The organism is Dorea chungnamensis, from assembly GCF_039832125.1.
In the GTDB taxonomy this organism is placed as follows: domain Bacteria; phylum Bacillota; class Clostridia; order Lachnospirales; family Lachnospiraceae; genus JAFBIX01.
The window spans coordinates 1-41,017 of sequence record NZ_JBDOHT010000020.1 but is presented as its reverse complement, the minus strand read 5'-3'; the positions used below and the strand labels follow the sequence as shown (position 1 = coordinate 41,017).

Annotated in this window: 44 protein-coding genes; 42 read left to right on the top strand and 2 right to left on the bottom strand. The window is 37.9% G+C overall.

Annotated elements, in window-relative coordinates; translation table 11 throughout:
- Positions 1-142 precede the first annotated feature (142 nt).
- The 34 genes from mscL (at position 143) to ABE613_RS13550 (ending at position 33,123) form a co-directional block, all read left to right on the top strand.
- Entirely contained in the window at positions 143-577 is a 435-nt protein-coding gene (mscL, locus tag ABE613_RS13715) for a large conductance mechanosensitive channel protein MscL (protein WP_235234284.1), read from the top strand.
- 101 nt (positions 578-678) lie between these two features.
- A complete protein-coding gene (locus ABE613_RS13710) occupies positions 679-807 on the top strand; it encodes a hypothetical protein (protein WP_268826667.1) in 129 nt (42 codons plus the stop codon).
- A gap of 138 nt (positions 808-945) precedes the next feature.
- Positions 946-2,985, top strand: a complete 2,040-nt coding sequence (ppk1, locus tag ABE613_RS13705) for a polyphosphate kinase 1 (RefSeq protein ID WP_347376673.1) — start codon at positions 946-948, stop codon at positions 2,983-2,985.
- 509 nt (positions 2,986-3,494) lie between these two features.
- The gene (gene yqfC, locus ABE613_RS13700) at positions 3,495-3,776 is read left to right on the top strand and encodes a sporulation protein YqfC (protein WP_235231424.1); all 282 of its coding nucleotides are present in this window, start codon (positions 3,495-3,497) and stop codon (positions 3,774-3,776) included.
- 16 nt (positions 3,777-3,792) lie between these two features.
- A complete protein-coding gene (locus tag ABE613_RS13695; RefSeq protein WP_347376672.1) occupies positions 3,793-5,049 on the top strand; it encodes a sporulation protein YqfD in 1,257 nt (418 codons plus the stop codon).
- A 3-nt stretch (positions 5,050-5,052) separates the two neighbouring features.
- Complete coding sequence (locus ABE613_RS13690; RefSeq protein WP_235231426.1) at positions 5,053-6,060, top strand: PhoH family protein; 1,008 nt, start codon at positions 5,053-5,055, stop codon at positions 6,058-6,060.
- A complete protein-coding gene (ybeY, locus tag ABE613_RS13685; protein WP_235231427.1) occupies positions 6,057-6,551 on the top strand; it encodes an rRNA maturation RNase YbeY in 495 nt (164 codons plus the stop codon). The genes ABE613_RS13690 and ybeY overlap by 4 nt, the downstream gene beginning before the upstream one ends.
- A gap of 12 nt (positions 6,552-6,563) precedes the next feature.
- Positions 6,564-8,234, top strand: a complete 1,671-nt coding sequence (locus tag ABE613_RS13680) for a putative polysaccharide biosynthesis protein (RefSeq protein WP_347376671.1) — start codon at positions 6,564-6,566, stop codon at positions 8,232-8,234.
- A gap of 2 nt (positions 8,235-8,236) precedes the next feature.
- The gene (locus tag ABE613_RS13675; RefSeq protein WP_347376670.1) at positions 8,237-9,058 is read left to right on the top strand and encodes a pyridoxamine kinase; all 822 of its coding nucleotides are present in this window, start codon (positions 8,237-8,239) and stop codon (positions 9,056-9,058) included.
- 46 nt (positions 9,059-9,104) lie between these two features.
- Complete coding sequence (locus ABE613_RS13670) at positions 9,105-9,485, top strand: hypothetical protein (RefSeq protein ID WP_347376669.1); 381 nt, start codon at positions 9,105-9,107, stop codon at positions 9,483-9,485.
- Between the two features lie 119 nt (positions 9,486-9,604).
- Positions 9,605-9,826 (top strand): DUF896 domain-containing protein, encoded by a 222-nt coding sequence (locus tag ABE613_RS13665; protein WP_347376668.1) that lies wholly within the window; start codon positions 9,605-9,607, stop codon positions 9,824-9,826.
- The gene (locus ABE613_RS13660; protein WP_347376675.1) at positions 9,795-10,370 is read left to right on the top strand and encodes a 5-formyltetrahydrofolate cyclo-ligase; all 576 of its coding nucleotides are present in this window, start codon (positions 9,795-9,797) and stop codon (positions 10,368-10,370) included. Before ABE613_RS13665 ends, ABE613_RS13660 begins: the two co-directional genes overlap by 32 nt.
- A 5-nt stretch (positions 10,371-10,375) precedes the next feature.
- On the top strand, positions 10,376-10,558 hold the full coding sequence (locus tag ABE613_RS13655; RefSeq protein ID WP_235231432.1) for a DUF4250 domain-containing protein: 183 nt from the start codon (positions 10,376-10,378) through the stop codon (positions 10,556-10,558).
- Positions 10,524-11,963: a tRNA (N6-isopentenyl adenosine(37)-C2)-methylthiotransferase MiaB gene (gene miaB, locus ABE613_RS13650; protein ID WP_235231433.1), complete on the top strand. Its 1,440-nt coding sequence runs from the start codon at positions 10,524-10,526 to the stop codon at positions 11,961-11,963. Before ABE613_RS13655 ends, miaB begins: the two co-directional genes overlap by 35 nt.
- 78 nt (positions 11,964-12,041) lie before the next feature.
- The gene (locus ABE613_RS13645; protein ID WP_235231434.1) at positions 12,042-12,458 is read left to right on the top strand and encodes a putative ABC transporter permease; all 417 of its coding nucleotides are present in this window, start codon (positions 12,042-12,044) and stop codon (positions 12,456-12,458) included.
- A gap of 80 nt (positions 12,459-12,538) precedes the next feature.
- Positions 12,539-15,187, top strand: a complete 2,649-nt coding sequence (gene mutS / locus ABE613_RS13640) for a DNA mismatch repair protein MutS (protein WP_510182364.1) — start codon at positions 12,539-12,541, stop codon at positions 15,185-15,187.
- Positions 15,188-15,190: 3 nt separating this feature from the next.
- Complete coding sequence (gene mutL / locus ABE613_RS13635) at positions 15,191-17,122, top strand: DNA mismatch repair endonuclease MutL (protein WP_347376667.1); 1,932 nt, start codon at positions 15,191-15,193, stop codon at positions 17,120-17,122.
- A 2-nt stretch (positions 17,123-17,124) separates the two neighbouring features.
- A complete protein-coding gene (gene miaA / locus ABE613_RS13630; RefSeq protein ID WP_347376666.1) occupies positions 17,125-18,066 on the top strand; it encodes a tRNA (adenosine(37)-N6)-dimethylallyltransferase MiaA in 942 nt (313 codons plus the stop codon).
- The gene (locus ABE613_RS13625) at positions 18,060-18,353 is read left to right on the top strand and encodes a hypothetical protein (protein ID WP_235231437.1); all 294 of its coding nucleotides are present in this window, start codon (positions 18,060-18,062) and stop codon (positions 18,351-18,353) included. The genes miaA and ABE613_RS13625 overlap by 7 nt, the downstream gene beginning before the upstream one ends.
- Positions 18,354-18,381: 28 nt before the next feature.
- Complete coding sequence (locus ABE613_RS13620; protein WP_235231438.1) at positions 18,382-19,668, top strand: methionine gamma-lyase family protein; 1,287 nt, start codon at positions 18,382-18,384, stop codon at positions 19,666-19,668.
- Positions 19,669-19,682: 14 nt separating this feature from the next.
- Positions 19,683-20,906, top strand: a complete 1,224-nt coding sequence (locus ABE613_RS13615; protein WP_347376665.1) for a BaiN/RdsA family NAD(P)/FAD-dependent oxidoreductase — start codon at positions 19,683-19,685, stop codon at positions 20,904-20,906.
- A 26-nt stretch (positions 20,907-20,932) separates the two neighbouring features.
- Positions 20,933-22,558 carry an NAD(P)/FAD-dependent oxidoreductase gene (locus ABE613_RS13610; protein WP_235231440.1) on the top strand — a complete coding sequence of 542 codons (1,626 nt, stop codon included), beginning with the start codon at positions 20,933-20,935 and terminating at the stop codon, positions 22,556-22,558.
- Positions 22,559-22,664: 106 nt separating this feature from the next.
- Complete coding sequence (locus ABE613_RS13605) at positions 22,665-22,925, top strand: DUF4321 domain-containing protein (RefSeq protein WP_347376664.1); 261 nt, start codon at positions 22,665-22,667, stop codon at positions 22,923-22,925.
- A gap of 36 nt (positions 22,926-22,961) precedes the next feature.
- Complete coding sequence (radC, locus tag ABE613_RS13600; RefSeq protein WP_235231442.1) at positions 22,962-23,654, top strand: RadC family protein; 693 nt, start codon at positions 22,962-22,964, stop codon at positions 23,652-23,654.
- A 15-nt stretch (positions 23,655-23,669) separates the two neighbouring features.
- Positions 23,670-24,692: a rod shape-determining protein gene (locus ABE613_RS13595; RefSeq protein WP_235231443.1), complete on the top strand. Its 1,023-nt coding sequence runs from the start codon at positions 23,670-23,672 to the stop codon at positions 24,690-24,692.
- A 1-nt stretch (position 24,693) separates the two neighbouring features.
- Positions 24,694-25,572 (top strand): rod shape-determining protein MreC, encoded by an 879-nt coding sequence (gene mreC, locus ABE613_RS13590; RefSeq protein WP_235231444.1) that lies wholly within the window; start codon positions 24,694-24,696, stop codon positions 25,570-25,572.
- A gap of 3 nt (positions 25,573-25,575) precedes the next feature.
- Positions 25,576-26,094, top strand: coding sequence for a rod shape-determining protein MreD (gene mreD / locus ABE613_RS13585; protein ID WP_235231445.1), 519 nt, complete (start codon positions 25,576-25,578; stop codon positions 26,092-26,094).
- Entirely contained in the window at positions 26,087-29,029 is a 2,943-nt protein-coding gene (locus tag ABE613_RS13580) for a penicillin-binding transpeptidase domain-containing protein (protein ID WP_235231446.1), read from the top strand. Before mreD ends, ABE613_RS13580 begins: the two co-directional genes overlap by 8 nt.
- Before the next feature lie 18 nt (positions 29,030-29,047).
- Positions 29,048-29,638, top strand: a complete 591-nt coding sequence (locus tag ABE613_RS13575) for a septum site-determining protein MinC (protein ID WP_235231447.1) — start codon at positions 29,048-29,050, stop codon at positions 29,636-29,638.
- Positions 29,620-30,411 carry a septum site-determining protein MinD gene (minD, locus tag ABE613_RS13570; RefSeq protein ID WP_235231448.1) on the top strand — a complete coding sequence of 264 codons (792 nt, stop codon included), beginning with the start codon at positions 29,620-29,622 and terminating at the stop codon, positions 30,409-30,411. Before ABE613_RS13575 ends, minD begins: the two co-directional genes overlap by 19 nt.
- Before the next feature lie 12 nt (positions 30,412-30,423).
- Positions 30,424-30,636 carry a cell division topological specificity factor MinE gene (locus tag ABE613_RS13565; protein ID WP_235231449.1) on the top strand — a complete coding sequence of 71 codons (213 nt, stop codon included), beginning with the start codon at positions 30,424-30,426 and terminating at the stop codon, positions 30,634-30,636.
- The gene (locus ABE613_RS13560) at positions 30,633-31,757 is read left to right on the top strand and encodes an FtsW/RodA/SpoVE family cell cycle protein (RefSeq protein WP_347376663.1); all 1,125 of its coding nucleotides are present in this window, start codon (positions 30,633-30,635) and stop codon (positions 31,755-31,757) included. The genes ABE613_RS13565 and ABE613_RS13560 overlap by 4 nt, the downstream gene beginning before the upstream one ends.
- A gap of 12 nt (positions 31,758-31,769) precedes the next feature.
- A complete protein-coding gene (gene mgsA / locus ABE613_RS13555; RefSeq protein WP_235231451.1) occupies positions 31,770-32,165 on the top strand; it encodes a methylglyoxal synthase in 396 nt (131 codons plus the stop codon).
- Positions 32,149-33,123 (top strand): D-alanyl-D-alanine carboxypeptidase family protein, encoded by a 975-nt coding sequence (locus ABE613_RS13550; RefSeq protein ID WP_347376662.1) that lies wholly within the window; start codon positions 32,149-32,151, stop codon positions 33,121-33,123. Before mgsA ends, ABE613_RS13550 begins: the two co-directional genes overlap by 17 nt.
- 49 nt (positions 33,124-33,172) lie before the next feature.
- Here the strand turns inward: ABE613_RS13550 and ABE613_RS13545 are convergent, their stop codons facing one another.
- Positions 33,173-33,373: a DUF378 domain-containing protein gene (locus tag ABE613_RS13545; RefSeq protein ID WP_235231453.1), complete on the bottom strand. Its 201-nt coding sequence runs from the start codon at positions 33,371-33,373 to the stop codon at positions 33,173-33,175.
- A gap of 82 nt (positions 33,374-33,455) precedes the next feature.
- Between ABE613_RS13545 and mnmL the strand changes: the two genes are divergently transcribed.
- The 8 genes from mnmL to ABE613_RS13505 all read left to right on the top strand — a co-directional run bounded on the left by mnmL (position 33,456) and on the right by ABE613_RS13505 (position 39,996).
- The gene (gene mnmL, locus ABE613_RS13540; RefSeq protein WP_235231454.1) at positions 33,456-34,406 is read left to right on the top strand and encodes a tRNA modification radical SAM protein MnmL/YtqA; all 951 of its coding nucleotides are present in this window, start codon (positions 33,456-33,458) and stop codon (positions 34,404-34,406) included.
- A 17-nt stretch (positions 34,407-34,423) separates the two neighbouring features.
- Positions 34,424-35,800 carry a biotin/lipoyl attachment domain-containing protein gene (locus ABE613_RS13535; RefSeq protein ID WP_347376661.1) on the top strand — a complete coding sequence of 459 codons (1,377 nt, stop codon included), beginning with the start codon at positions 34,424-34,426 and terminating at the stop codon, positions 35,798-35,800.
- Positions 35,801-35,817: 17 nt separating this feature from the next.
- Entirely contained in the window at positions 35,818-36,513 is a 696-nt protein-coding gene (locus ABE613_RS13530; protein ID WP_235231456.1) for a YggS family pyridoxal phosphate-dependent enzyme, read from the top strand.
- Between the two features lie 22 nt (positions 36,514-36,535).
- Positions 36,536-37,081, top strand: a complete 546-nt coding sequence (locus ABE613_RS13525; protein ID WP_235231457.1) for a cell division protein SepF — start codon at positions 36,536-36,538, stop codon at positions 37,079-37,081.
- 5 nt (positions 37,082-37,086) lie between these two features.
- On the top strand, positions 37,087-37,842 hold the full coding sequence (locus tag ABE613_RS13520) for a YlmH family RNA-binding protein (protein WP_235231458.1): 756 nt from the start codon (positions 37,087-37,089) through the stop codon (positions 37,840-37,842).
- A 23-nt stretch (positions 37,843-37,865) separates the two neighbouring features.
- Entirely contained in the window at positions 37,866-38,375 is a 510-nt protein-coding gene (gene lspA / locus ABE613_RS13515) for a signal peptidase II (RefSeq protein ID WP_510182365.1), read from the top strand.
- Positions 38,353-39,273 carry an RluA family pseudouridine synthase gene (locus ABE613_RS13510; protein ID WP_235231460.1) on the top strand — a complete coding sequence of 307 codons (921 nt, stop codon included), beginning with the start codon at positions 38,353-38,355 and terminating at the stop codon, positions 39,271-39,273. Before lspA ends, ABE613_RS13510 begins: the two co-directional genes overlap by 23 nt.
- Before the next feature lie 78 nt (positions 39,274-39,351).
- Positions 39,352-39,996 (top strand): cytidylate kinase-like family protein, encoded by a 645-nt coding sequence (locus ABE613_RS13505; RefSeq protein ID WP_235231461.1) that lies wholly within the window; start codon positions 39,352-39,354, stop codon positions 39,994-39,996.
- A 72-nt stretch (positions 39,997-40,068) separates the two neighbouring features.
- On the opposite strand, the gene ABE613_RS13500 is transcribed toward ABE613_RS13505, so the two are convergent.
- Positions 40,069-40,803 (bottom strand): tRNA lysidine(34) synthetase, encoded by a 735-nt coding sequence (locus ABE613_RS13500; RefSeq protein ID WP_347376659.1) that lies wholly within the window; start codon positions 40,801-40,803, stop codon positions 40,069-40,071.
- Between the last annotated feature and the right edge of the window lie 214 nt (positions 40,804-41,017).

The following is a 41,017-nucleotide window of genomic DNA, read 5'->3' as shown; positions in this document are numbered from 1 at the left end:
TGGTAGCCTACATTATACACGAAAAAGGGGGTCATTGCTTTTTTATATGCAAAAAGTGGTGAAGTCCTTGAAAATATAAGGTTTTAAAGAAAAATAGGACTGTAAAACTTTACAGTACCGATCATAAGGAGGAAGACGAAAGATGAAAAACTTTATAAAAGAATTTAAGGAGTTTATCAGCCGTGGCAATGTCATGGATATGGCAGTAGGTATTATCATAGGCGGTGCATTTACCAGTATTGTGTCTTCATTTGTAGAAGATATCATCAATCCAATTCTTGGATTATTTGGAGGAATGAATTTTGACAAGCTGTCCTGGAATATTCTTGGTGAGGTGACCTTGAATTATGGAAAATTTTTAACAGCTGTCATCAATTTCCTGATTATGGCATTAGTACTGTTTATAATCATCAAAGCAATGAACAACGCTGCTGCAAAGTTTGCACCGAAAAAAGAAGAGGAAGAAGCGCCTGTAACGACAAAAACTTGTCCGTTTTGCAAAAGTGAGATTGCAATTGATGCACTTAGATGTCCACATTGCACTTCTGTGCTAGAGGAAAGTCCGGATTTAACATAGACTTAAACGTGATTTCATATAATAAAAATAATTCTACGATAAATTATCTTTATCAAAAGATATATTAAGTATTATATGAACCATGAAAGGATGTCTGTGTTATGCGTAAAGAGAGAAGAAACCGGAAACAGATTAAAAACGATATGATAAGGTACTATTCCAGCATGGAATCTAAAGTTGATCCAAAAGCAAAAGAAATATTTAAAAGAAAACCATATAAAGTAGCTTAGATTCAAAAATCTCCGTGACAAAATCACGGAGATTTTTTTTACATGAATTTAACATAGATTATAAATGCTCTTTTTGTAGTTGTGATATATGTAATACGATATAAACTTATACAATACTGATAAAGAAAGGTGTATACAATGGATAATATGTATATGAACAGAGAATTATCCTGGCTCAAATTCAATGAACGAGTACTGGAAGAAGCAGAAAATCCATCTGTGCCGTTATGTGAAAGGCTGACATTTATGTCAATCTATCAGACTAATATGGATGAATTTTTTATGGTGCGTGTGGGTTCACTTTTTGATCAGACATTGCTTCAAAAAGAAATCCGGGAGAATAAGACAGGGATGACTTCTCAGGAACAAGTAGATGCAATATTGAAGCAGACTCGTAAGACAGACTGCCGTAAAGAAGCTGTCTATGACGAACTCATGGAATGTATTGCAAAAGAAGGAATTCAAATTTTAAGATTCCAGGATATTGATTCCGAAGGATGCAAGTATCTGGAAAAATATTTTGATTCAGAGATCGCCCCACTAATTTCGCCAACTGTTGTAGGTAGACGGCAGCCATTCCCATTTCTTCGCAATAAAGAGATATATGCAGTTGTTGTGTTGGAAACAAAGAATAAAAAAGAAAGAATAGGTCTGATTCCATGTACCGGTAGTGTATTTGGCCGTATGGTCAATATTCCTGGCATGCAGGGAAGTTACATATTGACAGAAGAATTAATTTTACATTTTGTATCAAAAATATTCAAGGGCTATAAGATTAAATCAAAATCACTTATGCGCGTTACAAGAAATGCAGATATTGACGCGGACGCTCTGTATGATGAAGATCTGGATTACCGGGAATTTATGGTAGGTATCATTAAGCAAAGGAAGAAGTTGGCACCAATCCGTCTGGAGCTTTCAAGAGAAATGGATTCTTATGGCATCTCCCTTCTTTGTGATTATCTCGAATTAGGAAAGAATCATGTGTTCAAAACTTCAACACCGCTTGATCTTTCTTTTGTATTTCAGATACAAGATCTTCTTCGAAAAGAAACCAAACTGTTCTTCCCCAAAAGAACATCTCAAAAATCAGATCAGTTTCAGGAAGGAAGAAGTATCATAGAACAGATAAAAGAAGAAGATAAGCTTCTTTCTTATCCTTATGAATCAATTCGCCCTTTCTTACATCTGTTAAACGAAGCCGCAGAAGATAAAGATGTAGTTTCTATCAAGATGACTTTGTACCGTGTGGCAAAGCAAAGTAAAGTGGTAGAGGCATTGATCGAAGCTGCTGAAAATGGCAAAGAAGTAGTAGTATTAGTTGAACTTCGTGCGAGGTTTGATGAAGAAAATAATATTGAATGGTCCAGACGCCTGGAAAATGCAGGATGTCAGGTCATCTATGGACTCGACGGTTACAAAGTGCATTCAAAATTATGTTTGATTACCCGAAAGACCGATAAGCAGATTGAATATATTACACAGATCGGAACCGGAAACTATAACGAAAAAACTTCTAGACTTTATACAGATTTATCATTAATGACATCCAACGTGGATATTGGTATAGAGGCTTCTAATGTTTTTCAGGCACTTGCAAAAGGGGAAGTCACAGAAAAATCCGAACATCTTCTTGTAGCACCCAAATGTCTTCAGAATAAAGTTCTTGAGATGTTGGACGAAGAGATCGCACATGCAAAAAGTGGAGAGGAAGCTTATGCTGGTTTTAAACTGAATTCATTGACTGATAAGAAGATCATCGATAAATTAATAGAAGCATCCAGTGCCGGTGTTAAGATTGATATGATCATTCGAGGAATCTGTTGTCTGATTCCAGGAATTGAAGGAAAGACAGATAATATTCGTATTATCAGTATCGTAGGAAGATTTCTGGAACATTCCAGAATCTATATATTTGGATCTGGTGACCGAAGAAAATACTATATTGCATCTGCAGATTTTATGACCAGGAACACAGTAAGAAGAGTAGAAGTTGCGGCACCAGTCTATGCAGAGCATTTAAAAGAAGAATTGCAGAACATGTTTGATATTATGTTAAATGATAATCAAAAAGCAAGGCAATTGTATCCGGATGGTACATACCGGAGAGTAGAGAATGATCAGAAACCTCTTAATTCACAGGAAAAATTTTATGCAATGGCATATCATGAAGAATAGACACGAACAATGTTGAAACTTGCGAATTCTTTTTCTGTATAACAATAAAAAAATCCTGTACAATAATATCATATTTATTGAATGATAGGAGGATTTGATACAATGCAGGAAAAAGAAGTATCACTGTGCACGTGGATTCATCATATCGCGACAGTTACAGGAATATATGCCGGTTTATACCAGTTAATGACAAAGGAATTGAACTGTTGGAGAAAAGGAGGGCTGATTCTTTTTACATCGTTTCAGTCCTGGGCAGGCATTAAAATCCTTAGAGATGCTGTCACAGGTATTCCCAGATTTCGGCAGGTCTGTGACAGCATACATAATCTAACCAATGATTCAGGGCAAAGGCAAAGAATACTCTGGTTACTGACAATTGCCTGTATTTTTTATAAATGTATGATTCCTTGTCAGTTAGGTTCAAAGTGTTCCGTAAGAATAAAAAGGAGGCATGCATAATCTTCATACTCGCCACATAGATTATTATAAATTCTGCGAGTGGCATTTCTATGAAATCAAATAACGATCATTTCCTTCGAAATAAAATAGCTGAGTTATCCGAATTGCCAAAGGATGTTGTCATGGGAATGCCGGTATTGACTATCCTTGGACAAAATGAATTGTGTCTGGAGAATTATAGAGGAATTATTGAATACACAGATTCTTTAGTACGCATTCAGACAAAAACCGGGCAGATTCGCATCTTTGGAAAAAATCTACATGTCATCTATTATACGAACGACGAGATGAAGGTAAACGGACAAATTTTGTCCGTTGAATATCAGCATTAAAAAGGAGGATATTAAGTTGCTGCCAAAGATCATTCGATACATGAAAGGGTTTATTCGAATACGGGTCACCGGGTACTCAACAGAACGTTTCCTAAATGCATGCTGCCATAAAGGAATTTCGTTATGGGAACTACAGCCGGTGCAAGGCGCTTATGAAATGAATATTTCAATTCAGGGATTCCGACAGTTGAAACCGATTATCAGAAAGACTGGAACAAAAGTGGTAATTGTAAAAAGACTGGGGCTTCCTTTTTTTTTACACAAATATCACAGACGAAGATTTTTCATTGCAGGTGCTTTCATCTGTGTTTGCCTTACCATCTTGATGTCGCATTACATATGGAATATCAACATCACTGGAAATCAGACATATACAGATGATACATTATTGAAATTTCTTGCAGAAAAGAATGTTGCAAATGGAATGCCAAAATCCGAAGTTGATTGTGACCGAATCGTAAAAGATATTCGAAAAGAATATGATGATATCATCTGGGTATCTGCATCAATTCAGGGAAGCCGCCTTATCATTCAAATCAAAGAAAATGAAGATTCTATGGACACTTCTACGATCACATCAGATAATACTACAGAAATATTACCAACCGATATCATAGCTGATCACGACTGTGTTATTACAGAGATTATTTCAAGAAATGGTGTACCGGCTGTAGAAAAAGGAACCGAAGTAAAGCAGGGAGATATTTTGGTGTCCGGTCAGGTTCCTGTCACCGATGATTCTGGTGAAATAATCAGCTATCAATATTACGAAGCAGATGCCGACATTCGTGGACGGACCACAATTGTATATCAAGAAAAGATGCAGATGACATATGAAGAAAAGGAATATCTATCTGTAGAAAAAGAAGAATATCATCTAAGTATTGGTAATTATAGATTACGATTTGCATCTATCCATAATCAGTATGACTCATGGGAAATGCACGGTTGGGAAAAACAGTTAAAGTTTGGGGAAAACTTTTATCTTCCGGTTTTTTATGGAATCAGAGACGCAAAACCGTATAAATCAATCAATAAAAAATATTCAACAAAAGAAGTTCAACAGATATTATCCGATAAATTTGAGGAATATTGTAAGGATTTGGAGAAAAAAGGGGTAGAAATTATTGAGAATGATGTTAAAATATACACAGAGTCTGAAAAGGCCGAGGCACGGGGAACATTAACTGTTATTATGTCGATCGGCACCTCAGCTCCTTCTCAATTATTGGAGATTCCAGTGCAAGAAGAACAAGATGAGTCAGGAGAATAACGAATGGGATTAATGGAAGCAGTCATTGACATACCGGCTGAGCATGAAAAGAATGTATTTGGCCAATTTGATGCTTATGTAAAAAAAATCGAGCGGACACTTCACGTAACTTTAATTGCAAGAGGAGAAAGTGTAAAAATCATGGGAGATGCTGCCAATGTAGAAAGAGCACGAAATGTGCTGGGACAATTGGTGGAATTATCTCGCAGGGGCAACACCATTCAGGAACAGAATGTAGATTATACACTTGCTCTCGTTATGGAAGACAGTGAAGAGAATGTGTTAGAAATCGATAAAGATATTATCTGTCATACCTTACAAGGGAAACCTATCAAACCAAAAACTCTTGGTCAGAAGAAATATGTAGATGCAATACGAAAGCAGATGATTGTATTCGGCCTTGGACCGGCCGGTACAGGAAAGACATATCTTGCCATGGCAATGGCAATTACTGCTTTTAAAAATAATGAAGTAGGAAGAATCATCCTGACACGTCCGGCAATTGAAGCTGGCGAGAAATTAGGATTTCTTCCAGGAGATCTGCAGAGTAAGATTGATCCTTATCTTCGACCACTCTATGATGCCTTGTATCAGATCATGGGAGCAGAGAGTTTTATAAAGAATTCAGAAAAAGGACTGATTGAGGTTGCCCCATTGGCATATATGCGTGGCAGAACTTTAGATAATGCTTTTATTATTCTGGATGAGGCACAGAACACAACGCCAGCGCAGATGAAAATGTTTTTGACGAGAATCGGATTTGGATCTAAGGTTGTAATTACCGGAGATGCCACGCAGAAAGATCTTCCATCCGGACAGATATCTGGACTTGACGTAGCAACATCCGTTGTAAAAAATATTGATGATATAAGTATCTGCCATCTTACCAGTAAAGACGTAGTTCGGCATCCATTGGTACAAAAGATTGTAAAAGCATATGAAGAATATGAGAAACACGAGATTCAAAACCGTAACCGGTCAAAGAACAGAGAGAAGAGGCGAAGATCATGACACTGTATTTTGAAGAAGAAGGCGAAGTAAAGCTTCCGTTGGAATGTCAGCAGATTGCGCAACAGGTGGTTGAAGCTGCCTTAGATTATGTGGGATGTCCGTATGAGGCTGAAGTGAATCTCTTGCTTACAATGAATGAACAGATTCATGAGATGAATCTGCAGTTTCGTGGGATTGATCGTCCTACAGACGTATTGTCTTTTCCATTGATTGATTATCCAATTCCTGGTGAATTCGATTTTCTGGAAGAAAGAGATGATTGTTTTAATCCGGAATCAGGAGAACTTTCTCTGGGCGATATCGTTATCTCTAAAGAAAAGGTTCTGACTCAGGCAGAAGAATATGGTCATTCTGTGTTGCGAGAATATGCTTTTTTAATTGCTCATTCTGTGTTACACTTAACTGGTTATGACCATATGGAAGATGAGGAACGTCAGATTATGGAAGAAAAACAGAATGAGATCATGAATATATTAAATATTTTACGATAAGATGGAGTTATTATGGCAAAACAACAAAGTAGAAAAGAAAAAAATTTTCTGGTTCAGGGTTCTATCCTGGCAATTGCCGGGGTAATCACTAAGCTGATTGGAGCAGTTTATAGAATTCCTCTTACCAATATCGTTGGAAGCGAAGGAATGGGGTATTATAACGTTGCATTTTCTATCTATACGGTAGCTTTAATGCTCACCTCATACAGTCTTCCTCTTGCTGTCTCAAAACTGGTATCGGCCAGAATCGCTGTAGGGGAATATCGGAATGCATATAAAGTATTCAAATGTGCCATGGCTTTTGCATTGATTGCAGGAGGGCTGGTTTCTTTAATTATATTTGTGAGTGCAGACTTTATCGCAACAAATATCATGTCCATGGAAATGAGTGTATATGCGTTGCGTGTTCTTGCTCCATGTATACTGATTGTTGCTTTGTTGGGAGTTTTAAGAGGGTTTTTCCAGGGAAATGGCTCCATGGTTCCAACCGCAGTTTCCCAAGTGTTGGAACAGATCGTCAATGCAGTCATGTCTGTTGTTGGCGCATATCTGTTGCTTAGCGCAGGAAAAAATATTGCGGAAACAAGAGGAAATCAATCGTTTGGTCCAGCTTATGCTGCTGCAGGCGGTACCATAGGTACGATTTCTGGTGCATTTTTTGCACTCTTAGTCAGTGCAGTCATTTATTTTGCTTATCAGAAAATATTTAAGCGTAAAATAAGACGTGACCGCTCGCGCCATAGGGAAAATTATAAAAAATTATCCAGAGTTCTTCTCCTCACGATCGCACCAGTCATCCTGAGCGCAACCGTTTATAATATCAGCGACTTTTTAGACACCGCAATCTTTAATAATATTATGGCTGCTCAGGGATATAAGAATGAAGAATATGCCAGTTTAATGGGAATGTTCAGCAGTCAGTACAGTACTTTGGTGAACGTTCCATTATCTGTTGCAAGTTCTCTTGCAGCTTCATTGATTCCAAGCCTTGTTACAACTGTACAGACGGGAAATCGCAAACAGGTACATAATAAGATTCATACGGTTACCAGATTCAATATGATGATTGCAATTCCATGTGCTGCTGGATTTCTAATTCTTGCAAAACCAATTATGGATCTGTTGTTTTACACGGAAGATAATGCAACAGCAGCTCTAATGTTACAGATGGGTTCTATTTCTGTTGTATTTTTCTGCTTGTCCACTGTAACGAATTCTGTGCTTCAGGGACTTGATGACATGATTACTCCTGTCAAAAATGCAGCAATTTCTCTATTAATTCATGTCATATCTCTAATACTGATGATGGTCATCTTCAAATGGAATATCTATGCAGTTGTATTAAGCAAGATTGTTTTTTCTGGTGCTATCTGTATCTTGAATGCTCATTCTCTGAGAGAACGGGTTGGTTATGTTCAAGAAAAGAAACGTACTTTTGTGATTCCAGTGATAGCGTCTGCTATTATGGCTGTGGTGACGATTATTATTCATTTGTTGTTTGAACTATTTGCTGGTGAGAGTATTGCCACAATTATTGCATTACTTGTAGCTGTCGTTACATATGGTGCATCACTTGTATTGCTCGGTGGAGTAACAGAAGAAGAGATGCTGGAAATACCAAAAGGAACAACTTTAATATCTCTATGCAGAAAATTACATTTGATAAGAGGAGAATACAGATAAAAATGAGACCAGTAAAAAAAGTAGCTTTGCTGCATGATCTGTGTGGAGTCGGAAAAGCTGCACTTATGAATATGATGCCGATATTAAGTGTAATGGGAATTGAAGCATGTCCGATTCCAACAATATTATTATCCACTCATACCGGTGGATACAAAACGCCGGCTATTTCACACATTCCAGGAGATTATATCCGTAATTGTGCTGATCATTATAAAAAAGAACAGATCTCTTTTGATGCTATATTTATCGGTTATCTAGGAAGTGTACAGATCATAGATTCTGTTATCTACTTTATTGAACAATTTCCAGATACCATGGTAATATTCGATCCAATCATGGGCGATCATGGACAGTATTATTCTAATTTTGATGCTTCTTATGGAAAGGCTATGAGAAAACTGCTGCCTTATGCAGATGTTATTCTCCCTAATTTAACGGAATGTTATCTTTTAACCGGGAAAGAATATCAGATTACTGGAAACCATCGAAATGTCTTGCCATTATGTAAGGAATTGCGTAAATACGGAAATTTTGATATGGTTATCACCAGTGTCCCAAAAGATGACTGTAAAAAAGGAATTGTACTTTATGAAGATAACGCATTCCTATATATTGGAAATGGTGAAGTTTTAAGTGAATATCATGGCACTGGGGATGCGTTTGACGGAATGTTTTTGTCAAAACTACTTCAGGGTTATTCATTGTTAGAAAGTGTACAGGCTTCTCATGCTTTTGTATGTGCGTGCATTCAGGAAAGCCAAAAATTCGATTATCCTGAACGAGAGGGTCTCTTGATCGAAAAAACTTTGCGTAAACTTGTATAAATCAGGAATTTTCAGCCAATACTGTACTAAAAAAGGAGTTGTCCTTATGAAAAATAAGTATGGTATTGGTTTTTTTGTGGTCATGATCATTGCTTTTGTTTTAATCGCAGGAGCTTATCAATCAAGTTATCAAAAATCAAAAGAACTTGCCGAATCAAAAGTTACCGAAGAAAAAACAGAGAAAGCAGCAACATCTCTGGAACCTTCTGTTGCAACGGAAGGACAGGCACTTAAAGATGACTGTTTTTATCTGATGGAAGTTAATGGATATGTAGTCGTATATTTAAGTGATAAGAAGACGCCTTATGAATATACAGATATTTTATATGATGAACTTCCAGGCACTCTGCGTGAAGAAATAAAAAATGGAAAATATATCGAAGACACCGAAGCTTTATATGGATTCCTGGAAAATTATTCCAGCTAATATACTCTTTACGATAAATCTAACATTTTGGAAAAAGAAAAGCAGTGGACTTCTAGGAAAAGATAGTGTAAGATAAGTATCGTAATTTCTTAGAAACAAGATAAGGAAGGACAAAAGATATGGACGAAAAAAAAATCGCAAGAATTAATGAATTATATCACAAATCGAAAGCTGAAGGATTGACAACCGCCGAACAGAAAGAACAACAAATATTACGAAGAGAGTATATTGACTCATTTAAGCGCAACCTTCGCAGCCAGCTTAATAACATTTCCATCAAGGAAGCGGATGGAACAATTACAGATTTGGGTGAGAAATTTGGAAACCAAAAAGGAAATTAGAAAAAAGATCAGCCGACTGAGACAGGAATTAGATCCTCTTATATGGCAACAAAAAACAGAATCCATCGCATCAGCGGTGATTTCCCATCCGTGGTTTAGAGAGACAACCGATATTTATAGCTATGTTGATTGCCATGGAGAAACCGGTACAACTAAGATAATAGAAGAAGCCTGGCGATTGGGGAAAAATGTTTGGGTTCCGAAAGTTATTGGCGCTGAAATGATTTTCTGTCATATCAGCAGTATACAAGAGCTGCGGCCAGGGGCATATGGCATATTGGAACCAGAAACAGACTGGATATCTGAAGGGACCGAGGGATTGATGATCATACCGGGAGTCGCTTTTGACAGCAGCTTCCATCGAATTGGTTATGGCGGTGGTTATTATGACCGATATCTTGCCGCACATCCAAGACTTCGTACAATGGCCATTGCCTTTGATTTTCAGATTTTTCAACAGATTCCTCATGAGACACATGATATCCAGCCGGAAGTACTGATTACAGAGACAAAAATATGCCAGAGAGAATACTATGAGGAGTAAGTGATATGCAGACAGGATTACCAAAAGATCCTATGCTTTTGCTGAGTGTGGTAAATACGAAAATCAGAGATTATTACCATACTCTGGATGCATTATGCGAGGACATGAATGTAGAAAAAGATGAGATTATATGCAAACTGAAAGGAATTGATTATGAATATGACGAATCAAAACATCAATTTGTCTAATGAGATACCGGATAAGGAACCTGAGCGTCAATATTATTACATAGAAAAAGCCAAAGAATATATTCAAAAAAAATCCCAGGAGATTGGACGACCGCTTACCTTTTGTGTAACCACATTTGGTTGTCAGATGAATGCCAGGGATTCCGAAAAATTACGCGGAATTCTATTGGAAATCGGCTATATAGAAGCATCTGAAGATATCGCCGATTTTGTTATCTACAATACCTGTACCGTTCGTGAAAATGCAAATACACGAGTTTATGGACGTTTGGGACAGTTGAAGCCAAGGAAGAAAAAGAATCCTAATATGATGATCGGTCTGTGTGGATGTATGATGCAGGAACCGGAAGTTGTGGAAAAGCTCAAGAAAAGTTATGGTTTTATTGATATTATTTTTGGGACTCATAACATTTTTAAATTCGCAGAACTAATCGTAACACGTCTGGAATCCCAGCGTATGATCATTGACATCTGGAAAGATACAGATCAAATCGTAGAAGATCTTCCAAATGAACGAAAATATTTCTTTAAGTCCGGAATTAACATTATGTTTGGCTGCAATAATTTCTGCAGTTATTGTATCGTCCCATATGTCAGAGGAAGAGAACGCAGCCGTGAACCCCAGGCAATCATTCGTGAAATTGAGCGATTGGTTGCAGACGGTGTAGTGGAGGTTATGCTGTTAGGTCAGAATGTAAATTCCTATGGTAAGAATCTGGAACAGCCGATTACATTTGCGCAGCTTCTCCAGGAAATTGAAAAGATTGACGGTCTTGAAAGAATTCGTTTTATGACTTCACATCCGAAGGATCTGTCTGATGAATTGATTGAAGTCATGGGAAATTCGAAAAAAATCTGTAAACATTTGCACTTGCCGGTTCAATCAGGCAGTACCAGAATACTTCAAAAAATGAATCGCAGATATACAAAAGAACAGTACCTGGAATTAGTAGATAAGATTCGGAAAGCTGTACCAGATATATCTCTGACAACAGATATTATTGTCGGTTTTCCGGGTGAAACAGAAGAAGATTTTCAAGAGACGCTTGATATTGTACGCAAAGTCCGCTACGATAGCGCGTTTACTTTCATCTATTCAAAAAGAACAGGAACTCCGGCTGCAGTCATGGAAGACCAGATACCGGAAGACGTAATCAAAGATCGTTTCGATCGTCTGCTGAATGAAGTGCAGACCATTGCATCGGAAGTATGTGCTGTTCATGAAGGAACTACTCAGCAAGTTTTGGTGGAATCTGTCAGTGAACATGACAGTTCAATGGTAACCGGACGTCTAAGTAACAATCTCCTGGTACATTTTGCAGGAAGTGAAGAATTAATAGGACAGCTGATAGACGTACATTTGACAGAATGCAAGGGCTTTTACTATCTCGGAGAGAAAATCTAGTCAAGAAATATATACCACCTATATTATGAATCAAAAACGCTCACACTATGTATGAACAACAAAGTGAGGGCGTTTTTTATGAGAAAATTAAGTGAGTATTTATTCTTATGGACTCTGGGAGGAAGTATATATTATCTGTTTGAAGTCGCATTTCGAGGTTTTTCCCACTGGACCATGTTTATACTAGGTGGAATCTGTCTTGTGTTTTTTACTATACAAGGCCAAATGGTTCATTGGAAAGATCCTTTATGGCGCCAGCTTCTTCGTTGTGTGATCTTTGTCACTGCAATGGAGTTCATTACCGGGATCATCGTTAATAAATGGATGAACTGGAAAGTCTGGGATTATTCCGATCAGCCTTTTCAGTTGTTTGGACAGATTTGTCTGCCTTTTGTAATCATATTTTCAGGACTATGTGTCTGTGGAATTTTTCTGGGAGGTTATCTCTCTTATTGGTTATATGGTGAAGAAAAGCCTTATTACCATGTATTATAAATGAGAAATTCTATCTTTCTTATTTTGAGAAGAAATGATATAATAAAATGTAAAAATGTTAGCAAAAGAGGAGAATTAACGTGGCGGAATTAACACCAATGATGCAGCAATATATGGAGACAAAAAAGGAATATCCTGACTGCATCTTGTTTTATAGATTGGGAGATTTTTATGAGATGTTCTTTGATGATGCAATTACTGCATCCAGGGAACTTGAAATTACATTAACCGGAAAAAACTGTGGCCTTGAGGAACGTGCACCAATGTGTGGCGTTCCTTATCATGCTGTAGATGGTTACTTGAACCGCCTTGTATCTAAAGGTTATAAAGTTGCTATCTGTGAACAGATGGAAGATCCAGCCACAGCAAAAGGACTGGTCAAAAGAGACGTTGTTCGTATTGTGACGCCAGGAACTAATCTGGACACACAGTCATTAGATGAAACGAAAAATAATTATATTATGTGCGTTGTCTATATAGCCGATCGTTATGGATTATCAGTAGCGGATGTTACAACCGGAGAATATCTGGTGACAGAATTAGGTGACAGCGAAAAATTATTTGATGAAATCTATAAATTTATGCCCTCAGAGCTGATATGCAATGAGGCTTTTTATATGAGTGGCATGGATCTGGAACTATTAAAAGAAAAGTTAGGCATCACAATCTATTCTTTGGATGCATGGTATTTTGATGATGCCATCTGTCAGCGGACTTTAAAAGAGCATTTTCATGTGAATGTAGTGGAAGGTCTGGGACTTGCGGATTATGACTGTGGAGTCATTGCAGCTGGAGCACTGCTTCAATATCTGCTGGAAACACAAAAAAGAGATTTATCTCATATTACCAAATTATCTGTATATGCTTCTGGAAAATATATGCTTCTGGACAGTTCAACAAGACGAAACTTAGAACTATGCGAGACATTACGAGAAAAGCAGAAAAGAGGATCTTTACTCTGGGTACTGGATAAGACTAAAACGGCTATGGGAGCGCGAACTCTGCGTAAATATATTGAACAGCCATTGATTGATCGCAAAGAAATCGAACGTCGACTGGATGCTGTAGATGAGTTGAAGAATAACGCAATCTCACGGGAAGAAATACGAGAATATCTTTCTCCAATCTATGATCTGGAACGATTGGTCTGCAAGATTACTTATCAGTCTGCGAACCCAAGAGATCTGATTGCATTTGAAAGCTCATTGTCCATGCTTCCGCATATAAAATACATTCTTCAGGAAATGAAAGCACCACTCTTACACGAGATCTATGAAAATCTTGATACATTGGAGGAATTGTGCGATCTGATTCAAACAGCAATTCAGGATGATCCGCCACTTGCTATGAAAGAAGGCGGAATCATAAAAGATGGTTACAATGAAGAAGTAGACCGACTCCGATCAGCAAAATCAGATGGTAAAGAATGGCTTGCAAAATTGGAAGCAGATGAGCGAGAAAAGACAGGCATTAAAAACCTTCGTATTCGTTATAATAAAGTATTTGGTTATTATCTGGAAGTTACCAATTCTTTCAAGAATCTGGTGCCTGATTATTATACTCGTAAGCAGACACTTGCAAACGCTGAACGATATATCATACCAGAATTAAAAGAACTTGAAGATACTATTTTAGGTGCAGAAGACAGACTGTATGCATTAGAATATCAGCTTTATTGCGAAGTACGCGATCAGATTGCAAAAGAAATTCTTAGAATTCAAAGTACTGCTCATGCCATCGCACAACTTGATACATTTGCCTCAATGGCGTTGGTCGCCGAGAGAAATCAATATGTAAGGCCTAAGATCAATGAAAAAGGTGTGATCAATATCAAAGATGGACGTCATCCAGTTGTAGAGAAGATGATTCCAAATGACATGTTTATCGCCAATGATACTTACCTGAATGATAAGAAAAACCGTATTTCAATTATTACTGGTCCTAATATGGCAGGAAAATCTACATATATGCGTCAAACAGCGTTGATTGTATTAATGGCACAGATTGGATCTTTTGTTCCGGCTGCCAGTGCAGACATCGGACTGGTAGATCGTATTTTCACCCGAGTCGGAGCCTCTGATGACCTGGCTAGTGGACAAAGTACTTTTATGGTAGAAATGACAGAAGTTGCTAATATTTTAAGAAATGCGACGAATAAAAGCCTTTTGATTCTTGATGAGATTGGGCGAGGGACCAGTACTTTTGACGGATTAAGTATTGCCTGGGCAGTAATCGAACATATCAGCAACAGTAAGTTATTAGGAGCAAAGACACTTTTTGCGACCCATTATCACGAACTTACAGAACTAGAAGGCAAAATTGATAATGTAAATAATTACTGTATCGCTGTCAAAGAAAAAGGAGATGATATCATCTTTCTTCGTAAAATTGTAAAAGGCGGCGCAGATAAGAGCTATGGAATTCAGGTGGCAAGACTTGCCGGAGTTCCGGATTCTGTGATTCAGCGTGCGAAAGAAATCGTAGAGGAACTGATTCATGCAGATATTACAGAGCGTATCAAAGATATAGCATCTCATGGACATGAACAACCTAAAGCGAAGCCAAAACATTATGATGAAGTAGACCTGGCACAGATGTCTCTGTTCGATACTGTAAAAGATGATGATGTAATTGATGAAATCAAAAGTCTTGATATCAGTAATCTGACACCGATTGAAGCTTTAAATACCTTATACCAATTACAGAACAAACTAAAAAACAGGTGGTAAAACATGAGCAAGATACACGTATTAGATTCGGTAACCATTGATAAAATCGCAGCAGGAGAAGTTATTGAACGTCCCGCGTCTGTTGTGAAAGAATTGGTTGAAAATGCCATTGATGCAGGTGCTACAGCAATTGTTGTGGAAATCCAGGATGGGGGGATCGATTTGATCCGCATTGCTGATAATGGATGCGGAATCGGAAAAGAAGATGTTCCAAATGCATTTTTGAGACATTCCACCAGCAAGATTCGCTCTGTTGATGATCTGGTACACATCGGTTCTCTCGGATTCCGCGGAGAGGCGTTGTCCAGTATTGCAGCAGTTTCTCAGGTAGAATTGATTACAAAGACAAAAGAACAGACCTTTGGAACACTTTACCGCATCTCCGGCGGAAAGGAAGAGGAGCTGGATGATACAGGAGCAAAAGATGGAACTACATTTTTGATTCGACAACTCTTTTATAATACACCAGCAAGAAGAAAATTTTTAAAAACTCCTATGACAGAAGCAAGCCATGTTGGTGACTTAATGACAAAAATGGCATTGTCTCACCCTGAGATATCATTTCAGTTCATCAATAATCAGCAATCCAAGCTGCATAGTTCAGGTAATGGCAATTTGAAAGATGTCATTTATCATGTCTACGGCCGGGAGATTGCATCGAATCTTCTGAAAGCAGACTATGAGTCTAATGGAATAAAGATTACAGGATTTCTGGGAAAACCGATAATTTCAAGAGGTAACCGTAATTTTGAAAATTATTTTATTAATGGAAGATATGTAAAAAGTACTATTATTTCAAAAGCTATTGAAGATGCATATAAAGACTTCACCATGCAGCATAAATATCCTTTTACCGTTCTTCATATTGAAATTGATGGAGAACATGTGGATGTCAATGTGCATCCGACTAAGATGGAATTACGTTTTAATAATCAACAGGAGGTTTATAATGCAGTATATACTGCAGTTGATCAGGGACTGCATGCTCAAGAGCTGATTCCTCACGTGGAAGTGTCCATACCAAAAGCGGATCCACCAGTTACACCGCCTATGCCAAAGGAAGTAAAGAACAATGTACCCATGCGTACTGTCCCGGCAAAGTCAACCGAGAAAAAAAACAGTTCATCTGCCCCGCAGCAAGAACGAAATCTTGATTATTATATGTCAAAGATGCGGGAGCGTGTGCAATCGTATCATAATCAGAATTCTTCTGCGGAAGTTGTTGATCAGAAGAACATCTTCAAGCCAGAGATACAGGCAGACAGGATTCGTGAAACAGTAAGTTACGCGAAAAAGGAAGAAGAAGCAAAACAATTAGACTTCTTTGAAGAAAAGTTATTAACCAAAGAGGCGAAAAATGAATATAAACTAATTGGACAAGTATTTGAGACATACTGGCTGGTCGAATTCCATGACAATCTCTATATTATAGATCAGCATGCGGCCCACGAAAGAGTTCTGTATGAAAGAACTCTAAAAAGTATGAAGACAAGAGAATTCACATCTCAGATGATCAGTCCCCCGATTGTATTAGATCTAAGCATGCAGGAAGCTGAATTATTGAACCGGTATATGGATCAGTTCACACGGATTGGATTTGAATTTGAGGAATTTGGGCAAGAATCTTATGCTGTCAGAGCAGTTCCGGATAACCTATTTGGAATTGCCAAAAAAGATTTGTTATTACAGATGTTGGATAGTCTTTCTGATGAAATTCACCGTAATCTTTCGCCGGATATGATTGATGAAAAAGTTGCGTCCATGTCATGTAAGGCTGCTGTAAAAGGAAATATGAAATTATCTGCAGCTGAAGTAGATTCGCTGATTGGCGAACTTTTGACATTGGAGAATCCATACCATTGCCCACATGGACGGCCAACGATTATTGCAATGAGTAAACGAGAGTTAGAGAAAAAATTCAAAAGGATTGTTTAAATATGAAAAAACCATTAGTAGTTCTAACCGGGCCTACGGCTGTCGGAAAGACCAAAGCATCTATAGGACTTGCAAAAGCAATCGGCGGAGAGATCATATCTGCAGATTCCATGCAGATATATAAGCACATGGACATTGGTTCCGCGAAAATTCGGCAGGATGAAATGCAGGGTATTCCTCATTATCTTGTAGATGAACTGGAACCTTGGGAAGAATTTCATGTAGTACGATTTCAACAGATGGCCAAAAAAGCAATGGAAAAAATCTATTCTCACCACCATATTCCAATCATTGTAGGCGGTACTGGTTTTTATATTCAGGCGTTGCTTTATGATATTGATTTTTCGGAAAATGATGGAGATTTATCCTATCGTCATGAATTGGAAGAATATGCAAGAACATACGGCAATGAAAAACTTCATGAGCGTTTGCTTGATGTTGATCCTAATGCTGCTAAAGAAATTCATGCGAATAATGTAAAACGTGTCATTCGTGCTCTGGAATTTTATTATCAGACAGGAGAGCGCATTTCTGAACATAATGAAAAGGAACGCCAAAAAGAATCACCATATTGTTTTAAGTATTTTGTGCTGAATGATGACCGACAGAATCTATATCACCGCATTGATCAAAGAGTTGATCAAATGCTTCAGGACGGATTGGTAGAAGAAGTAGCACATTTGAAGGAGATGGGATGTACCAGAGAGATGGTATCCATGCAAGGGCTAGGTTACAAAGAAATTCTTGATTATCTGGAAGGTGCCTGCAGTATAGAAGAAGCTATTTATAAAATAAAACGTGACACAAGACATTTCGCAAAACGTCAGCTTACCTGGTTCAAACGCGAAAGACAGGTAAGCTGGATTAATAAGAAAGATTATAACTACGATGAGGAAAAAATATTGCATGAGATGATAAAATCTTTGGAAGGAGTCATATGTTAAGAAGATTATTTGGCAGATCTGCTTTTTTAAAAAAGATGAATATATTAATGGAAGTCTATGCACAGTCACAAAATACATCTTCTACTTATAAACAGTTAATGGAATTAAAGCCATTAATCCGTACGGAAGGAGAAGAAGCCTGGTTCCAGCTAAATCGCGCTTCTTTGTTATATGATATGAAACGTTATCGAGAGGCAGCGGATGTGATTGTTGAAATCCAGCCAATAAATCCAGAGTTTAACGCACAGTGCGCAATTGTAAAAACAAAAATTCTGGAAGCATTATAGAGTATTGTAAAAATGGAAAGGGAATATTATGTTAGATGAAAAAGAACATTTATATAAAGAAATTGGCATTCAGCCTAAAGTACTGGAATTTGGTCAGGCCATAGAGGCTGATTTGAAAGAACGCTTTGAAAACATTGATCAGATTGCGGAGTATAATCAACTGAAGGTCATCCGCGCAATGCAGGAAAACAGGGTAGATGCCACATGCTTTAATTATGCCAGTGGATATGGGTATGATGACTATGGTCGTGATACACTGGAAAAAGTATATGCTTCTGTGTTTCATACAGAAAGTGCGTTGGTACGTCCACAGATTACTTGTGGCACACATGCTTTGGCTCTGGCACTTAGTGCAAATCTAAGACCGGGAGATGAACTTCTCTCCATTGCCGGGAAACCATATGATACTTTAGAAGAAGTAATTGGAATTCGTCCGTCGAATGGTTCACTTGCTGAATATGGTATCACTTATGCCCAAGTAGATCTATTGGAAGATGGTAGCTTTGATTATGATAATATTCGCAAAGCTATCAATGAACACACCAAGATTGCTACGATCCAGCGTTCCAAAGGTTATCAGACACGTCCAAGTTTCTCTGTAAAACAAATTGGGGAAGCAATTGCTTTTGTTAAAAAGATTAATCCCGATATCATCTGCATGGTAGACAATTGTTACGGTGAGTTTGTGGAAATTATTGAACCAAGTGATGTGGGTGCAGATATGGTCGTTGGTTCTTTGATTAAGAATCCGGGAGGTGGACTTGCTCCAATTGGCGGTTATATTGCTGGTCGAAAAGACTTGATTGATTCTTGCGGTTATCGGTTGACATCACCTGGATTAGGAAAAGAAGTTGGTGCATCCCTCGGTATTATGCGCTCTTTTTATCAAGGATTATTCCTTGCACCTACCGTTGTAGCAGGTGCACTGAAGGGTGCAATTTTTGCTGCAAATATTTATGAGAAATTGGGATACCATGTGGTCCCGAACGGCACGGAAAGTCGTCATGATATTATTCAGGCTGTAGAATTCGGTATTCCAGAAGGAGTCATTGCATTCTGTAAAGGAATTCAGGCGGCTGCACCAGTTGATTCTTATGTTACCCCAGAGCCATGGGCAATGCCGGGGTATGACAGTGATGTGATTATGGCGGCAGGAGCTTTCGTGCAAGGTTCCTCCATTGAATTGAGCGCTGATGGTCCGATCAAGCCACCTTATGCTGTATATTTTCAGGGAGGATTGACCTGGCCGCATGCAAAACTTGGAATACTGATGTCTCTGGAATATCTGGTCCGAGAAGGAATTGTAACGTTATAAAGTAAGGAGAGCTTATGAAACGAATTGGAATTATCGGTGGTGGTGCCTCGGGAATTATTGCAGCGATCTCAGCCGCCAGATCAGACAGTCATACACAAGTTTTCATTCTTGAACATAAAGATACAATTGGGAAAAAGATATTGGCAACGGGTAATGGACGATGCAATCTGACAAACCAGATAATGGAGGCTACCTGTTACCATAGTGAAAATATTTCCTTTGTAGAAGAAGTTCTGAACCGTTTTGGATATCAGGCAACACTGGATTTTTTTCATTCTCTTGGGCTGATTACCAAATCTCGTGGGAATTATATATATCCCCGTTCTGACCAGGCATCATCCGTATTAGACCTATTGATACTGGAACTGAAACGACTAGGGGTACAGATATATACCGGTGTTCATGTAACAAAACTGGAAAAAAGTAAAAGGGGATTTCGCGTATATACAAAAGAACAGACGTTCCGGGCTGATAAAGTAATTCTTGCCTGCGGTGGAAAGGCATCCAGTGCATTGGGTTCTGATGGGAGTGGATATTCACTGGCCAGATCTATGGGACATTCAATCATACCGGTGGTTCCCGCATTGGTTCAGTTGAAAGTACAGAAGCATCCATTTGCCAAGGCCTCTGGTGTACGCACAGATGCAAGAGTGACCGCCTATGTCAGTGGAAATGAACTGGGTTCTGACACAGGTGAATTACAGATTACGGCATATGGAATTTCTGGAATTCCCGTATTCCAGATCAGTCGTTACATTGCAAATGGATTGTATAACAAACAAAATACAGAAGTGCATATCGATTTTTTGCCAGATATAACACACAGTGAATTCAGGGATTTTCTCTTTGAACGAAAAAACGGGCATGAAGATATGTATATTGGTGATTATCTGACAGGAATATTCAACAAGAAATTAATTCCAAGATTATTAGAACAGGCGCATATTCGTATCCAGACAAAAGTTGGTGATCTCACGCAAAAACAATTACAAACTTTTGTGGATACGTGCAAGAAAACTGTCTTAACCATTTCGGATACGAATGGATTTGAAAATGCCCAGATTTGCGCTGGTGGTGTGTGTACCGAAGAAATATATTCTGCAACAATGGAATCTAAATATGTAGAAGGTCTTTATCTGACAGGAGAATTGCTTGATGTAGACGGTATCTGTGGAGGATATAATCTTCAATGGGCATGGGCAACAGGATATCTGGCCGGTGGCTCTGCCGCATCTTGATCATTACTTCGAAAGGAGAGACATGTATGATAAGAATCAATCAATTGAAATTAGATATTCACCACTCAGAGGCGGATCTAAAAGCGAAGATTCTCAAAACCCTTCGCATAAAGGAGGATGCGCTTCTTTCTTATTCTATTCAGAAGCAGTCTATAGATGCCCGTAAAAAACCGGATCTTTTTTATGTCTATGCGATAGATGTTATAGTAAAAAATGAATCAGCTCTGAAAAAGCACATAAAAAATAAGAACATCTTATTTCGAGAGAAGCCAATCCCTTATACAGTGCATGTAACTGGGACTGAAAAACTATCCTGTCGTCCTGTTATCATTGGCACCGGTCCTGCCGGACTTTTCTGCGGATATCAACTGGCATTACTCGGATATCGTCCAATTCTTCTGGAACGCGGAGCATCTGTAGATGAGCGAATCGCAGATGTAGATAGATTCTGGGAAAAAGGAATATTGAATTTAAATTCTAATGTTCAATTCGGGGAAGGTGGCGCAGGAACTTTTTCAGATGGAAAACTGAATACTCTAGTGCATGATTCACAAGGCCGCAATACTCGCGTCCTTGAAATCTTCGTAGAACAGGGTGCGCCAAAAGAAATTTTATATCAGAATAAACCGCATATCGGAACGGATATTCTGGCCAGGGTTGTAAAGAATATAAGAGCATTTATCCTTTCTCATGGAGGAGAAGTCCATTTTCACACACAAGTAGTGGATATTCAGACTGAAACTTATAATGGGCAAAAAAAACTGACTGCATTAAAGGTTAAGAATTTGTTAGACGGAACATTCAGCATCCTAAATACAAATCTTGCTGTACTTGCGATAGGACATAGTGCAAGGGATACATTTTCTATGCTTTATAAAAATGGTATTCCAATGGATGCAAAGTCTTTTGCTGTCGGTATTCGAATGGAGCATCCTCAAGAAATGATTAATCAGAATCAATATGGAGAGAGGTATTCCAAAGACCTTCCTGCCGCTGCATATAAATTAACTGCCAATCTCCCCAACGGAAGAGGCGTGTATACTTTCTGCATGTGTCCCGGCGGATACGTTGTCAATGCATCTTCGGAATCCGGTCGCCTGGCGGTAAATGGAATGAGTTATCATGCAAGAGATGGACGTAATGCCAACAGTGCCGTCATTGTAACAGTAACACCGGAGGACTACGGAGCTGAAAATGCTCTTTCAGGTGTGGAATTTCAACGAAGACTAGAAGAGAAAGCTTATCAAGCTGGTTCTGGAAAAATTCCAGTACAATTGTTTGCTGATTTCTGTCAAAATCTCCCATCAAAAGAACCGGGAAATATTACTCCGCAGATGAAAGGGGATTACACTTGGACTAACGTAAGAGCCATTTTTCCGGAAGAACTTGCTGCTTCGCTGGAAGACGGTATTAAGACCTTTGAAACCAAGCTTTCCGGGTATTCTCGCCCGGATGCTGTCATTTCGGGCGTGGAGAGCCGTACATCATCTCCGGTGCGTATTCACCGTGATGATACTATGCAAAGTGATTTGTGTGGGCTATATCCTTGTGGAGAAGGTGCTGGCTATGCCGGAGGTATTACATCTGCTGCTATGGATGGCCTAAAAGTTGCAGAATCCATCGCCCAAAAATACCAAATTTTCGACAATTAGTCGAAATGCTTAAGAAATTTTTAATGGGATAAGTCTATACACTGATTCTGAAATATGATAAAATGTAGTGAGTTTTTTAGATAGAGAAAAACGAGGAGGAGTACATATGAAGGGAACAGGAAGCAAGAATGCCTGGTCTTTATTTCTGTTATTATTAACAGGAATTGTGTTGGGAGGTTTTATTGGAATGCTGGCTGAAGGCACTCCAGCTCTTGGTTGGCTGACCTATGGGCAGTCCTTTGGACTTGAAGAACCGATTGTCCTGAATCTTGGGATACTGGTTCTGACATTTGGCCTTTCCATCAAGATTACCATCGCAAGTATTATTGGCATGATTCTTGCTATTATCATTTATCGTTTCTTATAACTTCTATTATGAGTGTCGTACGAATCTAAAGATAAGATGAATCAGTCAAATACCATGAAAGAAATACCTGAAATGGAACGTCCCTATGAAAAATGCGAACGAAAAGGAGCTGGCAGTTTAAGTGATGAAGAATTGCTTGCTGTATTATTACGTACCGGCACTCATGGTGAAAACGCACTTTCTCTTGCAAGGAGAATTCTTTATCACGCAGGAGAAACAGGAATATTAGGAATCCATCAGTTTAATCTGGAGCGTTTGCAAAAAATTAAAGGGATTGGCAAGGTAAAAGCAATTCAGATATCATGTATCTCAGAACTTGCCAAAAGGCTTGCAAAAGCTTCCTATCAGGATACATTAAGTTTTTCGTGCCCGGAAACAGTTGCAAAATATTATATGGAAGATATGCGGCATGAAAAACAAGAACAGATGAAATTATTAATGTTGAATTCAAGAGCAAAATTGATTGGTGAGACTAATATATCAAAAGGAACTGTAAACGCTTCCTTAATCACACCAAGAGAGCTTTTTATAGAAGCATTACAAAAGAATGCTGTATCCATAATTATTATGCATAATCACCCAAGTGGTGATCCAACTCCCAGCCGTGAAGATATGCTGACAACCAAGAGAATCCTCGATGCAGGGGCTTTGATCGGAATAGAATTGTTAGACCATATCATCATCGGCAATAATTGTTATATAAGTTTCCGGGAGGAGGGAATGCTTTAGAAAGGATCGTATCAAATGGCAAGAAATGTATACGGATTAGACCTTGGTTCTTATGAAATCAAGGTCTATGATAAGAAGAAGGATACTATATGGAAAGAGAAAGATGTCATTGCAATCAAAGATTCACGGGATATTTTTGCCGTGGGAGATGATGCTTTCGAGATGTATGAAAAGGCACCTTCTAATATTGAAGTTGTATTTCCGATGAAAGAGGGAGTCATATCACGATTTAATTATATGCAGTTCCTGCTTCAGAATCTTTTGAAAAAAGGAAGGCAATTTGCAAGAGGTTCCGAATATGTTATTGCAGTGCCAACGGATGTTACGGAAGTTGAGAAAAAGGCTTTCTTTGATCTGGTGATTCATTCTACGGCAAAAGCAAAAGAAGTCAATATTGTTGAACGTGCTATCGCAGATGCTGTGGGACTGAACCTGGATGTTAAGAACACAAAGGGATTGTTTATCGTTAATTTTGGTGGGGAAACTACGGAATTATCTGTAATTGCAGGCGGTGGTATGGTTATGAATCGTCTTCTGAAGATTGGAGGTTCGACTTTCGATCAGTCTGTTGTGACATTAATACGTCACAGCCACGATTTCCTGATTGGAAGACATACTGCTGAAGAATTGCGCAAGAATTTCGGGATTTTTACCAGTGATTCTGATTCTGTTCTTCCGGCGGCAGGACGTGATCTGATTACCGGTGTACCGATGAGAAAACCGATTTCCATCAATCTTGTGAGGTCTGCTATGAAAGATCCTCTTTTGGAATGTGTACATGCGATTAATTCGTTGCTTGACCGTACACCACCGGAAGTACGTAAAGCAATTCATGAGAATGGCATCTTCTTAACAGGAGGAGTGGCCCATACCCAGGGATTGGAGACTTATATCGAAGAGATGGTCGGAATTACAACAAGGACAGCATTGGAACCTGATATCTGTGCTGTGTCCGGTCTAAAAAAGATCATTATGTCAAAAGATTTAAAGAAACTTACTTACTCAATGTTGAATGAAAATTATAGGTGGATGAGATAAAATGAAAATAAAAAATCAATCTTCCCTTTCAAGTAAATACTGGCTCTTGATCCTTGCAGCCATCTGTATCATCCTGCTGGGCATTGAACGTTTTTCAGATGGTGGCGGTCCTTTACGTTTTATTGCTAATTATACAGTAATTCCTATGCAGAAAGGAATCAGTTATGTGGGGCGTTTTATGAGTGATGTATCCGGTAATTTTGAGACCTTAGAAGATGTGAAGAAAGAAAATAAAGAACTGCAGTCTAAGGTTGACGAGCTTACGATTGATAATACCAGACTTCGACAGGAGCAATATGAATTAGAGCGCCTTAGAGAATTATACAAGTTAGATCAGAATTATTCTGACTATGAAAAAATCGGTGCCCATGTAATCGCCAATAATGGGAGTAATTGGTTCAACGATTTTACTATTGATAAGGGGAGCAATGACGGTGTACAAGTCAATTCCAATGTTCTTGCGGGCAGTGGTCTGGCAGGGATTGTAACAGAAGTTGGTCCTGATTATGCCCGCGTACGTTCTATTATTGATGACTCAAGCAATATCAGTGCCATGATGCTTTCTACTTCTGATACGTGTGTTGTTCGAGGTGATCTGGAGCTAATGGCGGACGGAAGAATTCGTTTTGAAAAACTTGCCAATAACGAAAATGAAATCGAAGTTGGAGAGCAGGTAGTAACATCACATGTCAGCAATCGTTTTCTTCAAGGACTATTTATTGGATATGTCAGTGAAATTGAAGTGGATGCGAATAATCTGACACGCTCCGGTTATATTACACCGGCTGTTGATTTCAGTAATTTACAGGAAGTTCTGGTAATCACAACTACCAAGCAGGACTTGTTGGATTCTAAGGATAACAGCAGTAAAGGAGAATAGTCTATGAAGCGAAAGTTAATAACTTTTATTATTATTATCCTCTGTTTTTTACTGGAAGGTTCTGTATTCCATCATTTATCCTTTGCTTCCATTAAGCCGAATCTTTTGATTATCGTAACATCATCATTTGGATTTATGCGTGGGAAAAAGGAAGGGCTTTTTGTTGGATTCTTTTCCGGTCTTCTTGTCGATATCTTTTGGGGCAATGTATTGGGATTCCATATGTTGTTATATGCAGTTATTGGATATATTAATGGATTTTTCCAACGATTATTCTATGATGACGATATCAAACTTCCAATCGCGTTAATTGGAGCAAGTGAACTTGTCTATGGTTTGATCATTTATATTTGTATGTATATGCTTCAAGGTGATTTTGCATTTTTTCATCACTTGACAAGCATTATTTTGCCAGAACTGGTATACACAATTCTGGTTACTCTGGTACTATATCAAATTATATTACATGTCAATAAGAAACTTGAAGTAGAAGAACAAAGGAGTGCAAGCAAATTTGTATAATTTATGGGACCGGATCAAAACCGGAATATTGGAATTCTTACAATCCCGAATATTTGTTATCATTGTAGTATTTTGTGTAATGTCAGCAATTCTTGTTCAGCGTGTCTTTTACCTGCAGATTGTCAAAGGCCAGGAATATTATGATGACTATAAACTTCAGATTCAGAAGACGAAGGAAGTTCAAGGTACCCGTGGTAATATATACGATCGCAATGGTAACCTTCTTGCATATAACGAACTGGCATATTCTGTAACGATTGAAGATACCGGAGAATATGACAGTATCAAGCAAAAAAACAAAGAGATGAATAAAGTCATTACAACCGTCATTGAGATGGTCGAATCCAATGGAGATACTGTAATCAATAGTTTTGGCATTATTCTGGATAATGATAACGAGTATATGTTTGTCCATGAAAATGAGACACAGAAATTAAGATTTATCGCCGATGTGTTTGGCAAAAAAACAATTGACGAATTGTCTAAAAAACAACAAAATATGTCTGCGCAGGATATCATTGATTATTTGTGTACAGACGAAATATATGGTTATGGAATTGACCAGAAAAAAATGGAAAAAGAAGATGTGTTGAAGTTGATAAATGTCCGCTACGCAATTTCTTTGAATAATTTCCAAAAATATATAACAACTACAATCGCAGAAGATGTCAGTGAAGAAACGGTTGCAGATGTTATGGAAAATCTAGATAGTCTGCAGGGAGTCAATATCGAAGAAGAATCTTTAAGAAGATATACAGACAGTTACTGTTTTGCCAATATTATTGGATATACCGGACAGATCTCCCAGGAAGAATATGATGCATTAAGCAAAGAAGAGCAAGAAACATATTCAAAAACGGACACTGTAGGAAAGTCTGGACTGGAAAAGACGATGGATACCATGCTTCAAGGGAAAAAAGGAGAAGTAAAACTATACGTTAACAGTGTCGGAAAGGTTATTGAGACAGTAAAAGGAAAAGATCCTGAAGCTGGAAACGATGTCCATCTTACGATTGACGCGAATCTTCAAAAAGCTGCATATCATATCATTGAACAGGAATTAGCCGGAATTCTTCTGGCGAAGATACAAAACGCATTAGATTATGATCGAAATCAGGTCGAGGATGGAAGCGATGTTATCATTCCTATTGGTGATGTATACAATACCTTTATCAGCAATGATATTCTGGATATGACACATTTTGGTGAAGAGGATGCCGGCGCTGCCGAACAGGAAGTCTATGGTATCTTTACCAACAGAAAAGAAGAGGTTGTTCAGCAAATTTCTGACATTCTCCAGGATACAAATGCTGCTGCATATAAAGATCAGCCTAAAGAGATTCAGGCATATTTAACCTATCTTGTGACAGATGTTCTGACAAATGGGACTCAGATTATTATGCCAGATGCTATTAATACCAATGACAGTACTTATAAAGCATGGAAAGACGACGAAAGCATTAATATCAATACGTATTTAAATTATGCAATTTCTCAAAACTGGATCGATACTTCTCTGTTAAAAGAATATGTTTCAAAAGGTGAAGAATATTCCGATTCCAGTGAACTTTATCAGGGAATTGTTGCGTATCTCCTTGATTACATCAGTTCTGATAATAGTTTTGATAAACTGATATACAAATATATGATCAAATCAGGCGAAGTCTCTGGAAGACAGATATGTCTGATGTTGTATGAACAGGGAGTTCTGGAATATGATCAGGCACAATATGATGGTCTGAATTCAGGTAGTATTACTGCCTATGATTTCCTTCGCGGTAAGATTCAGACACTGGAGATTACACCTGGACAACTTGCCTTAGAGCCTTGTACCGGTTCCATGGTTGTGACGGATCCGAACAGTGGTGAAGTACTTGCCTGTGTATCTTATCCTGGTTATGACAATAATCGTCTGGCAAATACCATGGATTCCAATTATTATAATAAACTGGTAACTGATCAGGCCAGACCATTCTATAATAATGCAACACAAGAAAAAACTGCACCGGGTTCTACTTATAAACCGCTAGTCGCAATTGCCGGCTTGACAGAAGGGGTTATTGATGTGAATACAATTCTCCCTTGTACCGGTATTTATAAAAAAGTGGAACCAAATCCAAAATGCTGGATCTATCCGAATGCTCACGGCAGTTTAAATGTAGAAGGTGCTATTCAAAATTCATGTAATAATTTCTTCTATGAAGTAGGATATCGATTAAGTTTGCAAGATAGTGGCCTTGACCAAATTAGTTCTGACAACGTAGAAGGTAAAGCTACAAGCACATATTATTCTAGTGATCTGGGAACAGATACTTTGAAAAAATACGCGGAGGCGTTTGGCCTTGGAGAAACTTCGGGATTGGAAATTCCAGAATCTGAGCCACAGATATCCGATGAATCATCTGTCCCATCAGCGATTGGACAGGGTACTAACAATTATACAACGAGTCAGTTGGCAAGATATATTACAGCAGTTGCCAATAAGGGAACTGTCTATAATCTAAGCCTGATTGATAAAGTCACTTCTGTAGACGGAGAAATCATTAAAGACTATGAGCCGGAAGTAACAAACACCATAACGGATGTCGCATCTTCCACCTGGACGGCCGTTCATAACGGTATGCAAAGGGTAGTAACCGTCGCACATAGTGATATATTTTCCAAATTAAATTCCAGTGGCCTGTCTTTGTACGGGAAAACTGGTACTGCACAACAGAGTAACACACATCCTGACCACGGACTTTTCGTTGGATTCGTTCAAGATGAAAGTCAAGAGGTGGCATTTGCAATTCGTATTGCAAACGGATATAGTTCTACTTATGCTGCTGAAATTGGGAATAATGTGATGGAATACTATTATCAGATAACGCCGGAAAATGAAATCATTACCGGAGCAGCCGCAGAAATTAGTACAGGAACATCAGGAGGAGATTAAGGGAAAGGATGACCATATGTGAAAGAACCGGTACTCATTAAGAGTAACAGATACGGCATCACCATCTATTTTGAACCGGATATACCTTACAAAGAACTGATATCCGAGGTGGAAAATAAATTCCAGGCTTCTGCACATTTCTTTAATCATGCAGAAATGGCTGTGGAATTTGAAGGCCGTACTTTCACAAAAGAAGAAGAGCAGTATCTGACAGAAGTTATTCAAGATGCTGCCGGGATACGTATATTATGTATTATCGAAAAAGATACTGTTACAGAAAAGATTCATAAACGAATGCTGGATGAAAGTCTGAAAGCCATCCATGAGAGAGACGGCAGGTTTTATAGAGGTACGCTAAGAGAAAGACAGATTTTAGAATCTGAAACAAGTATCGTGATTATCGGTGACATCGAGGAAGGTGCCAAAGTGATATCAAAAGGAAATGTCATATCTACTGGTACAATTTACGGAACTGTCATTGCCGGTGCATCTGGTCGTTACGATGCGATAATAGCAGCACTCCAAATAAAGCGCGCAAAGCTAAAAATAGGAGACATTGAAGTAAAACCAGTAATAGGAGGAAGTTATTCATGGGCGAAGTTATTGTAATTACATCAGGAAAAGGTGGAGTCGGCAAAACGACAACAACAGCAAATATAGGTGCAGGTCTATCAAAATTCGACAAAAAAGTTGTGGTCATAGATACAGATCTTGGTCTTCGCAATCTTGATGTAGTCATGGGACTTGAAAATCTGATTGTCTATAATCTTGTAGATGTGATTGAAGGGACTTGTCGATTAAAACAGGCATTAATTCGTGATAAACGCTATGAAAATCTCTATCTTTTGCCTTCAGCACAGACAAAAGACAAATCAGCAATATCGCCAGGTCAGATGAAAAAACTGACTTCTGAATTAAAAGAAGAATTTGATTACATACTTTTGGATTGTCCGGCTGGAATTGAACAAGGATTTCAAAATGCGATTGCTGGTGCAGACCGCGCTATCGTAGTGACAACACCTGAAGTATCTGCAATCCGAGATGCAGATCGAATCATTGGTCTGTTGGAAAAGAACCAGATAAAAACAATTGATCTGATCATCAATCGAATTCGTATGGACATGGTAAAACGTGGAGATATGATGTCTATAGATGATGTAACGGAGATATTATCCGTTCCTTTGATCGGAGCACTTCCTGATGATGAACAGGTAGTCATTGGAACTAATCAGGGCGAACCGGTCGTTGGATTAAATTCTCAGGCCGGGACAGCATATATGAACATCTGTAAGCGGATCATGGGAGTAGAAGTTCCATTTATGGATCTGGAACATAACACTGGTATTTTTTCAAAGCTTTCACACCTCTTCAAAAAAGAATAGGAGGATATAAGAATGCTGAAAAGATCTTCTGTTTCTATCGCAAAGAACCGATTGAAAGCATTGGTCGTATCTGACCGTGTGCAATGTACTCCAGAAGCATATGATAATATTTGCAAAGAATTATATGAATCCCTTTCCAAATATTTTGAACTTACAGAAGAAAATTTTCAGGTAGATATAAAACGGACACAAGTTATTATTACATTTGCAGGAGAAGAAACGTGAGATTACCTAGATTTACAAAACCTTATCATTTAAAAGATTATAAATTCAGCTTAATCATCCTTGTCGTAGCAATATCCATACTGGGGGTTCTTGCTGTCGGCAGTGCCAAACCGGCTTATCAGTCTAAACAGATTTTAGGACTTGGAATTGGTCTTGTCGTCATGGTTATAATATCGTTGATTGATTATGTATGGATCATGAATTTTTATTGGCTGATTTATCTGTTCTCAATAGTGATTTTGGCTGTAGTTCTGGTTTTTGGAACAGAAGTCAATGGTGCAACTCGTTGGATCGATCTTGGTTTTACAACATTCCAGCCGTCCGAACTTGCCAAGATTCTATTGATTCTGTTTTTCGCCAAATTTATCATGGAGCATGAGGAAGATATCAGTGACAAATTTACGATTATAAAATATGCGATTCTTGCAGGAATACCGCTTGTATTAATCGTATCAGAGCCTAATCTTTCTACGACTATTTGTACGGCAGCAGTTATCTGTATTTTAATCTATATCGGAGGTCTGAGTTATAAATTTATTGGAACAGTATTGGTCGTTCTTGTTCCGGTCGCAATTATTTTCCTAAGCATTGTAGTTCAGCCCAACCAACCGCTCTTAAAAGATTATCAGCAGAAACGTATCCTTGCCTTTCTGGAACCAGAAAAATATGCCAGTGATGAAGCATATCAACAAAAGAATTCTGTGATGGCAATCGGTTCCGGTCAGTTGACAGGAAAAGGGTTAAATAATAATACGACCACCTCTGTCAAAAATGGGAATTTCATCTCTGAGCCGCAGACAGACTTTATTTTTGCAATTGTAGGTGAAGAACTTGGTTTTATTGGTAGTTGTATAGTTATTGCGTTATTGTTATTAATTGTGATACAATGTATTTTAATAGGTACTCGATCGCAGGACCTGGCGGGAAAGATCATCTGTTGTGGAGTGGGCAGTCTTATTGGTGTCCAAAGTTTTATTAATATAGGTGTTGCCACACAGTTATTACCTAATACCGGAGTTCCGTTACCATTCGTAAGTTATGGGCTGACTTCTCTAGTTAGTTTATATATGGGTATAGGTTTTGTCTTGAACGTCGGGTTGCAACCGAAAAAATATCAATAAGGAGTGAGAACAATGAACATTGGCCTGATAGCGCACGATTCAAAAAAGACTTTAATGCAAAATTTTTGTATTGCATATAGAGGCATCCTTAGTAAACACAATCTATATGCGACCGGAACAACCGGACGTTTAATTGAAGAAGTAACCAATCTGAATGTCCACAAGTATCTTGCCGGACCATTGGGGGGTAAGCAGCAGTTAGGTGCACAGATTGCACAGAATGATATTGACGCGCTTATCTTTTTAAGAGAGCCCAATAACCCAAAACCTCATGAACCAGATGTGAATGACGTTATACGTCTCTGTGATATGTATAATATCCCGATGGCAACCAATCTTGCCACCGCAGAATTAATTATATTAGCAATTGATAGAGGAGATCTTGATTGGCGTGAAATGTATCGGTAAGTTTGGCAAGGTGCTAATTGTTATTACTTCTTTTTTACTTCTTGTATCAGGATGTGGAAAAAAGGAAGAAGTAGTAGCAGCATATGAAACAGAAAACTATAACAAAGCTATTTATAAAGCTGATTTATTTGCAGATAATTTGTGTGTAGTTTCCGAAGACGTTGATCTGGAGGGGACTCCTGATACTTCAGGTTTACATGCAGCTGCTTTATTTGACTTGGATGGAAAAAAAGTTGATTTTTCATATCATGTTTTTGAAAGATTATATCCAGCAAGTACAACAAAGATATTAACTGCGCTGGTGGCACTAAAAAATGCAGATTTGTCGGATATGGTGACAGTTTCTACCAATGCAGACGCCGCAAGATTTGCAGCAGATGAACAGACTTGCGGAATCCATGCGGGAGACCAGCTTACACTTTCTGATCTGCTTTATGGGCTCCTTTTATATTCAGGAAATGATAATGCTGTTGCAATTGCTGAGTATGTAGGTGGAAGTATGGATCATTTCGTGCAAATGATGAATGATGAAGCACAAGATTTATTAGCTACAGGCACACATTTTGTAAACTCTAATGGTCTTCACAATGAAAATCATTATACAACTGCTTATGATCTGTATTTGATTTTCAATGAATGCCTAAAATATGATGAATTTGTTAATATTATCAGTGCTGATTCTCATGTAGCTTCTGTTACAGGGGCAGACGGAACCGTTCGACAGATCACCTGGCAGCCAACGAATTTTTATGCGACTGGTGAAGCTGAATTACCCGATTCTGCGACAGTTATCGGCGGTAAGACCGGAACAACCCAGGAAGCAGGAAATTGTCTGATCCTATTAGAAAAAGGCGCTAATGAGCATCCATATATCTCCATTGTAATGGGCGCAGATACAAAAGGTATCCTTTATCAGGATATGACAATGCTAATAAATGCGATACCAGAAAAGCAATAAGAGGGGCATCTCGAACGGGATACCCCTCTTGTCTGTAAAAACCATATTATTATGAAAAACTGGTGACTCTGCCGTACAAACTAATAAGATAAAGGCCGCACAGCCCGACAATTGTGTAGATAATACGTGAAATCCACGAAAGATTACCGAATAGAAATGCCACCAGATCAAAACGGAATATCCCAATCAAAAGCCAGTTAATGGCACCTATGATTACGATTGTCAGAGCGGTATTATCAAACCATTTCATGTAAAATTCCTCCTTTTAACATGCTACCATTAGTATGGCTTATGGAGATATAATTATACATGGGAAAGGAAAAAAATATCAAATGAATCAACAATTGCCATATTATCCTTATTCTGATTATTTAAAAAATAAATACGGTGAAAAAGTGTATAAGCTTCCGGTCAACCTTCCGGTCAGCTGCCCGAATCGCAGAAATGGTCACGGATGCTCTTTTTGCGCTGAATCAGGGACTGGATTTGAAGCTATGGACTGTCATATTCCTGTTCATAAGCAATTAGAAAAAACAAAGGAATATATTGAAAATAGATATCATGCGCATAAATTTATTGCTTATTTTCAAAACTATACAAATACTTTTCTTCCATTAGATGATTTCGCGTTTTATATGAATGAAGCCGTAAAAGTTCCTGATATAATAGAGATTGCCGTCTCGACACGACCTGATTGTATCACCGAAAGTTATCTGGATGTTCTTCAGTCATTAAAAGAATCTTACCAGGTTGGAATCACAATAGAATTAGGGCTTCAAACTACAAACTGTCATACACTTCAAAGCATAAACCGTGGACATACATTGGCAGAATTTATAGATGCCGTTTTGAAGATTCATCGGTACGATTTTGATCTGTGTACTCATGTAATATTAAATCTGCCGGGAGATGATATGCTGGATGCCATTGAGAATGCAAAGATATTATCTGCACTTCATATACAAATCGTTAAAGCTCATTCACTGTACATTGCAAAAAACACACAGTTGTACAACGCCTACGAAAATGGTACAATAGCTTTATGTTCAAAAGAAGATTACATCAAAAGACTAGCTGCGTTTCTGGAATATCTAAGTCCAGATATCGCTGTGGAACGGCTCTTTAGCCGTATCCCGGAAAAAGATGCCGTATTCTGTAATTGGGGTTGCAGCTGGTGGAAATTACGAGATGAATTGTTGACATATATGGAACAGACTAATAGTTATCAGGGAAAAGAATATCATTATCTGAACGGAGCTGCTCTGAAAGAATTAGAGACATAAAACAGGAGGCTTTATTTTTGGCAGGAAACAAACTTACAAACATTCAGGTTTATCGAAAAAAATGGAATATAAATATAGGAGTTATCATTTTCGGGGCTGTATTCATCTATCTGGTTGTAACAGTTTTACTATATCTGACAGGGAATCATGTAACTGCTTACGAAGTAAGAGAAGGATCCATCTTAAAAGATAACGCTTATACTGGCTTTATTGTCAGAGACGAGACAATTGTACAGGCAGAATCTGATGGCTATATCAATTATTTTGCTTTGGAAGGAAGCAAAGTTGGAGCAAAGACCCGCGTATATACCTTGTCTGATAAAAAGCTGGAATTAACCTCGAATACTAACGAAGAATCTCTGGAACTTACTTCTGAGGAACAGAACTCTATATTGATGAAGACTCAGTCATTTTCAGAAAATTTTAGAGAAGAACAATTTAGTGATGTATATACATTAAAAAATAATATTACAAATGTATTGGAAAGCAAATCTAATCAAAGCAGACAAGCTCAATTAGACGCTATGGTTGCAGAAGGAAACAATGATCTTCAGATATATACAGCTGTTTCTGACGGAATCATTCTCTATTCTACAGACGGTTATGAAAACATAACCACTGATCAAGTGACAGAAGATGACATATCAAAAGCTAATTATGAGTCAAAAAATCTAACTGATAATACAAAAATCAAAGCTGGAGATCCTGTATATAAATTAATTCGTTCTAATGATTGGTCTGTTGTTATTCTTCTAAATGATGAGACAGCCAAAGAATTAGCAGATGTAAATCGTGTAAAAGTCTCTTTTTCTAAGGATAACGAGACTACATATGCTGGCTTTTCCATACAAACGAAAAAAGATACCTCCTATGGAATTCTTACCTTCGACAGCTCCATGATTCGCTATGCGGAAGAAAGGTATCTGGATCTGGAATTAATTCTGGAAGATGAATCAGGGCTTAAGATTCCAAAATCTTCTGTAGTAACGAAAAAGTTCTATACCGTTCCAAAGGATTATCTGACATCTGGAGGAAACAGCAGTGGTACAGGTGTACTCGTTGATATCAGTAAAGATCAATCACAATTCCAAAGTGTGGAAGTTTATTATTCTGACGAAGAATCGAATTTGGTTTATCTTGATTATGATGCTTTTGATTCAAATACTGTATTAAAAAAACCGGATTCATCCGAGACCTATGAATTGACTAAAACCAAGAAATTAAAAGGCGTGTATAATATCAACAAAGGATATGCTATATTCAGACAAGTGCAGATTCTATGTGAAAGTGATGAGTATTATATTGTTGCATCCGGTCAAGATTATGGTCTGACAAATTATGACCACATAGCATTATATGGAGATAGCGTCCGTACAGATGATGTGGTATTTTAAGAAGGAGTGGTTAACTTATGTTAAAAGAAAATCTAACATCCGTTGAAAATCAGATTCAGACTGCATGTGAGCGCTCTGGCAGAGATAGAAAGGATGTCACATTAATTGCGGTGAGCAAGACCAAGCCTGTTGAAACACTGGAAGAGGCATATAATTTAGGCGTCCGTGTTTTTGGCGAAAACAAAGTGCAAGAACTGGCAGATAAATATGAAGTACTTCCCAAAGATATTCATTGGCATATGATTGGTCATTTGCAAAGGAATAAGGTAAAGTATATCATCGATAAAGTCGATCTGATTCATTCCGTAGATTCTGTACGTCTTGCAGAAACGATTGAAAAAGAAGCCGCAAAACACAATCTGACAGCCAACATTCTAATTGAAGTAAATGTTGCAAAAGAAGAAAGCAAATTTGGAATAATGCCAGAAGAATTGGATGAATTCATTGAAAAAATTGCTGGTTTTTCACATATTCAGGTAAAAGGGCTGATGACAATCGCTCCTTTTGTAGAAGATCCTGAAGAAAACCGCCCAATTTTCGCGCGTTTACGCAAATTATCTGTTGACATCGCAGCGAAAAACGTTGATAATATTACTATGAGCATTCTTTCAATGGGCATGACAAATGATTATCAGGTAGCCATAGAAGAGGGCGCAACGATGGTCCGGGTGGGAACTGGAATTTTTGGTGCGCGCAATTATGCTCTAGTATAACCGAAGATAGGAGATAATTTAGATGGGAGTATTAGATAAGTTTTTAGATATTATGAAACTGAGTGATGACGACGATTATGAAGATGACGATTTCTTCGATGATGATTATGACGATGATTACGAAGAAAAGCCAAAGAAAAGTTTTTTCCGAAAAGATAAAGAAGAAGTTTATGATGATTATGACGATGATTATGAACCTCCTGTAAAGACAAAGTCTACACGTTCTTCTAATAATAAAGTAACACCGATGCGTCAGCCGGCCAGAAGAAATAATGTCAGCATGGAAGTTTGTGTAATCAAACCTAACTCTGTTGAGGATTCTCGTGAAATTACAGAGACTTTATTAAGTGGACGTACTGTGATCCTGAATCTGGAAGGCCTGGATCTCGAAGTTGCGCAGCGTATTATCGATTTTACTTCTGGTGCAGCGTTTGCAATCAGCGGTAATTTGCAGAAGATTTCCAATTACATATTCTTGGTAACACCTACAAATGTCGATATTTCTGGAGATTTACAGGATTTATTAAATACTTCTTTCGACGCATCATCCATGCGTTCAAGATTCTAATAGCTATGAATAAAGAAGAGATATTGTTACAAAAACGGCTGATTGAACTGTCAAAAATTGCATATGCCCGTGGGATTGTTACATTCTCTGATTTTCTAAATCTGAATGAATTAAATATATTACATACCACTCCAAAAAATTTGTTTATGTCTCAATATGAGACATATGGCGGGTATGACTTATCAGAGCGTCAGATGGTTGCATTTCTACCTGATGCTCTTTATTATGATTATCAATATCCCATTCAGATGGTAGAAATAGCACCAATCAACCAAAAATTTTCAGAAGATTTAAGTCATAGAGATTATCTGGGATCTGTAATGAATCTTGGAATCGAACGAAGTAAATTTGGAGATATTATTGTTGATAATGGCAGGGCAATTCTATTTAGCAAAGAAGAATTAGCTGATTATATCAAGGAAAATCTCACCCGTATCAAACACACGACAGTACAGGCTAAAATCATACCAGATTATGAAGTGTCATATGAGCCGAAGTATGAAGAATTAAAGGGAACAGTTCCTTCTATTCGCCTAGATACCATTCTTTCTATTGCATATCCTTTATCAAGGAGTAAATTAACACCCCTGATTGAATCCGGAAGGGTATTTGTCAACGGAAAATTAATCACAAGCAATGGGTATCATCTAAAAGAAGGAGATATGATTTCTGTTCGCAAAATGGGACGAATATCATATACAGGAATATTATCCGAGACTAAAAAAGGACGATATATGGTCTCTGTTCGCAAATATATATAGACGAGGGAATAATGAATATTGCTATGAATACAGAAAAAAAAACTTATAAGCACTATCTGACATCAATCATATGTATGGTTGTTCTCATCATTTTAGATCAAATCACAAAATTATGTGCAATAAAAAATCTGAAAAATCAGTCACCTTACATTATCATTAAAAATGTATTTCAACTTGAGTATTTGGAAAACAGAGGAGCTGCTTTTGGATTATTCCAGAACCAGCGTGTTTTCTTTTTCGCAAGTGTAATTTTGATAACTATTATTGTAGTACTTTTTTATTACAGAGTTCCAATGGAACAAAGATATCTTCCGCTGAGAATATGTGCTGTCTGCATCATGGCTGGCGCATGGGGAAATTGTATAGACCGAATACGTCTTAATTACGTTGTTGATTTTTTCTATTTTAAGCTGATAGATTTTCCAATCTTCAATGTGGCAGATATTTATGTCACCGTATCAACGATTGCGTTGGCAATCTTAATATGCTTCTATTATAAGGAGGAAGACTTTGAAAGAATACTTCACCGTTGAGAATCAGGAAGGAGAGCGAATTGATCGTTATCTTTCCGAAGAAATGGAAGACCGGTCAAGATCCTATATTCAAAAATTAATCAAAGACCAGTATGTAATCGTTAATCAGAAGCCTGTAAAAGCCAATTACAGGCTTTCTTTAGGTGACATGGTAGAGATTACTCTTCCAGAGGCAAAAGAGCCTGACATTATTCCTGAGAACATTCCGCTGGATATCTTGTACGAAGACCAAGATATTATTATTGTTAATAAACCAAAACAAATGGTAGTTCATCCAGCACCGGGACATTACAGTGGAACTTTAGTTAACGCTTTAATGTATCATTGTGGTCAGGAACTGTCCGGTATTAATGGTACAATGCGTCCTGGAATCGTACATCGCATTGATATGGACACAACTGGTTCTCTGATTGTCTGTAAAAACGATATGGCCCACCAAAGCCTCTCTGAACAATTAAAGGTTCATTCCATCAAACGTGTTTATGTTGCCATTGTGCATGGGAATATAAAAGAGGATAACGGTACCGTTAACGCACCCATCGGAAGACATCCTACTGAGCGTAAAAAGATGAGTATTCATACCAAAAACGGAAGGAATGCTATTACCCACTATAAAGTACTAGAACGTTTTGGAGAGTATACTTATATTCAATGTGAACTTGAGACCGGACGCACGCATCAGATTCGCGTGCACATGGCCAGTATCGGTCATCCATTAGTAGGAGATCAAGTATATGGTCCCAGAAAATGTCCTTTCCCTAAGCTTCAAGGACAAACTCTTCATGCAAAAACTCTTGGAATCATTCATCCCCGAACAGGTGAATATCTGGAAATAAATGCACCGTTACCAGATTATTTTATCGAACTATTAGACAGACTAAGGAATATTTATCATTAAATTATACAAAAATTCTATACAATTACTTCAAATTATTATATAATATATTCATAATTATTTTTGAGGAGCGTGATTGGTATGGCAAAGACAAATACTATAATAACTATCGGCAGACAGTTCGGAAGCGCCGGTAGAGAGATTGGCTATAAAGTAGCAAAGGATCTTGAAATTAAATTATATGATAAAGAGATGCTTGACCGTGCCGCAAAAGAGAGCGGTATATGTCAGGAATTATTCGAGACGCACGATGAAAAACCAACAAACAGCTTTTTATATTCTTTGGTAATGGATACCTATTCGCTCGGTTATTCATCAGGAAGTTATACGGATATGCCGATCAACCATAAGATTTTTCTTGCACAGTTTGATGCAATAAAAAAAATTGCAGATGAAGGCCCATGTATCCTAGTTGGTCGTTGCGCAGATTACGCATTGGAAGAATACGATAATGTATTAAGCGTATTTATTCATGCGGATCTTGATGCACGTATTCGAAGAATCGCCCGTATATACGATTTATCTGACGCTAAAGCCAAGGATATGATTTTGAAGACCGATAAAAAACGAGCTAGTTACTATAACTATTATAGCAATAAAAAATGGGGTGCTGCAGAAAGCTATAATATCTGTCTCGACAGCTCCAAATTAGGAATTGACGGAACAGCAGAGGCAATTGAAAAACTAATAGAAATCAAAGAATCTGATAACAGTAAAAAGCTATAATATGTCCAAAAGGGGACGTAGTATTTTTTCAAAATACTACGTCCCCTTTTTAAAAATGTGGTGTACCCAAATTTATCTTTTTTGCAAAATACGTTCTGGCCATCCATTTATATTTCCATTCAAAATAGCCGTAAACATTCTTTGTTTTGCACCGGGATGTTCTTCATTCAACTGCTTGACCAGTTCCTTGGCATATTGTCTCTTGGTGTATCCATCAATTGGGCAACGACTGGTAACAACAGGCAGGTTATACTTATTTTTAAATCCAATAACATCTGCTTCGTCTACAAACATAATCGGACGTATAACCGTCAGATCCATACGATCTAAGTATGTCCGTGGTGAAAAAGAATAGAATCGACCTTCAAACAGCAAGGAAAGCAGCATCGTTTCTATAATATCATCTTTATGATGTGCATAAGCAACTTTATTGCATCCCATTACTTTTACCGCCTCATTCAACGCACCTTTTCTCATTTTCGCACAGAGAGAACATGGATTGCTTTCTTTTCGTTCCTCAAAAAGAATGTGCGCAATGTCTGTTTTTACAATCTTGTAAGGTACACCCAGTTCTTCACACAACTTCACAACAGGGGTAAAATCACACTCACTGTAACCCAGATCTACCGTAACAGCGCTCAATTCAAAATGCTTCGGATAAAAACGCTGAAGTCCATGAAGTGCATATAACAAAGTCAAACTGTCCTTTCCTCCAGAGATTCCAACTGCAATGTGATCTCTCTCCTCAATCATCTGATATTCGTCAACAGCTTTTCGAGTATAGCTGAGCAATTTTTGTAGCTTCATCTTATATTCATCCTTTCCTGATATCCAGCCTTTATTTTAACAGAAGCCTCTCATAATGTACATAATATTTTCTTAAGATTGTTTTGAAGGTTTGTATAGGTGTCAATGATTGGTAACACTTCACCCCTCATATAATGTCAAGGGAAAGGTGGAGATTCCTAAAAGGAATACTACCTGACCTTGACATTATCCTTCATGATATACTGGTTCACGG

Bases quoted from the DNA above. Each gene is read 5' to 3' on its own strand.
- lspA (WP_510182365.1), top strand. From the start codon at position 37,866: ATGAATACAGAAAAAAAAACTTATAAGCACTATCTGACATCAATCATA.
- mutL (WP_347376667.1), top strand. From the start codon at position 15,191: ATGAGCAAGATACACGTATTAGATTCGGTAACCATTGATAAAATCGCA.
- ABE613_RS13545 (WP_235231453.1), bottom strand. From the start codon at position 33,373: ATGAAATGGTTTGATAATACCGCTCTGACAATCGTAATCATAGGTGCC.
- ABE613_RS13620 (WP_235231438.1), top strand. From the start codon at position 18,382: ATGTTAGATGAAAAAGAACATTTATATAAAGAAATTGGCATTCAGCCT.
- ABE613_RS13530 (WP_235231456.1), top strand. From the start codon at position 35,818: ATGTTAAAAGAAAATCTAACATCCGTTGAAAATCAGATTCAGACTGCA.
- ABE613_RS13605 (WP_347376664.1), top strand. From the start codon at position 22,665: ATGAAGGGAACAGGAAGCAAGAATGCCTGGTCTTTATTTCTGTTATTA.
- ABE613_RS13645 (WP_235231434.1), top strand. From the start codon at position 12,042: ATGAGAAAATTAAGTGAGTATTTATTCTTATGGACTCTGGGAGGAAGT.
- ABE613_RS13615 (WP_347376665.1), top strand. From the start codon at position 19,683: ATGAAACGAATTGGAATTATCGGTGGTGGTGCCTCGGGAATTATTGCA.
- minD (WP_235231448.1), top strand. From the start codon at position 29,620: ATGGGCGAAGTTATTGTAATTACATCAGGAAAAGGTGGAGTCGGCAAA.
- ybeY (WP_235231427.1), top strand. From the start codon at position 6,057: ATGACACTGTATTTTGAAGAAGAAGGCGAAGTAAAGCTTCCGTTGGAA.
- ABE613_RS13505 (WP_235231461.1), top strand. From the start codon at position 39,352: ATGGCAAAGACAAATACTATAATAACTATCGGCAGACAGTTCGGAAGC.
- ABE613_RS13525 (WP_235231457.1), top strand. From the start codon at position 36,536: ATGGGAGTATTAGATAAGTTTTTAGATATTATGAAACTGAGTGATGAC.
- ABE613_RS13665 (WP_347376668.1), top strand. From the start codon at position 9,605: ATGGACGAAAAAAAAATCGCAAGAATTAATGAATTATATCACAAATCG.
- ABE613_RS13610 (WP_235231440.1), top strand. From the start codon at position 20,933: ATGATAAGAATCAATCAATTGAAATTAGATATTCACCACTCAGAGGCG.
- ABE613_RS13500 (WP_347376659.1), bottom strand. From the start codon at position 40,803: ATGAAGCTACAAAAATTGCTCAGCTATACTCGAAAAGCTGTTGACGAA.
- ABE613_RS13655 (WP_235231432.1), top strand. From the start codon at position 10,376: ATGCAGACAGGATTACCAAAAGATCCTATGCTTTTGCTGAGTGTGGTA.
- ABE613_RS13680 (WP_347376671.1), top strand. From the start codon at position 6,564: ATGGCAAAACAACAAAGTAGAAAAGAAAAAAATTTTCTGGTTCAGGGT.
- ABE613_RS13565 (WP_235231449.1), top strand. From the start codon at position 30,424: ATGCTGAAAAGATCTTCTGTTTCTATCGCAAAGAACCGATTGAAAGCA.
- miaB (WP_235231433.1), top strand. From the start codon at position 10,524: ATGAATATGACGAATCAAAACATCAATTTGTCTAATGAGATACCGGAT.
- radC (WP_235231442.1), top strand. From the start codon at position 22,962: ATGAATCAGTCAAATACCATGAAAGAAATACCTGAAATGGAACGTCCC.
- ABE613_RS13595 (WP_235231443.1), top strand. From the start codon at position 23,670: ATGGCAAGAAATGTATACGGATTAGACCTTGGTTCTTATGAAATCAAG.
- ABE613_RS13520 (WP_235231458.1), top strand. From the start codon at position 37,087: ATGAATAAAGAAGAGATATTGTTACAAAAACGGCTGATTGAACTGTCA.
- mreC (WP_235231444.1), top strand. From the start codon at position 24,694: ATGAAAATAAAAAATCAATCTTCCCTTTCAAGTAAATACTGGCTCTTG.
- mgsA (WP_235231451.1), top strand. From the start codon at position 31,770: ATGAACATTGGCCTGATAGCGCACGATTCAAAAAAGACTTTAATGCAA.
- ppk1 (WP_347376673.1), top strand. From the start codon at position 946: ATGGATAATATGTATATGAACAGAGAATTATCCTGGCTCAAATTCAAT.
- ABE613_RS13675 (WP_347376670.1), top strand. From the start codon at position 8,237: ATGAGACCAGTAAAAAAAGTAGCTTTGCTGCATGATCTGTGTGGAGTC.
- mreD (WP_235231445.1), top strand. From the start codon at position 25,576: ATGAAGCGAAAGTTAATAACTTTTATTATTATTATCCTCTGTTTTTTA.
- mscL (WP_235234284.1), top strand. From the start codon at position 143: ATGAAAAACTTTATAAAAGAATTTAAGGAGTTTATCAGCCGTGGCAAT.
- mnmL (WP_235231454.1), top strand. From the start codon at position 33,456: ATGAATCAACAATTGCCATATTATCCTTATTCTGATTATTTAAAAAAT.
- yqfC (WP_235231424.1), top strand. From the start codon at position 3,495: ATGAAATCAAATAACGATCATTTCCTTCGAAATAAAATAGCTGAGTTA.
- ABE613_RS13625 (WP_235231437.1), top strand. From the start codon at position 18,060: ATGTTAAGAAGATTATTTGGCAGATCTGCTTTTTTAAAAAAGATGAAT.
- ABE613_RS13710 (WP_268826667.1), top strand. From the start codon at position 679: ATGCGTAAAGAGAGAAGAAACCGGAAACAGATTAAAAACGATATGATA.
- ABE613_RS13690 (WP_235231426.1), top strand. From the start codon at position 5,053: ATGGGATTAATGGAAGCAGTCATTGACATACCGGCTGAGCATGAAAAG.
- miaA (WP_347376666.1), top strand. From the start codon at position 17,125: ATGAAAAAACCATTAGTAGTTCTAACCGGGCCTACGGCTGTCGGAAAG.
- ABE613_RS13670 (WP_347376669.1), top strand. From the start codon at position 9,105: ATGAAAAATAAGTATGGTATTGGTTTTTTTGTGGTCATGATCATTGCT.